The sequence below is a fragment of the Pseudomonas sp. GM21 genome (assembly GCF_000282215.1).
Lineage (GTDB): Bacteria > Pseudomonadota > Gammaproteobacteria > Pseudomonadales > Pseudomonadaceae > Aquipseudomonas.
Genome location: NZ_AKJS01000187.1, coordinates 1 through 57,671, shown reverse-complemented (window position 1 = coordinate 57,671; position 57,671 = coordinate 1). Strand labels below are relative to the sequence as shown.

The window sequence follows — 57,671 nt, the reverse complement described above, 5'->3', positions numbered from 1 at the left end:
GCCAGACCGAGCAGCGGAAACAGCACAAAGGTCAGACTGAACACCAGCACATGCAGCCGCCAATGCCCGGCACCGGCGATGATCGACTCGCGAGACAGCTTGGCGCCATGCAGAAAAAACAGCAGGGCGATGGCGATGTTGGTCAGCCACCCGAAGCCCACCGCGACCTGACCGCTGACGGGCAACACACTGGCGAGCAGTACGACGCCGATCAGGGTCAGGGTGAAGTTGTCGGGTAAGAATCGAGGGCGCGTCATCAGGGTCATCCGGGTTTGCCAGGAACGTGAGCACGACTCTAGCCCGTCCGCTGATTACCGACTAACGCTAGTAAGCCAGCTGATGTCGCCTAAAGGACAGGATGAACAGCGTTCTTGACGTTTCATGCCGTCAGGTGGGAAAACATCGGCTGCCCGGATGCAAGCGTCGGGGAATTCATCAAGGAAGGCTCATGAAAACCCTATTGTGTTTACTGATCGCTACCGGCGTCGGCGCCGCGCTGCAATACGCCGGCATCCCCCATGGCCTGTTGCTGGGTTCGATATTCGCGAGCGCACTGATCGCCAGCAACCTGCGCTTCTCCCCTACCCTGCGTTTCGGCCTCGGCTATGTGCAAATCGTCCTGGGGATCGCGACCGGCCTGATGTTTACGGCGTGGGACAGCCACACGGTCGCGGCCATCTTGCCCAGCCTGGGTGTCATGCTGGTGTGCTTGATGGTGCAAAGCGCGGTGGCCGGTTTGGCGCTGCTTAAAATCACCGGATGGAACCGCAAGGATACCCTGCTGGCCGTCTACCCCGGCGCACTCGCGGCGGTATTCGACTTGCTCGAATCCGAACGCGCATCCGGCAAAGTGATCGTCGTGCATCTGGTGCGACTGATCTCCATCACCCTCCTCGTGAGTTTTTTAATTCCCGGGCAGACCACCGTGGCGATTGTCCAGAGCAGCCCGTTGAGCATCAGCCTGGCGTTGACCCTGTTATCGCTGATCGCCTTAAGCCTGTTGCTGGGTCGTTTGCTGCTGAACGTCGGCGTCCCGGCGCCGTTCATGCTGACCGCTATCGTGCTCACAGGCGTCTACGTCAAGACCGGCTATTTGCAGGGCTTTCACATGCCGTCATGGAGTGTCGACTCCGCGGCCGTCCTGCTTGGTGTGCTGATCGGGTCGAAATTCAAGGACATCAGTGTCGCTGAACTCGCTCGCCATGGACGAACCGCGTTGATGTCCGTTGGCCTGATGTTGCTGATCGCCGCAGCGTTTGCCTGCGTGGCCGGGCGGGTTTGGGGCAGCGATCCCTGGTCGTTATGGCTGGCCTACATGCCGGGCGCAATCGAGACCATCTCCATGGTCGCCTTCAGTGGCGGGCTGAACGTGGTGTTCATCCTGACTCATCATCTGGTGCGCATGGTGGTGCTGCACTTTGCGCCGGCACTGCTGGTTCAGGCGCGGCGGTGGCGAGAAGAGGTTTGATCAGCACTCTGCTGGCGTAAGGATCAAACGGGAGAGATCGTGGCCAGGACGCCAATCAAAATGGTCAGCACCAGAAATCCACCCAGGAAAATTGCCATCTTGCCCATCGGGGCCTCCTACATTTGAGCTCACTGTTTGCGGTCATTGTGAGCCTGCAACTGAGTGCATAACAGAGGCAGATAGCGCGGGAAAATACGGATCAGATGCTTGAAACGAAAAAGCCCCGCCCCACTGAAGTGGGACGGGGCTTTCTACTGCACTGATCGTTGTTTACAGATCAGTGATTTCCTTGTGGCGTGGCACCAGCAGCTTCATCACGCTCCAGGCCACCAGATAGGCGACCGAACAGATAGCGAACATGATCATGTAGCCGGTGTGAATATCGTTGATCGATTTGTAGTAGTCGAACACATAACCACCAACCTTGGTCATCACCACACCGCCCAAGCCGCCGGCCATGCCGCCAATACCAACCACCGAAGCGATGGTTTTTTGCGGGAACATGTCGGACACCGTCGTGAAGATGTTGCACGACCACGCCTGGTGCGCCGATGCGCCAACGCCAATCAGCAACACAGGGACCCAAAAGCTGATGTAGCCAAATGGCTGCGCCAGCAATACCACCAACGGGAACAGCGCGATCACCAGCATGGCTTTCATGCGGCCGTCATACGGCTTGTCGCCGCGCTTCATGAAGTAGCTCGGGAACCAGCCGCCACCGATACTGCCGATCATCGTCAAGCTGTACAACACGGCCAGCGGTGCCACGATGGCCGCGCCCTTCATGCCGTATTGCGCCGACAGGTAGGTTGGGAGCCAGAACAGGAAGAACCACCACACGCCATCGGTCATGAACTTGCCGAAAGCAAACGCCCAGGTCTGGCGATAGGTCAGCAACTTGAACCACGAGACTTTTTTGGCAGCGACACCCGACACTTCCGGGATGGCTACTTGCGCAGGTTCATCGCTACGGATGTACGCCAGTTCTTCCGCCGACAGGCGCTTTTGCTGATCCGGCTTCTGGTAGAGCGCAATCCAGACGGCGACCCAGACGAAGCCCAGCATACCGATCACGATAAAGGCCGCTTCCCAGCCCCAGAGAGCCGCAATCAGCGGTACGCAGATCGGTGCCAGGACTGCGCCCACGTTGGCACCGGAGTTGAAGATACCGGTGGCGAAGGAACGCTCTTTCTTCGGGAAGTACTCTGCGGTGGCTTTGATCGCGATCGGGAAGTTACCCGCTTCACCAATCGCCAGCACCGCGCGAGACAGCATGAAACCGGCAATCGAGACCGGAATGACGGCAAGGCCGAGCGCACTGCTCAGGGCGCCAATACCCTCACCCATCGGCACGGCAAAGGCGTGCATGACCGCACCGGTGGACCAGATGCCAATCGCCCAGATATAGGCTTTTTTGGTGCCAATCTTGTCGACGAAGCGACCGGCGAACAGCATGGAAATCGCATATACAAACTGGAAAACCGAGGCGATGTTGGCGTAGTCGGTGTTACTCCAGCCAAACTGCGTCGACAGTTGCGGTGCCAACAGACTCAGTACCTGGCGGTCCAGATAGTTGACGGTTGTGGCAAAAAACAGCAGCGCACAAATCGTCCAGCGGTATTTGCCGACCGTTTGGCCGACGCGTTGCGCATTCGCATTGATGGGCTCGTTCAGATTCATGGCATCACTTTATTATTGGATTGTGGTGATGATCTCTCGGTTTCAAGCGAGATCAGTTGTGTCGTAGAGCATCGCCAAAACGCGAAGAGTCCGCGCCAAGGCTGGTCAGAATCAGCCGGGTCTTGCGATCAACTTATGCTGTACCCCGCCGCCAGTTGCATTACGCGCAGTGCAATTGCTGGTGGCTGGAGCCGGGTGTGTAGCGAGTACTAGCAGGGGTTTGGCGGGACGGTCGCCTGCGACGGAACTGACTGTGCGGGCGCGCAAGCAGACAAGATCAGGCCAGAGGAAGCGACGCTGAGGGGGATGAGTACGCAAGTTGATTTCATGTTGGGGCCGACACTCTTTTTATTTTTTGGCATGACAGCCGACGTATCGTCTGTCGTCGTACAACTGTGCCTTTTATATCTAGTTACATGTCGGGCTGTCAATATCGAAAATAGCCGTTGGTCTTGATGAAGCCCCCTTGTGAAAATTACGATTTCTTACAGAACTCGGTAGCTTCAGGGGCTTCAACGATCCGAATTGACGCGCGTTGACGATGGGAGGTGGGGTCTTGGAGCCTTCAGCTGTGTTGTACGACGACAAATGTTTACAGATCACAAGCAGAACTTCCCTCCCCCTAAACAGGTTGTTCCCCACCCACTCAGGCAAAAAGCCACCTATTTCGAGGAATATCCCCCACCACTCAGTTGTTTCATTTGAGAAACACTCCCAATTAACCTCCTAATAAATCTGGACTTTTACCTCCTTTTTGCCGTTGGCCCGACTTTTGCCACAACCCTCGCAACGCAGTAACTGTCGTTTCCGGTGGGGACGGCGGGTTTCGCCATTTGGCATGTTGCGAGGGGAAGACCATGAAAAACGCGGCATCGGCATTCAGTTCGCTCAACTTCCTGAGGAAATGGGGCGTAGCCGCTGTCATTTTTTTCAGCTTGGCCAAGGTCGGCGCAGCACCGCTCGATGATGTCGGCCCGCCGCCGCCCACCGACCCTTCCGCCTTCTACAATCCGCCGGCCGATCCCAAAGCTGCGCTGGACGCCCTGGAAGCATTGCCAGAAGCCAACCAGGGATCGTTTGCCCTGCCCAATGGCGTGTTCGGCGACCGTGTCACGCCGCGTGCAGACAATGTGCTGCCGCCGAATGTGCAGACCTCGTTCAACTTCCCTACCAACGGTAAACCCAGCCCCTTGTTCGGGGCGCTACCGTTCACCCAGCAATTGCTGCTGTTCGAGGAATTCGGCACGGAGAAACTCGACCCGACGATCCCGGCGCCACCCCTGACCTTCCCTGTCCCCACCGTCGGCCCGGCGCCTGCGCAGGACCCGAACAGCGTCGCTCGCAGCGCCCCCGCGGGTGCCGCGCTGGATGCGTTCATGCGCCAGCCTGGCCTGTTCCCGTTCCCGTCGCAGTTCTCCAACGTACTGGACCGCAATCCGTGGAAGGCGCAGATCGAAACCTTCCTCAATCGCCATCCAGTGGGTTCGCCGGCCGAAGGACGGCCACCGGGAAAAGGCTGGTCGCATCAGCGCTGGAACGAGTTCTACCCCCAAGTCGCCTACAAAACCGTGCAAGTGGGCGCTCGGGTCAACACCGGCATGCGCGACCGCCGGCAATTGCACAACTATGCCGTCGGTGAATTCGGGCCGGGCGGGCTCTACTATCAGACCTCGGACATCCCGACCACGACGGGCACCACCAAAGGCATCGATACGCGCTTCCACCCCAATTTTCCGCTGCAAAATCACAATGCCTTGTGGACTTTCGACGGCACCTTTCCGGCAAAACTGCTGATGGTGCGCTACGGCCAACCGGTGCTGATGCGTCACTACAATGCCTTGCCGATCGACCCGGCGGCCAATATGGGCTTCGGTCTGCACACCATCAGCACCCACGAGCACAACGGTCACTCCCCGGCCGAAAGCGATGGCTACACCAATGCGTTTTTCTTTCCGGGGCAGTACTACGACTATCGCTGGCCGCTGCAACTGGCCGGTTACGACACCATCAACACCAAAGCTGAAGATCCGCGTGCAGCGTTCCCCTGCGCCCCGGGCGAAACGCTGTACGTCAACGACACCAGTCCCGGCCTCAAAACCTGCGACAACGGCACCATCAAGATCCGGGGCGACTGGCGCGAAACCATGAGTACGCACTGGTTCCACGACCACATGCTCGATTTCACCGCGCAAAACGTCTACAAGGGCAACGCGGTGATGATGAACTACTACAGCGCCCTGGATCGCGGCAACGAAGCGCTGGAAGACGGGGTCAACCTGCGCCTGCCCAGCGGTTCGGCGTTGCCTTGGGGCAACCGTGACTACGACGTCAACCTGGTGATCGCGGACAAGGCCTGGGACGCCAACGGTCAGCTGTGGTTCAACCCGTTCAACACTGACGGCTTTCTCGGCGACCAGATCCTGGTGAACTGGCAGTACGAGCCGCGCCTGAAAGTGCGCGCACGCAGTTATCGCTTCCGCATTCTCAACGGTTCGGTGTCGCGTTACTTCAAGATTGCCGTGGTGCGTGAAATCGTCGGTAACGGCGGCGAATTCCAGGGGCCTAAAGGCTCTGGTGTGTCCTATGCCCGCGTGCCATTTCACATGATCGGCAACGACGGCAACATCATGGAACATGCCGTGCCCTTCGACGGCAGCATGGACCTGGACGGAGACGGCGATAAACAGAGGCACAACGCGATCCTGCCGACCCAGGCGATCGCCGAGCGTTACGACATCATCATCAACTTCGCGAAAAACGGGATCAAGCCCGGCGACAAGCTGTATTTCGTCAACCTGATGGAGCACCAGACCGGCAAGGGCCCGGAGAAGGAGGAAGTGAGCCTGGCCGAGGTGCTGTCCGAGGAGTACAAGGCCGAAATCAAGCAAACCAGTGATGGTCCGAAATGGGACAAGGGCGACCCGGTGGTGGGCAAGTTCCTGCAACTGGTGGTGCAACCTTACACCGGCCAGGACGTGAGCTTGAACCCGGCTGACTATGAACCCGCCAAACCGGGCAAAGCGGCCGGCAAGAAAATGATCCCCCTGACCATCGACCGAGACAGCGTCACCGATCAGGCCAAACTCAAGTTGGCGCGGCATCGAGAGTTCATTTTCGGTCGCTCCGACGGCACCGACGAAGCCCCCTGGACGGTCAAGACCGACGGCGGTTTCGGCTATGCCATGGACCCTCGTCGGATCAGCGCTGCTCCGCAATTGGCCAACGGCCCGACGGACGCCGGCTTCTCCGGCGACGGCACCCTCGAAGTGTGGAAAATCAAGAACGGCGGAAACGGCTGGAGCCATCCAGTGCACGTGCATTTCGAAGAAGGCATCATCCTCAGCCGCGACGGTAAAGCACCGCCCGAATGGGAAAAATGGGCGCGCAAGGACGTCTATCGCATCGGCCAGGAGATTGACAGTTCGGTAGATGTGGACATGGCGATCCACTTCCGTGAGTTCGCCGGCACGTTCGTCGAGCATTGCCACAACACCCAGCACGAGGACAACTCGATGCTATTGCGTTGGGATATCGAACATCCCGGCCAGTTTCAGTTGATGCCAACGCCCCTGCCGGGCTGGGACGGTGTCACCTACGTGGCCTCTGCCGCCCTGCCGACCTTCCGCACCGGTGGCGATGACGAAAATCACGAAGGCGATAACCAAAAACCGGTGGCTAATCCCGACAGCGCTACTAGCAACAACGGACAACCGGTGACCATCAACGTGCTGGCCAACGACACCGACCCCGACGGAAATCTGCCGCTCAAAGTGGTGGACCTGAACCAGCCGGATTCGGGTAAAGGCATGGTCAGCACCGATGGTGTGCGGGTGATCTACACACCTCCGGCCACCATCCCCGAGCCGTTCACCGCGACCTTCACCTATAACGCCAGCGACGCCAAGGATGCGGTGTCGAACCCGGCGACGGTGTCCGTGGCGGTATCCGCCCCGGCGGTCAACGAAGACCTGGTGGTCACCAGCGCGGTAGTCACCGCCCGCAGCAACAGCCGCTACACCTGGGACCTGAGCGGTACCACCTCACGAGGCACAGGCAACACCATCACGGCGACCGCCTCGACCACCGCAGGCCCGCTGAACCTTGGCACGGCCAGCCTGGTCCCGATCGGTACCGGTGCCCGCTGGCGGATATCGGTCACGACCACCGGCAGTGGCCCGTCACCCAACCCGACCATCACCATCAAGTCGGCGTTCGGCAAGACGGTGACGGTGCCGATTGTCTCTCACTGAGTCTTCAACAGAACGTCAGCGGGAGAGCGCCTCATCAGACTTTGAGGTGCTCTCCCGCTGATCCTCCAATCAGATCAAACAGGGTCGGGAATCGATTGCACTGCGCTGCGCAATGGAAAGGTCGCTCCGGCGGGCGCCAGGGCAAAACGCGAGACCGGACGGCTCAGACCATAATGCTCGCGCAGCGTACTGCCCGCATATTCATGGCGGAACAGCCCACGCTTGCGCAGGATCGGCAGCACTTCATCGAGGAACACGTCAAAGCCCTCGGGGAACGCTGGCGGCATCACATTGAAACCATCGGCGGCGCCACTGCGGAACCACTGCTCAATCAGGTCGGCAATCTGCACCGGCGTACCGACCGGCACCCAATGCCCGCGAGCACCGGCCAGACGATTGATCAGCTGGCGCAGCGTCGGTTTCTCGCGGTCGACGATGTCGATGATCAGTTTGAAGCGACTGGACTGGCTCTCGCTGCTGTCGAAATTGACCAGGTGGCGCGGGAACGGCGCATCCAGATCGTGACCGGACAGGTCGACCCCCAACATGCGGCGCAATTGGCCGAGTGAAACATGCGGCAGCACCAGATCGTTGAGCTCGTCGAATTTGCGCTGGGCTTCAGCTTCGGTGCTGCCAATGTACGGGCTGATGCCCGGGAGAATTTTCAGCTGGCCAGGATCGCGCCCCACCGCTTTCGCCCGGGCACGGATATCGTTGGCGAATTCGGTTGCGCTGTGCAGGGTCTGGTGCGCGGTGAAAATCGCTTCGGCATGTCGGGAGGCGAAATCACGGCCATCCTCTGAAGACCCGGCCTGCACCTGCACCGGTCGCCCCTGGGGGGAGCGCGGCGAGTTGAAGGGGCCTTTGACTTTGTAGTAAGTGCCCACATGGTTGATCGAATGCACCTTGTCATTGTCGGCAAACACCCCGGACGTCTTGTCCAGCACCAGCGCATCGTCCTCCCAGCTGTCCCACAGGTCACCGACCACCTGCACGAATTCTTCGGCCTGGGCATAGCGGTCATGAGCCGAAGGATGTTGGTCCAGGCCAAAATTGGCGGCGGCTGCCGCCATGGACGTGGTGACGATGTTCCAACCGGCGCGGCCCTTGCTGAGGTGATCCAGCGCACTGAACGAGCGGGCCAGGTTGTAAGGCTCGCTGTAGGTCGTGCTGGCCGTGGCGATCAAACCAATGCGTTGGGTCACCGCGGCAATGGCCGCCAGCCAGGTGATGGGTTCGAAACGAATGCGCAGGCCTTCACGCCCGCTTTCGGCCAGCGACGGCGAATCAGCGAAGAAAATCGCATCCAGCTTCTCCCGTTCAGCGCGTAGCGCCAGTTGCTGGTAATAGCCAATATCCATGGACGCTTGCGGCACCGACTGCGGGTGACGCCAGGCGGCTTCGTGATGACCGTTTGGGTAGATGAAAAGGTTGAGGCTGAGTTGGCGTTCGGACATTTCCCGTTCCTTGAAAAAAGCAGGCGTAAAAAATCGGAGCTTGTGCGCGGCGTGGAGGCTCAGTGCAGCTCGGCGAAATCGCTCAGCACATCGTCGCGCAGGGCGATGAAGCGGCTGTCACTGCGGTTGCGCGGGCGCGGCAGATCGATGTCGAGAATGCGCCGGATGCGCCCTGGGTTGGGCTGCATTACCACCACGCGATCGCCCAGGAATACCGCCTCATCCACATCGTGGGTGACCAGGATCATGGTGATTTTTTCCTTGGCCCAAATGTTTTGCAGCTCGCCCTGCAGGCGCGCACGGGTCAAGGCATCGAGCGCACCCAGCGGTTCATCCAGCAAGAGCACGCTCGGTCGATTGACCAGGCCGCGGGCTATCGCTACGCGCTGCGCCATGCCGCCGGAAATCTGATGCGGGTAGGCATCGATAAAGTCTTGCAGGCCGACCAGTTCAATGTGCTCGCGCACGGTCTCGCGTTTCTGCGCAGCGCTCAGGCGGGAATTCTTGAGCCCGACCGCGACGTTCTGCTCGACGTTGAGCCAAGGGAACAACCGGTGATCCTGAAACACGATGCCGCGTTCCAGGCCAGTGCCTTCGATGGGTTTGCCATCCAGCAGGATGCGCCCGTCGTACTCTTCGTCCAGGCCAAGAATCAGTCGCAGCAGCGTGGATTTGCCGCAGCCGCTGGCGCCGACGATGCTGATGAACTCGCCAGGCGCAATGTCGAGCTGGATGTTGTCGAGTACTTGCAACTGCGTCGAGCTACCCGGTCGGGAAGCGAAACGCTTGCTGATGTTTTCCAGGGTCAGGCTGTTGTTGAGCATGTTGCGATCCTTTTGAAAGTGCCAATCAACGAGGTGCGATGCCATACAGGCGCTGCATCCGCCGCTCAAGTGTCCGGGCCACTGCGCTGAGGCCCCAGCCAACCAGGCCGATAATCACCATTCCAAACAACACCAGGTCCATCATGAAATGCTCGCTGCCATCAATCAGCGTGTTGCCGATCCCCTCCCCCGATACCAACAGGTATTCAGCGCCGATGGTCGCCAGCCAGGAGTAGACCAGCGCCAGGTAAAGCCCGGTAAAAATCGACGGCAAGGCGGCGGGCAACATTACCCCGATGATGGTTTGCCAACGGGTGAAGCCGTACACCCGGGCCACTTCCAACAGGTTGGGCGGGACATTGCGCAAACCGTCACAGGTGTTGACCACCACCGGCACCAGTGCTGCCAGTGACAGGAACACCACCTTGGCCACATCGCCCAGGCCGAACCACACCGAGATCAACGGGATCCAGGCGAACAGGGATATTTGCTTGAAGGTGTTGAAACTCGGACCCACTAAACGTTCGAAATGCCGCGACAGGCCCAACAGGCAACCCAGCACCAGGCCCAGTGTGGTCCCGATAAAAAAGCCACTGAGGTTGCGCGCGAGGCTGGCAGAAATGGCCCGCCAGAATTTGCCGGAGGTGATTTGATCCCAGGCCGTTGCCGCCACTTTTTCTGGCGAAACGAACAACCCCGATTGACTCCAGCCCTGGTTCGAAGCCACCCACCACACGGCAATGACGACAATGGGCAAGACCCAACCGCGATATCGATGGCTACCGCTACGTGCTGATAAGACCGCGCTCATGACAGCTGCCCCCCGACAGTTGGACGACCACGATTGAGGCGTTTCTCCGCGTAATCAAAACCGCGGTCAATCAACAAACCGAGCGCACCCACCACGACAACAGCCGCCATCACCAGGTCCAGTTGAAACAGCTGACGCCCATAGACGATCAGGTAGCCCAACCCTTCACTCGATGCCACCAACTCGACCACGACCAGCGATAACCAGGCTTTGGTGAAGCCCAGGCGTAAACCGGTAAACAGCGTCGGGATAGCCGCAGGCAAAACAATGGAGGTGACGCTTTGCCGAGGACTGAAACCGTAGGCCCGGCCGACTTCCAACAACCCTTTGGGTGCCTGGCGGAAAGCCTGCAAAGTACATAGCGTGATCGGCACCAGGGCCGCCTTGGCAATCAGCACATACTTGAGCGTCTCGCCGATGCCGAACAGCAACAGGGCAAAGGGCAACCAGCCCAGTACCGGTATTTGCACCAGTGCATTGAAGGTGGGTAAGAGATAATCCTCGACAGTCCTGGACAGTCCCATCGCCAGTCCCAGTGCCACGCCGGTGAAGGCGCCCAATGTAAATCCGACGACCACCCGCTGCAGGCTCGCAGACGTGTTCAGCCACAGATCACCGCTGGTGACCAGGTCCGACAACGTCTGGTAAACGTACACTGGCGGGGGAAGCACCTGCTCGGAAAGCCAGCCCCGCTCCACCCCCAAGTACCATAAGCCAAGCAAAACCAGCGGCAACAGCCAGGGCAAGGCCTTGTCCACCAGACTGACGGACCAGGCTGACTGACGCGGCACTTCAATCTTGCGTACTGGCCGGGCCGGTGACGGTGGCAAACGTTTGACGTTATCGCCAGGAAATCCCGGCGCTGCGTACGGTTCCAGTTTGACGGTCTGTGCCCTGGCCATTGGTCTAGCTCCCTTGCTTGCTGGTCGCGGCCGCTACTGCATTACCCGCCGGCTGTTTGCCATCCGGACCGTAGGGCGTCCAGTAGTTCTCAAGGCCTTTGGTTTTGAGGGATTTTTGCAAATAGCGGGTCTCGAACCAGCCATCGATACTGACGGGGCGACGGATGAGCTTTTCTTCCTTGGCTTGATCCGCCACGGCCTTATAGCGGCCAAGCAGGAAGTCGTCGACCAGCGGCGAGGCTCTATCCCTGATTTTGACCCCGGTAAAGTCGGCGCGTAGAGATTCTGCCGGCTCATTACTCTTGGCCCATTCCGTGAAAACCGCGTCACGATTACTGTCCTCCGACGTCCATTTCGCCGCATCCACTAGCGTGTCGACGACTTTTTGCACGTTGTCCGGATGTTCTTTTTCATAGGCACCCCGTACAACCAGTGCCGTCTGCCGGGTGTAGCGCACATCCTGAGTGGGGTTGTCGTAAACGATGTCGATCAGGCCTTTATCGCGCAGCTTGAACAACTCGCGACCGCCAAATGCGGCATCTACTCCATTGGAAACCAAGGCAGCCTGGGTGCTGCCGGTATCGAGGTTGATGACCTTGATATCGCGGTCGGTAAGACCATGCTCGGCCAACAGATTGATCGTCACCAGATGGCCGTTGGTACCACGAAAGATCGCCACCTTCTTGCCTTTCAGATCCTCGATGCTTTTGATATCTGATCCCTTGGGAACAGCCAGGTAAAGATTGGCACGTACGCCCAGTGCGGCCAGCAGCTTGGTGTCCAGTCCATTGGAGCGCCCGACGACGGCGGGCAGATCGCCCTGGTAGGCAAAGTCGAGTTGCTGGTTAGACAAGGCTTCGTTTACCGCCGGACCAGCCCCCTTGAAAAAGAACCACTGCACTTCGGTCCCGGTGCCAGCAAAAGCCTTTTCCAGCAGTTGCTGATTGCGCACGATGGCCAGGGGCGAGCCGCTGAACGTTACCGGATCACCGCCGCCGGCTGTCGCTACACCAACGCGCAATACATCGGCCTGGGCCAGGGGTATTGCAAAAAGCGCCGCCAGTGCCGCAGCGATGCTGCGTTTGTGAAACAGGGCAATACCTTTGAGTTCCATATACAACCTTCCTTGTGTCCATGAGGCTCGCTTGTCAGGCGGCGAGGTGTTTTTTGTCGGCTTCGGTTTTCGGCGAGCGGGTATCCGGGCTTGGCTTGAGCGCCTGGCTCAAGCGACCATCCACCCCGACCGGCACATCACCGTCAATGGTGGTCCGGCGCACGATGCGCGGAGCATCGCCGTAGTCGTTGACCGCGATGTGCTGCGTGGCGCGGTTATCCCAAATCACCACATCGCCCTCCTCCCAGTGCCAGCGCACGGTGTTGTCGACATGGGTAATACGGTCGTGGAACAGGCGAATCAGTTGTTTCGAATCGTTGTGATTTACTCCCTGTATCTGTTTGACAAAGTGCCCCAACAACAAACTTCTTTCACCCGAATCGGGATGCACCCGCACTAAAGGATGTTCGGTTTCGTAAACTTCAGCAGTGAATTGCTCGCGATAACGTTTGAGGCCCGCCTCACTGGTATTACGCGGCGTCGCATAGTCATATAAGTTGGTGTGCAACGCGCGCAAACTATCAGCCAGTAGTTTCAAGGGTTCCGGCAAGTCGGCGTAGGCCGCTGCAGTATTGGCCCACACCGTATCGCCGCCATAAGGTGGAATAACCACACCGCGCAAGATGGAAATTTTCGGGTAATTGGCAACAAAGGTGACATCGGTGTGCCAGGAATTGGCGCGGGTTTCCTTGGCGTCCAGGTGCAGAATGGCGGCGCTTTGTTCAGCAGAACGTACGGTCGGATGCGGTACCTGATCACCGAAGCGCCGGGAAAAAGCTTCGTGCTCGGCGTCATCCAGATGTTGGTTGCGAAAGAACAGCACTTTATATTTCAGCAATGCGTGGTTAATAAATTCGAAATCTTCAGCACTGATGTGACCACCTAACTTCACACCTTCCAGTTGTGCACCAATTCGACCAGCGACCGGTTTGATTTGAATGGCCATCGAGCTACCCCCTGTCTCACGAGTTGTGTGGAACAGATCATAAAGACATAAAAGCAGCTGTGACTAATCACAAATTATTCTAAAGATATAAGGAGGGACATATAACAAAGCCCATGTAAAACATGGAGAAAAGCTATAAATACAAAGTTATTAGCTCATAACATTTTAATTGGCTAACAAAACGAAAAATCACACTCAGCAACTCACCCGCGCACCAGGTAAGCCCCTAAAGGAACACGATCTCGCAGCTTCTTGCACTTGCCAGGTGCCGGCTGATGCCCCGGCGGGCGATCGGGAAACCAGATGCGGCATTTACCCGGCGGCGGCCAGTGGCCGCGGGGAATTTCAACCTCATCGTTCACGGGCGCCGGCTGTACCGAAGCCACTTGCAACTCCGCTTCGCGGCGCCTTTGCACCTCCTCTTCGAGCCCTTTCTGTACGGCGACCACGTCGTCCCTGGCGTTGGGTGAGGTACCCGAAGCCTTGGCCTGTTGCGCCGCCTGGATCAATTGGAAGTTGCGGTTGCGTAACTCGACGTTGCGACCCACCCGCATGTTCGAGCGCACCGCCAATGTTTCAGCCTGCTGGTACTGCCCCTGCTGAAGACGCAACACGCCGAGGTAATGCAGCGTTGCGGGATTGTTCGGCTGGATATGCAGGGCACGCTCCAGCGTGGCAGCGGCCTGGTCCAACTGCCCGGTTTCATACTGGCGCGAGGCGGTTTCGATCAGCGTGGTTGAGGCGCTGTTACTTTGCGAGGGCGCTCTTCGCTCGGCAGCCACCGAGCCAAGCGACGCGACGGCGCAGAACGCCAGGATGAGACCCGGCAGAAAACTCTTGTTTGGCATCAGGGGCGGACTCGGCGGATCTCGGACGGCACTGTCGTAAAACAGGTACATCGCTGCTCGGCATCTCCAATACAGCGCCGTACTGACCCGGCTAGCGACCTGAAGTTCCCGCGCCACCGGCAGGACCTGCGATACGTCAGGTTCAAATGGGCCTCTTTGCACAATCGCCACTCTGAGCGAATGCCATTGCAATAGCCTACGATCAGCAGGCGGATCATCAATTCAGAATTAATCAACGGACGCCCAACCGGGCTACAAAAATCGTTTCCAAACGATGATCAAGGACTCAATCGATGGTAAAAAATGCGCAAGCCGACTCAAAAAACGAGACTTTGATCGCGCAGGAGACTGAGGCTATGGTTGAGCCAGCCCCTGCTTCCGATGAGGTTCGTAATGGCATCTGGCGCACACGGATCGGCGTCCGGGCGCGCAAGCTGAGTCTCTCGACCCAGTTTGTCATTTTCGCAGCGGTGATCCTGGGGCTGACCATGTTCTCCGTCGGCAAACTGGTGAGCCAACGAATAGAAAGAGCCGCGGTACATAGCGCGGCAGAAGCAGCCGCGCAGTACATGGATACGTTTCTGGAGCCGTATGTGCAGGAGATGAGCCGGGACAACGACCTCTCGGCTGCAAGCATCCAGTCCCTGGACCACCTCGCGCAAAGTCGTGCGCTCCAACAGCACATTGTCTCGATCAAGATCTGGCGAGCGGATGGCACGGTGGTCTACAGCACGAATAAATCCATCACCCACCACAAATTCCCAACGGAACACGTCTCTGAGGCACTCAAGGGCAAAGTGGTCACCGACCTCGAAGAACTGAGGCAGGATGAGAACGAGTTCGAGCGTAGTCTCAACCAGCCGCTCTATGAGATCTACGCGCCCCTGCGGGATTCAAACTCCGGGAAGATCATCGCGGTGGGCGAATTCTATGAAAAAGCCGATAGCCTCAAGCGCGAGATCAATCGTGTCCGAGAGCAGGTATGGGGGGTTGTTGGCGCCGCGACGCTGGCAATGCTGACGCTGCTTTTTTTCATCGTGCGACGCGGAGACAAGATTATCCAGCGCCAGCAAGTGGCACTGCACTTACGGCTGCAGGAGCAAACCCGTTTGCACATCAGCAATGCCGAACTCCAGCGCAAGATGGCGACGGCGACCCAGGAGTTTTCCCAGGTCAACGAACTCACCTTGCGGCGCATTGGTGCGGACCTGCACGATGGGCCGGCGCAGTTATTGACCTTGATTCTGATCCGGCTCGACGACCTCGTCGAAAACTGCCCGGCGGTCGATCAGGAGTCGCTGGAAACCATACGTGGCGCCGCCACCGACGCATTGCGTGAGGTACGCGAATTATCACGAGGCCTGGCACTTCCGGAAATCAACAACTTGAGCCTGGTGGAAGAGTTGCAGCTGGTGGCGCAACGGCACGAGCAACGCACTGGCACCAAGGTCACATTAATCCTGGGGCAGCTACCCAAGACCGCGCCGCTGCCGCTCAAACTCTGTTTGTACCGTTTTGTGCAGGAAGCCCTCAACAACGCTTACCGTCATGCCAACGGCGAGGGTCAGGTCATCCAGGCGAAGTGCGTGGGTAAAGTATTGAATATCAGCGTCAGGGACAGTGGTCCAGGCATGGCGGCAGATGCCATGCTGCTCGAGACATCCGGCAGAACCCGATTGGGGCTCGCCGGTATGCGTTATCGCGTTGAATCTCTGGGCGGGTTGTTCAGCATCGACTCCTGCGCTTCGGGTACGTCGGTCAATGCCCAGCTCAAACTCTAGTCAGGATCCACCCTGGGCATCCGTTGGTGTTTTCCCGGCGCCGATGTGAAGCCGCCCGAGCGCTTCGCTCTCCCTGTAGTGCCGGAGGGCCGTGACCGCTTCTACACGATTCCGGGCGTTCAGTTTCTGCATCACACAGCCCATGTGGTGCTTGACGGTTTTTTCACTGATCAACAGCTTTGACGCAACCTCCCTGTTGGTCAGCCCCAATGAAACCTCACGAATGACCTCCTCCTCCCGAGGGGTCAGATCAAACTTTTGATTTTCCGCTTCGTGTTTCTTGATGTTACTCAGCAGTTTGTTGGCAAAGTCGGGGGTGATATACGACTCACCCTTGGCCACCGACCTGATCGCCTGGACCAGTTCCGGTCCGCTGACACCTTTCAACACATACCCGCGCGCGCCGGCCTCCAATGCCATAAAAGCGTCATTTTCGGATTCTGAAACCGTCAGCATCAGCACCTTCACATCCGACAACTCAGTGGAAATGAACCGCACCGCGGCGAAAACATCGCCCGGCATATTGACGTCCATCAACATCACGTCCGGACGCACCCTCTGGGCAATATCCATGGCTTCGTCCGCATTGGCGCCCTGCTCCACGACCTGAAGATCCGCCCGTTTTTTCAACGTATTGGCAACGCCCTCACGCAACATTGGATGGTCGTCGGCAATGCCGATGCGAATGAATGGACTCATGACGCGCTCCCGAAATGATTAGCACTCGTACAATCATTGATTAATAGCAGGGAACCCGGGATCACGTCGATCACCCATCGTGTGTTTCAGGCTCCAGGCGTTCGAAAATGAGACTTAAGTCGAATACATTCGATCGTCAACAAGCATTCCTCATGACGAAACGCTAAACATTTATCCCCAACCCATTGTTTTAAAAGGCCGCTAAACAAGGTCGAAAAAAACCGCCCCATAACACCCGGATACATCTTACATCCGACCCACAATGGGTCTGTCATCAATAGCCAAGCGACTGTCGTCAAATGAAAAGCGCCCCCTGGTCGGGGGCTTTTTAATGGGGCCATAAAAAAGCATCTGGCGATTGAGCCAGTCGGGACGCCCACAAGGCGAACGCGACTGCTCCGCCTGCGTCTCGAACTGCCTGGTACGCCAGGCTGGAGAATAACAATATGAAGTTCGTGAAAGGTTTTTTGGCTACTCCACTCCTCATGGCCCTGGCCATCGATGCACAGGCCTATGTATCGAGTCAGGAAGCTGCGCAACTGGGCACCAGCCTGACGCTGGTAGGCGCTGAAAAGGCCGGTAATGCCGATGGCTCCATTCCGCCTTATAGCGGTGGCCTGACCACCGCCCCGGCCGGTTTCAAGATCGGTGACAGCATGCGCCCGGATCCCCATGCGCACGAAAAACCACTGCTGGCGATCACTGGCAAAAACGTTGACCAGTACAAAGGCATGCTGACGGCCACCACTGTCGAGCTGGCCCGCCGCTACCCCGACTATCGCATCGACGTGTATCCGACCCATCGCACCGCATCGCTGCCGCAGGCGGTACTGGACAATAGTCGCAAGAACGCCACTGCCGCCACGTCCCTCAACGGCGGGATAGCTTTCGACAATGTATTGCCCGGCGTGCCGTTCCCGATCCCGAAATCGGGTGCAGAGGCGATGTGGAATTTCCTGCTGCGCTACCAGGGCGTGAACATCCGTTCCAAGTACGACTCCTGGAGCGTCGACTCGGCGGGTGTGGCGAGCCTGGCGGTGACCGGCGAGGCATTCGTCTCCTTTCCGATTTACGAGAACCTGTCGAAACCCATCAGCAACTCCGACCTCTACTACCAGTTGAAACTGTCCTATACGGGACCGGCGAGGCGAGCCGGCGAGTCGATCATGCTCAAGAACGCCACCAATCCGCTGCAGCGTCCTGGCCGTGCCTGGCAGTACATGCCGGCCCAGCGCCGGGTCAAACAGATTTCGATCCTGGCCTACGACACACCGAACCCCGGCACCGCCCGCGCACTCGAACTGTACGACTGGACGCTGGTGGGCAAGCAAGAAATGATCGTGCCCTATAACACCTACAAACTGACCTATGCCCGAGAGGCCAAGTCGCTGACCACCCCCAACTTCATTGCCCCGGACTTCGTACGCTGGGAAAAACACCGGGTCTTTGTCGTCGAGGGCAACCTCAAGCCCGGTGCCAACCACATCTACAAGAAACGCCGCTTTTACCTGGATGAAGACACCTGGGCCGCTCTGGCCTCCGATCAGTACGACATGAGTGGCGAACTGTACCGGGGCTCCTTCGCGTTCCTCAGCCAGAGCTATGACCAACAGGTCCCGGACGCCACCCCATTCATGACGTACGACCTGTCGCGCCGCACCTACAACATCAATGGCGTGGTAGGCCCTCATGGCGGTATTCGCTACACCGAAGCGCTGTCGACGGCGCAGTGGGTGCCAGAGTCCATGGCGGGTGCCGGTGTTCGCTAGACCTGAGGTGATACCGAACGGACACTGAAATGCAAAAAGCCCCGCCTCCTGCAAAAGGGACGGGGCTTTTTATTGCACACTGCCTTGAAACAACGCCTTCGCCTGCCTTTGTGGATCGCCCCTATTGTTAGGAGCCCACGTCTTGTGGCAGATCCAGTTCAAGTCGCCACACAAGCGGCCTGCCATCCACACTGGACTCGGTCTGCACCTTGCCTTGCAGCGCTAGCACCAGGCGCTGGATGCTGGCATGCGCCAACAGGGCTGATGGGGCATCCTCGCCCGGTTCATGCCAAGGCGACAACTCAAGACTCAGGCGTAGAAACCCACGAGGCAGGATGCGCGTCGTCAGAATCAAGGAAATTCCGGGTGGCGGTGTTCCCTGCAACAGGTAGGCAAACAGGCTTTCCAGCAACTGACGGTAATGTCGGACATCGATCCAGGCGCTTTTCAACGCGCGCAGGCCCGGCCCCAGATTCAACTGACAGCCCTTTGATTCGAGCTGCTGGCGTATTGGCCCAAGCAGTTCTTCCGTCAGCGCTCCCAGATTGTGAGCCTCGTGTAGCGTCTCCTGATCGTGCGCATCCAGCGTTATCCAGTCGTCGAGCCTGGCCAGGGACTGGCGCATGCTGTCGACGTGCCGGGTCAGCTTGTCCAACATGCGTTCAGGGTGGTCGAGGTCTGGCAACAGCACTGCCTTGAGGCTTTTGTGCATCGCCTCTATTTTCATCTGCAACTCCTGGCTGACCGCGGCCAGCATGGAGCTTTTCAGGTGACTTTCGTACCGCGCCTCGGCACCTTCGTGACGCAATGTGGTGAGCAGCCTGTCACGCTCCGTAAGGTCGCGCATGCCACCGAACATGGCTACAAGCTCACCGGCCTCGTTACGGAATGGCGTACACCAGACATACATAACGTTCGATACCCCGTCATTCTCGAAAACGGCTTCGGCCATGAACGACTCCTGGCGAATGACCGCTTCGCGCAAGCGCATTTCTGAGTCCTGGCGCATTTGCGCCGGCAACCATTTTGCCTGCGCAAGCGTAGTGCCTCGAATGTTCTCGAAGCTTTCACCTGTGTAGGCCAGGTAACGGCGATTACACATCAGCAGCCGTCCTTCCAGATCGCGCACGAACATTGGGTAGGGCGCCGAATCGAGCAACGCACGCAACAAGTCATACTCACGCAGCAGTTGCGGATCGAGTGAGGAGTCCTGCCCCTCGCCGGGTTCTTCACCCGCGACCAGGCCAAACGTGCGGGCCACTTCCAGCAACTGGAAATCACTGCTGACCTTGAGTTTCTGATGCAGGCGCGCTTTGTAGGTACTCACCGTTTTGTAGCTGAGGCTCAATTGCTCGGCGATGTCCTTGTTGTTGAGCCCTTGGCTGAGCATCTGCAAAACCGTGAGTTCGCGTCCAGACAGTTGCTCCAGTTCACTCTCACCCTCATCGCGCAGGCTGTGGGTGTCCTGACGGGTGACTTCACGCGGAAAATAACGGCGCCCATGGCTGAGCGCCAGAAGCGCACTTTCCAGTTCTGTCACGGCGTCGGTTTTGCTGACATAGGCGTCCGCCCCCGCTTGTAGCGAACGTGTGGCGTAGAGACTGGCCTCCTGGACGCTATAGACCAGCAACTTGATGCCTTCGTGGCTCGCGCGTAGCCGGCGCAGCAGATCCAGACCGCCCAATCGCGGGACCAACAACTCGATGATCACCATATCCGGGTGCAACTGGCGGCATTGCATCAGCGCATCCTGGCCATTGTCGACTTCGGCCAGCACGGTATGGCCTGCACGTTCAAGCAACGCACGCAGACCATTGCGAACGATGGGCAGATGGTCCACGAGCAGCACAGTGCCCATGCGTTTCTCCCTATAAGGCGGTTCCTGCGCCCAAGCATAGACCAGGGCAACAATAGAGAGTCACTCCTACAACCACGTTGAAACGGCTCCGACATCCCCGGCCAACCCCGACGAGCAGACTGCTGGCATCTACTTTCCAGCGCCCGCGAGGCTGCCATGAACACTTACAACGATAAATCATCCACCCACCCTGCCTTTCAACGTACCCGACTGGGGCGTGCCATCAGCCTGCTGTTGGCCGGTGTATTCGCTTTCTGCGTGACAGAAGCCGAAGCCGAGGAGAATGGTGTTGAGCTTTCTGCCGACGGCTTTGCCCCACCCTCTTCAGCCGCTGCCATCGCTGCCCCTTCGTACCTTTTGATCGCCATGCGCGCCAGTGATCAGGCCCCGCTGGTTTTCACCAGACAGTTGCTGGGCGCACCCGCCCCGCTGGTGATTACCAGCGCCAATGGTATTGGCATTGCCAACGCTGGCGCCCATGACGACGCCACGGTCAACCTGAGTGCAACCCGTACCATCGGGGTGTTGGCGCAAGCGGCGAGCAGCGTCGGTTTCGAGCGCGGCACCGTCAACAACACGGCACTCACCGCCGTCAATGCCCATGAACAAACAGCCCTGCTGGCACGGGACGGCGGCCAGTTGAGCGGCACCGGGGTGTCCGTCAATCTGGTTCCGAAGGCTGCAAATGGGGCCATCGTCACCGCGAACAACATGACAGGGGTCAGTGCGCAAGCGGGTGGTCAAGTATCGCTGCGCGACAGCGCCATCACCCTCGGTGGTGGCGTCAACGGCCTGAACAACCAAGGGCTGGTGGCCGTGGGCGCGGGCAGCCGCATCGACTTCCTCGGTGGATCGGTCAGCACCCAATCCAAGGGCTCGATCGCGGCGCTCGCCCAGGACGGCGGCAAAATCACGCTCGGCCAGGGCAGCACCCTCACGACCAGTGGTGCCAACAGCCCAACCACCGGCAGCCATGGCCTGAAGGCCGACGGCGCGGATAGCCAGATTAGCGCCAGCCAAATCAGCGTCACCACCAAGGGTACCCAGGCCAACGCCGCCCGTGCCGAGAACGGTGCGCGAATTGACCTCGACGCAGCCACTCTCGATACCGGCAGCGCAGTGTATGGCCATGGCCTGCTGGCGACGGGTAGCAACAGTCAGATCTCCCTCAACAACGGTTCCGTTACGACCGCCGGTAAAGGCGCGGTCGGTGCCTGGGCGCGAGACGGCGCCAGTATCCAGCTGGGTCAAGGTACGCAAATCAGCACCAGTGGCGCCTCCATCAGTAATGCTTCGGCACCGCTGGATGAGAAAACCCTGAGCATCAGCCACGGGTTGTTGGCCAGCGGCAATGGTAGCCGGATCGATGCGGCCGACGTTACCGTACGCAGCAGTGCCGTCTCTGCCAGCGGTGCCCGCGCCGAAGCGGGTGCGATCATCCAGCTTGAGCGCAGCGAGCTCACCAGTACCGGTGCCGCGACCAGCACCTCCAGCACCGCTGTGCTCCACGCCGTGGGTGGTTCCAGCATCCTGGCCGATGCCGTCCACGCCAGCGCAATCGGCAACTACATCGGCGGTATCCGCGCCGATGGCAGTGGCAGCAAGGTCACGTTGAACCAAGGCAGCGTGACGCTCAAAGGCGCTGGTAGCGTCGCAGATTTCACCTCGGCTGCCCGCGCCATGAATGGCGGTGCCGTGAGCATCGAAGGCAGCGCGTTGTCGAGCCAGGGGACCTTCAGTCACGGCGTCAGCGTCGAAGGCGACGGTTCCCGGGGCACCATTGCCGGTAGCACCATCGACGTTGGGGGTTCCCGCGCCCATGGCGTTTATGTCAACGGTGGTGCCAGCGCCGAAGTGAGCAGCAGCGACATCCGACTCGATCCTGCAGCCAGTGCAGTCGGCCCCTGGGGTCTCGGTGCACTGGTTGAAGGCCAAGGCTCGCGTCTGCGCCTGAACGAAAGCGAAGTGCGTACCTCACAAAAAACCAGCTATGGCGTACGTGCCCTCGCCGGTGCCGAGCTGGAGCTCAACAACGGTCTGATCGACACACAAGGCAATTACTCGGCCGGGCTCAGTGCCGGCAGTGCAACGGTGATCGCCCGCAACCTGAGCGTCCGTACCTCGGGTGATGACAATGCCATCGGTGTCGTGGCGGATACCGGTTCGACCATTACCTTGTACGGTGGATCGGTGACCACCAGTGGCAACGGTTCGCCGGTGCAATCAAACCTGACCTTCCCCCATGCCCTGGCCTCGCGTAACCAAGGTGCCCAACTCAACGCCTATGGCACCAGCGTGCAGACCCTCGGCAGCCAAGCCTATGGCGCTGCAGTGGATGATGGCGGCAGCATGCTGCTGGAGGGGCTGACGGTGAAAACCGCGGGACAATACTCCACGGGCCTGTACGCCGGCATCGGTACACTCAAACCTGGCCAGGTGAGTCTGACCGCCCGTAACCTGAGTGTCGAAACCCTGGGTCAACAGGCCGCCGGCGCACTGGTCAGCCGTCAGTACCAAACCCCTACCGCCACCCTCGACTTGATCGACTCCACACTCACCACCCGAGGCCAGTTGTCCCATGGCCTGCAAGCCGAATCCGGGGCACAGCTTAGCGCCAGCAACAGTGCCGTCAGCACCCACGGCGACAGCGCTCTCGGCGTCCTGGCCAACAACCAGGCCAGCGTGCAACTCGACCAGGTCGGGGTTAACACCCACGGTGACCTGGCCCATGCTCTGGTGGCCAAAAACGGCGGCGTGCTGGACGTCACCCACAACACCATCAATGCCGATGGCGGCCAGGCTGCGGCGCTGTACAGCCAAGGCACCGACGCCCTCAAAGGTCAGGCGAACGTGGACAACAGCGTGCTGCACAACCGGGAGGGCGCAACCGTTGCCGTCGCCGGCGTGGCCGATATCAAGCTGAGCGACAGTATCGTGGGTGGCAGCGGTCGGTGGTTGAATGTCGACCGCGCACTGGCCAGCGATGGCAGCCAGGTGCCTGACATGGGCACAGGCCTGTGGCAAGGCGTCGGCCGCTCGCTGGCCAGCGCCGGCAACGCCAATATCGATGTGGCTGGCTCGGTACTCAACGGCTCGGCCCGTACTGCTGGCGATAGCCACTCCACCGTCAATTTGCGCGATACCAGCCTGTGGAACCTGACGGGAGAATCGAATCTCGGCACCCTGCGCAATGAATCCAGCCTGATCGACTTCAGCGCGCCGCTGGGCGGGCAATTCAAGAACCTGACGGTCAACGACTATCATGGCGCCAACGGCACCTTTGCGCTGAACACCTACCTTTACACCGATGGCTCACCCTCCGACAAACTGGTAGTGGACGGCGGCAAGGCCGACGGCAACAGCAATTTGCTGATCAAGAATGCGGGGGGCCCCGGGGCCGTGACCCAAGGTAATGGCATCCTGGTGGTCGATGCAGTCAACGGTGCGACCACCACGCCCGATGCGTTCCGCCTGCTCAGCAGGGTCAAGGCCGGCCCTTACGAGTACAGCCTGCACCGTGCCAGCCAGGATGGCAGCAACGCCCAAGCCTGGTACTTGCGTTCGACCCGGGACGCCGAGCCTGTTGAACCGGTAGTGCCGGTTGAGCCGGTTGAGCCGGTAGTTCCTGTAGTGCCGGTTAATCCTGTTGAACCGGTAGTGCCGGTAGTGCCGGTTGAACCGGTGGTGCCGGCTGGCCCGCAGGTTCCAGTAACCCCGATTACTCCGTCCAATTCGTTGGTGCCAGTGGTGCAACCGCAGCAACCGCTCGCACCAGTGCGCCCGCAAGTGCCCAACTACCGCGCGGAAACTTCGCTGTACCGCGCGCTGCCTGCGATGCTCCTGCATTACAGCCATGCCATCGTCGATACCCTGCATGAACGCGTCGGTGAAGAACGTCGGATGACCACCGATCCGCTGCCCGCCGAAGAAGTCGACAGCTACGGCCCAAGCCTGGGCTGGGGCCGGTTGATTCACCGCCAGGGCAATGACGAACTGGGCGACAACGTCCGCTCCGACTACCGGATTCAGGCTTTCCAGGTCGGTGCCGATCTGTACCGTAACGAAGACATTGATGGCAGCACTGACCAGGCTGGCCTGTCGCTGAACATCGGCCGCATCGCCGGCAGCATTGAGCACAGCGATGGCGCCAACTCGGGTGACGACCTGCTGCACGCCTATGGTGTCGGTGGCTATTGGACGCACTTCGGCCCTGAAGGCTGGTACCTGGACGGCGTGCTTCAGTTCAATCGCTTCGACATCAAGGCAACCCCCAACGACATGGACGCACTCAAGACCCGCGCCCACGGGGTCACCGCCTCCCTGGAAGGTGGCTACCCGTTCCATGCCGAAAATGACAAGAACCTGCACGTCGAGCCACAGGCCCAGGTGATCGTCAGCAAAGTCCGGATCGATGACAGCCATGACGACTTCGCCCAGGTGCGCTTCGAGGATATGGACTCCCTGACCGGCCGCCTTGGTGTGCGCATCGACAAGGACTGGTTCCGCGAGGACGATAAAGGCAAGGTACATCGCACCAACGGATGGATTCGCCCGAGCGTCTGGCACGAGTTCAAAGGCAGCACCAAGACCGAATTCTCTTCCGCCGACGGCTATGTTCCCTTTGGCACCGACATGAGCGGCACATGGGGCGAACTTAATCTGGGCGTCGACTATCAGGTTGATGAACGTACCACCGTCACGGGTTCGCTTGGCTATCAGAAAGCCTTTGGCGAAGACAGCCGAAGCTATGAAGGCATACTCGGGATCAAGGTGAAGTTCTGAGCAAAAACGCCCGGTTCAATCGTAATGCTGTTCACTTAAGCCAACGCGAACCTTGTAGCAGCTGGCGAAGCCTGCGTCCGGCTGCGTAGCAGTCGTGAAATCAAACGATGCGGTGTTTCAGCAAATCAGCGCGTTGAGGATTTACGACTGCTACGCAGCCGGACGCAGGCTTCGCCAGCTGCTACAAAGTTGTGTCGTTCCTTAAATGAACAGCATTACGATTGAACCGGGCGTTTTCTATCCAACAGAAAACCGGGCGACATAAAGTCCTGGAAAGAACAAGACACGTTGGACCAATTCTGGCCCGAAAGCCCCCTCCACCATCAACCCCGCCCAATCACTGGCGCATGCTCGGCCATCAATTCCATTACCCAGTCGATAAAGACCCGCACCTTGGCGCTGACATGGCGATTCGGCGGGAATGCCAGATACATCGGCATCGGCACCATGTGCCAGTCCTCGAACAGCGGCAGCAGCTCGCCGCTGACCAGGTGCGGTTTGGCCATGTACTGCGGTAGCCAGAGTATGCCTAGTCCCGCCAGACCTGCGGCGAGGTACGCATTGCCGTCGTCGACCGTCAGCTGTGGGCGGCCCTGGGCCTCGATGCGTTCCTCGCCCCGCTGCATCGCGTAGGGCAAGGTTTTGCCAGTACGAAACCAGAGAAAGCCGACGGTACTGTGCCTGCCCTCCTCCAGCTCACGGGGCTGCGCCGGCGTACCGAAGCGCTGCAGGTAGCCCGGCGCCGCATAGATGCCGAGTTTCAGATCGCCCACATGCCTTGCCACCAGGGACTGATCGGTGATCTCGCCGCCACGCACCACGCAGTCGACGTTTTCGCCAATGATGTCGACGATGCGATCGCTCACGCCCATGGTCAGCTGGATTTCCGGGTAGCGTGCAAAGAACCCCGGCAAGGCGGGTATCAGCAGCATTCGCGCCAGCGGGCTGGGCACATCCACCCGCAGTCGTCCACGCGGTGTCATCGACGCGCTGGACAGGCTGGTCTCAGCGTCGTCCATATCGGCCAGCAGCCGGATGACGCGCTCGTAGTAGGCCGCGCCATCGGCGGTGACATTGACCTTGCGTGTGGTGCGGTTGAGCAAACGCACGCGCAACCTCGCTTCCAGTTGCTGGACGAGTTGCGTCACGCTGGTCTTGCTCATGTGCAAGGTGGCTGCCGCCTTGGTGAAACTGCCGGTTTCCACCACTCGGGCAAAGGCCTGCATCGCATCGAAACGGTCCATTTCACGCCTCACTCGGGTCTGGATAGTTTGGATTCTACAAACAGTCATGACCAGAGTTGCCTGTTTATCCAAGTCGGCCGTCTTTCTACAGTGGCTTTACCGTAAACAGCGGGCCGCGATGGCCCCGAAGGAAGTAGGCAATGACCAGCAAACGTGATGTCGTTTTCCCGCCTGACCGCCATGCACTGTACGAGCTGCACCGCTACTCGCCGGCGATTCGCTCCAACGGGTTTCTGTTCGTATCCGGTCAGGTCGGCAGCCGCAAGGATGGATCGGCCGAGCCGGACCTCGCGGCACAGGTTCGCCTGGCCTTCGCCAACCTCAACGCGATCCTCGCCGAGGCCGGCAGTAGTTTCGAAGATGTGGTCGACACGACCATCTTCATGGTCGACCCCGAGTCGACATTCGAAACCATCTGGGAAGTCGCGGCCGAGTACTGGGGCGAAGCGCCCTACCCGACGGCGACTGCTATCGGCGTGACCTGGCTGGCCGGCTTCGACTTCGAGATCAAGGTGATCGCCAAACTACCGCAATAGACCGGCTCAGCCCCTCCTCCATTCATTTCCATTTCATCCCTGTGTATCAGTGGGTCGAAGAATGTTCTGGAAGGAATACGAGGGGGGCAACATGCCAATAGAGCCCCCCCGCCACTACACATAACCCTCAACGTAACCTTTAAATGGCAGAATCTCCTTCACTTGATCGTTTCGGAGACCACCATGCTTCGCGTATTTGAACAAAGACTCGACCCCTTCCCGCCCGACGAGGTGCCACCGCCACCCGAAGGCCTGGCTCGGTTCCTTTGGGCATGCACACGGGGCGCCCGCGGCTATATTCTTGCGTTTGCGCTGCTCAGTGCCGCAGTGTCGATCTACGAAGCCTGGCTGTTTTCTTTCCTCGGTCAGGTCGTGGATCTGCTCTCGACCTGGCAGGCCGGTGGTGATGCGGCTGCGCAGGAAAGTCGCGTGTTGTGGGGCATGGGCATCGTTATGGTTGCCAGCATCGGGCTGGTGGCGTTGCGAACCATGGTGCAGCACCAGATATTGGCGATCAATCTGCCATTGCGGCTGCGCTGGGACTTCCACCGCCTGATGCTCCGGCAAAGCCTTTCGTTCTTTTCCGATGAGTTCTCCGGCCGGGTCACCACGAAGGTGATGCAGACTGCGCTGGCCGTGCGCGACGTGCTGTTCACCCTTATCGAGATCGCACCTGGAATCGGGGTGTATTTCATTGCAATCATCGCACTGGCCGGCGGCTTCGCACTGAAACTGATGCTGCCCTTCGTTGCCTGGATCGTGTTGTTCGGGCTGGCCATGCTGTACTTCGTCCCTCGTCTGGGGAAAGTCGGGCAGGAACAGGCCCATGCGCGTTCCTCGATGACCGGACGTATCTCAGACGCCTACACCAATATCACGACAGTGAAACTGTTCTCCCATTCCAATCGTGAAGCGCACTTCGCGCGCGCGGCCATGGAGGATTTCAAGCACACCGGCTTTCGCCAGATGCGCCTGGTCAGCCAATTCGAGATCGTCAACCAGGCGTTAGTGGTGGCGTTGATCATGGCTGCGGGGGGTTATGCGCTTTGGCTGTGGCACCAGGGCGAAGTCGGCGCAGGTGCCGTGGCGGCGATTACCGCCATGGCGTTGCGTATCAACGGCATGTCGCACTGGATCATGTGGCAAATGACTTCGCTGTTCGAGGGCATCGGCACCCTGCAGGATGGCATGGCAACCCTTACCCGCGGCCCAAAGGTGCAGGATGCGCCGGACGCGGGCGTCCTGGTGACCTCCGGCGGGGCGGTCACCTTCGACAACGTGAGCTTCAACTACAACGGCGAACGCCAGGTACTCGATGGCCTGAGCCTGAACATTCATCCGGGCGAAAAAATCGGCCTGGTGGGCCGCTCCGGCGCCGGCAAGTCCACGCTCATCAACTTGCTGCTGCGCTTCTATGACGTCGACAGCGGGCAGATTCGTATTGACGGGCAAGACATTGCGCACGTGACGCAAGACAGCCTGCGCAGCGCCATTGGCATGGTCACCCAAGACACGTCCCTGCTGCACCGTTCCATTCGCGACAACATCGCCTACGGCCGACCCGATGCAAGCGACGCACAAATCCGCAGTGCCGCGGCCAATGCCCAGGCCGATGAGTTCATCAGCCAACTGAGCGACCGGCAAGGGCACACCGGCTACGACACCTTGGTGGGCGAGCGCGGCATCAAACTTTCGGGCGGCCAGCGCCAGCGCGTCGCGATTGCCCGAGTGATGCTCAAGAACGCCCCGATCCTGCTACTTGACGAGGCTACCAGCGCGCTGGATTCGGAAGTCGAAGTGGCCATTCAGGAAAGCCTCGATGAAATGATGGAGGGAAAAACCGTCATCGCCATCGCCCATCGGCTGTCCACGATTGCGGCGATGGATCGACTGATTGTCATAGACGATGGACGCATCATCGAACAAGGCACCCACACCGAATTGCTCGCCAGGAACGGCATCTATGCGCGGCTGTGGCACCATCAGAGTGGCGGGTTCCTGGGTGAGGATCAGTCGGTAACCGAGGCTATGGACCAGGTATGAGCGTGAACGGCCCGGCAGCTTCCCTTTAAAAACCACGGCCCACAAAAAAGCCCACTGACCGTCACCGGTTCAGTGGGCTTTTGATCAGCTCTCTGGTTACAGAGCCATATCAGTCGCAGCATTAGCCTTTGGCGCTTTCCCGGCATCAGCCGGAGCTGCAGCCGGAGCGACCACTTGCCCAATCGCTGGCGGCGGAGTCAGTTCCAGCACCTTGGCGGTGTAGGCCCACTCTTCGGCCACTTTTTCAGGGCTGACATTGAGCTGAGTGCCATAGCTCGGCACGATCTGGTGCAGTTTTTCCTGCCAGGCAGGCGTTGCAACCTTGTCTTTGAACACTTTCTGCAGCACGGTCAGCATGATCGGTGCAGCGGTCGATGCGCCCGGAGAAGCACCCAGCAGGCCAGCAATGGTGCCGTCTTGCGAAGCAACAATCTCGGTACCCAGCTTCAGCACGCCACCGGCGGCTTCATCGCGCTTGATGATCTGCACGCGCTGGCCGGCTTGCCATAGGCGCCAGTCTTCGGCTTTGGCGTTCGGGAAGTATTCTTTCAGGGCGTCCATGCGGTCTTCGTCAGACAGCATCAGCTGGCCGGCAAGGTACTCGACCAACGGGTATTCCTTGATGCCGACCTTGGTCATTGGCCACACGTTGTGCGTGGTAGTGGTGGTCAGCAGATCCAGGTACGAGCCTTCTTTGAGGAACTTGGTGCTGAAGGTCGCGAATGGGCCAAACAGGATGACGCGCTTGCCGTCCAGAACACGGGTGTCCAGGTGCGGAACCGACATCGGCGGTGCGCCGACGGAAGCTTTGCCGTAGGCCTTGGCCAGGTGTTGTTCGGCGATGGTCGGGTTTTCGGTCACGAGGAACGAGCCGCCTACCGGGAAGCCTGCGTATTCCCGGGCTTCAGGAATGCCGGACTTTTGCAGCAGGTGCAGGGCACCGCCGCCCGCGCCGATGAATACGAACTTGGCGTCGGTTTCGGCTTTGCTGCCGTCTTTCAGGTTTTTGTAGCTGACGCGCCAGGTGCCGTCTTCGTTCTTGGTGATGTCCTGCACTTCGCTGGACAGCTTCAAGTCGAACTTGGGCGTGGTTTGCAGGTGCGCCACGAACTGGCGGGTGATCTCGCCGAAGTTAACGTCGGTGCCGATCGGCGACCAGGTGGCCGCGACTTTCTGGTTCGGGTCGCGCCCTTCCATCATCAGCGGAACCCACTTCTTGATCACCTCCGGGTCTTCGGAGTACTGCATGCCGGCGAACAGCGGGCTCGCTTGCAGGGCATCGTAACGCTTCTTCAGGAACTTGATGTTGTCATCGCCCCACACAAAGCTCATGTGCGGTGTGGAGTTGATGAACGAACGCGGGTTCTTCAGCACGCCTTGCTGAACTTGCCAGGCCCAGAACTGACGGGAGATCTGGAACGCTTCGTTGATTTCAACGGCTTTGGGGATCTGAACGTTGCCCTTGTCGTCTTCCGGGGTGTAGTTCAATTCGGCCAGGGCGGAGTGACCGGTACCAGCATTGTTCCAGCCGTTGGAGCTTTCCTGAGCGACGCCGTCGAGGCGTTCGATCATTTCCATCGACGTACCAGGTTCCAGCTCATTGAGCCACACACCCAGGGTTGCGCTCATGATGCCGCCGCCAATCAGCAGCACATCGACTTTCTTTGCCTCATCCGCCTGTACAGACGTGATCCCCATCGACAAAGCCAGCCCCAGCAGGGCCGTATTCATTTTTTTAAACATCTGTAGCACCTATGATAAAACGCCATCCGCCCTTCCATCTTCACGAAAAACCCCTTGCTCACGGCATTCAGGCAGGATGTCGTGAAGGTTCGTACATGATGATTGGAGGGTGGGCACACAAGGCCGACTGACTGCATCGACCTCAGTTATATGTCCCTGCTGAACTGACTTTTTATCATTATTGGCTTCAGTTGCTTGAGCGACATTGATCCTGTCGGCACGTCTCCAAGACGGGCCAACTGAACAGGTCAAACCAAGTTGGCGCGCAGAATATCACGGCTCGGCGACCGCGCGCTCCCGAAAGGACCTATCAGTCTAGTCTAGACGAGGCTCGTTCGCCGCGTTCTGGCCCAAACGATTCAGCACAAACACCTTGGCGGTGCGGGTCATCTGGTCCAGATGCCGGTCGCGCTGCTTCTCGGCATCGATCATTGCGCGCTTGCCGTGTTTTTGCAGCAAGTAGTGATGGATCTGCCGAACTTCCAGCGAACTGTAGATCGAGGCCACATCCAGCAGCCCCATCAAACCTTCACTGCTGTAGTCGCGGGTGTTCATCAGCACTTGCGTGCCGCGTACGCCCAACACCTGAAAGCCCATCGATTCGAACCACGGCACTTTGGCGACGGCGCAGGTCAATTCGGCGTGCGGGTAGCGATGGGTCATTTCTTGCAGCATGGCCCGCGCGACACCTTGACGACGATGGCTGGCATCGACCGCCATGTAGGCCACGCCGCACGCCTGGGGATCGTCTTTCATCGGCAGGTACAGCAGGAAACCGATGACCTTCGCCGAATCGTCTTCGTCGGTCGCGACGATCAACTCGACCGTAATCCCCTTCTCCCCGTTGAGCGCGTCCAAGTACAGGTGCACCTCGAAACCGACCGTGTATTGGTACACGTTGTACAGCGGATTGCTCGGCGCGATGCCGACCATGCTGATGTCGGTCAGGTTATCGACCACCAGTTGCAGGATCTGGCTGTTGATGTGCTCCGGGCACTGGGTTGTGAAGTGGGTGAGTTGGGGCATTGAATGTCTGACTCCGGGATAAGGCTTACTGGGCATCGGCCGGGGTATTGTCACAGATTGATCGCCACGCTGCTGCCAGCGGCTACAGAGGTTGACCCGAATCGCTAGCTCCTTTCCCCGACAATGAGGAATTTCCCCCGGTTTTACGCACTTTCCCCCAATCCTGGGATAACCCATTTGTCTTACAAAGGACCTTGTTTTACTAAGACTTTCGTCTGACGTTTCTCATGGCTCAGCTTTTGCTTCGGCCCAAAGGGCGAGTGCCATCACCGTGGCATGCCCTAACGAGAACAATCATGAAGAGCTCAGTCCCTGCGAACAAGTCATTCGGCTATTCCATGGCGCAGGGCATTACTTCGGTGGTGATGATCACGTTCAGCGTGACCACCCTGAACGCTGCCCCCATCGATGATGTCGGACAACCACCACCCACCGACCCCTCAGCATTCATCAACCAGCCGGCTGATCCAGCCGCTGCGCTGGAAGCACTGAAGAGCATGCCAACGACGAACCAGGGTTCATATGCCCTGCCCAACGGCGTGTATGGCAACAAGGACACGACTCGCATCGATAACGTGTTGCCACCCGCGGCGCAAACGACGTTCAACTTCCCCACGAACGGCAAACCCAGCCCCCTGTTTGGCGCGCTACCGTTCACCCAGCAACTGCTGCTGTTCGAAGAATTCGGCACGGAAAAACTCGACCCGACCCTGCCGCAACCGCCGCTGTCGTTCCCCGTACCGCTGGCCGGCCCGGCGCCTGCGCAAGATCCGAACAGCATCGCTCGCAGCGGCCCGTCGGCCGCGGCACTGGAAGCCTTCATGCGCCAGCCGGGGCTATACCCGTTTCCGTCGCAGTTTTCCAACGTGCTCGACCGCAATCCGTGGAAGGCGCAGATCGAAGCCTTCCTCAATCGCCAACCGGTCGGCTCGCCGGCTGAAGGACGGCCACCAGGAAAGGGTTGGTCGCATCAACGCTGGAACGAGTTCTACCCGCAGGTCGCCTTCAAAACCGTGCAAGCGGGCGCCAAACTCAACGGCGGCATGCGCGACCGCCGGCAATTGCACAACTACGCCGTCGGTGAGTTCGGGCCGGGCGGGCTCTACAACCAGACCTCGGAAACTCCGATCGCGATAGGCACGACCAAAGGCATCGATACCCGTTTTCACCCCAAGATGCCGATTCAGAACCACAAGGCACTCTGGACCTTCGACGGTACCTTTCCGCCAAAACTGCTGATGGTGCGGTATGGCCAACCGGTGCTGATGCGTCACTACAACGCCCTGCCGATCGATCCGTCGGCCAATTTCGGTTTCGGCCTGCATACCCTCAGCACCCACGAACACAACGGGCACTCTCCAGCTGAAAGCGACGGGTACTCCAATGCGTTTTTCTTTCCGGGGCAGTATTACGACTATCGCTGGCCGATACAGCTGGCCGGTTACGACAGCATCAACACCACGGCGCAGGATCCACGCGCGGCTTTCCCCTGTGCACCCGGTGAAACGCTGTACGTCAACGACACCAGTCCCGGGCTGAAAACCTGCGACAACGGCACCATCAAAATCCGTGGCGACTGGCGCGAAACCATGAGTACGCACTGGTTCCACGACCACATGCTCGATTTCACCGCGCAAAACGTCTACAAGGGCAACGCGGTGATGATGAATTACTACAGCGCTTTGGATCGCGGTAACGAGGCCGTCCAGGACGGCGTCAACCTGCGCCTGCCCAGCGGTTCGGCGCTGCCGTGGGGCAACCGTGACTACGATGTGAACCTGATGATCGCCGACAAGGCCTGGGACGCCAACGGCCAGTTGTGGTTCAACCCGTTCAACACTGACGGCTTTCTCGGCGATCAGATCCTGGTCAACTGGCAGTACCAACCGGTGCTGAAAGTGCGGGCGCGCAGCTATCGGTTCCGCATCCTCAATGGTTCGGTATCACGCTACTTCAGACTGGCAATGGTACGGCAGATCAACGGCAGCGGCGGCGAGTTTCCAGGCCCGGTGGGTTCCGGGATTTCCTACAACCGCGTGCCGTTCCACCTGATCGCCAACGACGGCAACATCATGGCGCACACCCTGCCCTTCGACGGCAGCATGGACCTCGATGGCGACGGTGATTTTCAGGACCACAACGCCATTCTGCCGGTCCAAGGCATCGCCGAACGCTACGACATCATTGTCAACTTTGCGAAATACGGCATCAGCGCCGGCGACAAGATTTTCCTCGTCAACCTGATGGACCACCAGACCGGTAAAGGCCCGGAAAAAATAGAACTGTCGCTGGCCGACGTGCTGGCCGAAAAATACAAAGCGGTGCTCAAGGTCACCAGTAATGGCCTGAAGTGGGACAACGGCGATCCGGCGGTGGGCAGGTTTATGCAATTTCTGGTGCAGCCTTACGCCGGTCAGGACGTGAGCATGGACCCGGTCGCCTATGAGCCTGCCAAACCCGGCAAGCCCGCCGGCAAGATCATGATCCCGTTGACCATCGACCGCGATAACCCCAATGACCAGGCCAAACTTGCCACAGCACGGCATCGCGAGTTTATTTTCGGACGTTCCGACGGCACCGACGAAGCCCCCTGGACCGTCAAGACCGATGGCGGTTTCGGCTACTCCATGGACCCACGCCGGTTAGATGCCGCGCCGCAATTGGCCACCGGTCCGACGGACGCCGGCTTCTCTGGCGACGGCACCCTCGAAGTGTGGAAAATCGTGAATGGCGGCAACGGCTGGACCCACCCGGTGCATGTGCATTTCGAGGAAGGCGTAGTTCTCAAGCGCGACGGCAAGGCACCGCCGGATTGGGAAAAATGGGCGCGCAAGGACGTCTATCGCATTGGCGAAGGGATCGACAGTTCAGAGAACGTTGAAGTGGCGGTGCGCTTCCGCGAGTTCGCGGGCACTTACATGGAGCACTGCCACAACACCCAGCATGAAGACAACTCGATGCTGTTGCGCTGGGATGTCGAGAATCCCGGCCAGTTCCAGCTGATGCCAACGCCCCTGCCCGGCTGGGACGGAGTCACTTACGTCGCCTCCGTGGCGCTGCCTACCTTCCGCACCGGCGATAAACGTGACAACAACGAAGGAGACAACCAAAAACCGGTGGCCAACCCTGACAGCGCTACCAGCAGTAGCAGCCAGCCGCTGACCATCAACGTGCTGGCCAACGACACCGACCCGGACGGCAATCTGCCGCTCAAGGTGGTGGAACTGAACCAGCCGGATTCGGGTAAAGGCTCGGTCAGCACCGACGGTTTGCGGGTGGTCTACACCCCACCGGCGATCGTCCCCGAGGCGTTCACCGCGACCTTCACCTATCGGGCCAGTGATGCCAAGGATGCGAAGTCTGACCCTGCAACGGTGTCCGTGTCGGTCACGGCTGCAGCAGCCACCGAGACGCTGGCAGTCACCAACGCGTTCGTCACCGTTCGTACCGACAATCGCTACACCTGGGATATTTCCGGGACCACCTCGCGTTTTGCTGGAAATAGCATAACGGTGACCGTGACCTCTACAGCCGGGACGCTTAATCTGGGCAAGGCTACGCTCACGCAGGTCGGCACGGGTGCGAAGTGGCGAGTGCTGGTGGCGACCTCCGGTGCCGGACCGGCGCCAAACCCTACCATCACTGTCAAGTCTGCGCTTGGCAAGACGATAACGGCGCCGATCAGCGTGCGTTAAAGCGGCAACTACAGCCCCCCTGTGGCGAGAGAGCTTGCTCCCTCGCCACAGGACAGCCGTTACACCGGTGGCTCGATCGTATCCAGCATCCGGTTCGCCGTGATCTCCGCCACCATGATGCTGTTTGAAATACCCAGCAGGGCGTAGCGCGATTCACCCTCCAGATGATCCACCAACTGATGGACCATCACATCGACCGGGGCCAGCGTCTCGACCAGAAAAACCGCCAGGGTTTCGGCAGTGGCCGCAGGGTCCACGGAAAACAGAGTGCTGCGCGTTCGCGCGGTGGCTTTGATGTCGGCATTCGACGGGAAGTGGAAGTTGAGGGCCCGCTCGGCGGCCTCGTTGAGTTTTTTTGAATCGGGTTCGTACGGGGACACTGGATCGGCGTCTGGTGGATTAGGTGTGACCTTGAACATGGTGAAACTCCTAGAGAGATGGAGCTGCCACCATTCGCTGCGAAACGAAAATAAGGTGGCCCCGCCCTTACTCTGAAACAGCCACCTGGTTTCGCCCGCGCGCCTTGGCCCGATAAAGCGCCTTGTCCGCATTGTTCATCAAACTTTGCAGATCATTGTCGTGGAACTCCATGGAGGCGACACCGAGACTGGCCGATATGCGGTGGACAGGGCTGGACATCAAACCACCGATAGCCTGGATCAGTTGCTCGGCCAAATTAACGGCAACCTCTATGGAGGTGTCTGGCAGCAGGATGGCGAACTCTTCGCCACCCAACCGGCCGAATACATCTGTTTCGCGAAAACAGCCACTGATGACGACACCCATTTGACGCAATACCTGGTCGCCGACCTGATGGCCGTAGGTGTCATTGATGTGCTTGAAATGATCCATATCCAGCATCACCACGCACAGTGGCAACCGCTTGTATTGGCAGTCATTGAACAGTTGCTGCGCGCGCTCGAAAAAAGCCCGGCGGTTTTTCAATCCAGTGAGTTCATCGGTTTGTGCGGCGTGCGTGGAAATGCGGTGCGCATGCTCCATTTCACGAGTCAGACGAAAAGCCGTTTCCAGGGCTTCGGACAGTTTGCGAGTCGCGCTGACGGCCAACGAGGCAAACACCAGGACGGCCAGCGCCATACCCAATTGCAGGGCCGTCGGCTGAAACAACAGCCACAGCGTACACGGCAACAACACCAGGCCAATCGACGCTAACGTCATGTACCGATAGGACGAGTAACATGACACCGCGCTGACGGACATGCCGACGGCGAAGAGCAGGACCAGCGCCTGGGCCAGCAGGTCGTTTGCCGGCATGATCGCCAAAGCGCCTGCGCCCCAGATGCCGGCAGACAAGATCAGTGTCACCCAGTACGTCTGCTCCCAGCGTTCAGGTGTGCGCTCACTTTCCGGGCAGCGGAAATAGGCAATAAACATCAGGACGCGCAGCAACGACGAGGCGGTCAGCAGGCCAATCCAGCCGAACATGAGGCGGTGATCTATACGCTCCCAGCACAGACCACACAGCATGATCGCGGCAAAGTAACTGCCGAACACCGCAGAAACGGATTGGTGGAATAGCTGGCGCAAGCGGTCACCCCGCACTTGCGCGGTAATGAACGCCTCCTGATCGTGCCGAAATCCTGGGCGACCCATTTGATCCTCCTGATCATGATGCTGTGCCAAAAAACGATTGTGACACCCAGCCACCCGGGTGAACAAACGGATTACTGCTGCGGCGCAACCATCTTGAACCGGATATTGATGTCATCGGAAACGACGGCATCCGCATATTCACCGTCGCCGACTTTGAAATCGCTTCGCTTGAGCGTTAACTGGCCATCGAAGATCCCGACGGCTTTCTCCGCTTTGAGGTGGACCGGCACCGCTACTTCGCGGGTGACGCCTCTGAGTGTCAGCTTGCCGACAATCGTGTACTTGTCGTCACCGAGGGCTTTCACGTCGGTCGATTCAAAGGTCGCCACGGGATAAGCCGCCGAATCGAACCACGCCGGCTTTTGCAATTCAGCGTTGGCGTCACTGCTGCCGGCATTAATGCTGTCGAGCTGGATGGTGAGCGACGCATGGGCCGCTGCGGGGTTCGTCGTATCGAAATCAAGCGAGGCCTCGAACTTTTCAAACGTGCCATACACCCGCGAGCTGAACTGGTTGTACGTGAATGAGATCTTGCTCGCGGCTTGATTGACTTGCGTGTATTGAACCGCTTGGGCACAGGGCAAAAAGCCGAAGGTGAACAAAGCTGCCAGTACCGCGAGCCGCGGGAATCGAACAGTCATGGGATTCTCCGGTCAAGGCGTCCGGTCATGAGCCGATACGCCTGCACACGCAGGTCAGCGATAGGAGGACTAAAGCAAAGAACCAACGTTTCTTCCACCTGCTGCGCGGACTTCCGACCATCTGTCGGCCAACCCGGCCCAGCGCCCTGTCCTGCCACCTGCGCGGGTCTTTAATTACCGTTGCACTTGCCGCTTTCGGGAGAATGGACATGAAGATCGTCGTCATCGGAGGTACCGGGCTAATCGGCAGTAAAGTCTGCAAAAACCTGCAGGATCTAGGCCATGAAGCCTTCGCGGCGTCACCGAGTACCGGCGTGAATGTCATCAGCGGCGAAGGGCTGACGGAGGCGTTAAAGGGCGCCGACGTGGTGGTCGACGTGGCGAACTCGCCCTCTTTCGAGGACCACGCGGCGTTGCATTTTTTTGAAACCGCCGGGCACAACCTGTTCGCGGCGGAGAAGCTCGACGGCGTCAAACACCATGTGGCCCTGTCAGTTGTCGGCACCGAACGAATGCTCGACAGCGGTTATTTCCGGGCAAAAATGGCACAGGAAACGCTGATCAAAAAATCGGGCATTCCCTACACCATTGTGCGGGCGACGCAGTTCTTTGAGTTTATCCATGCCATTGCTCACTCCGGGCGTGAGGAAGGTGACACCATTCACCTGACGTCCGCCGCGTTGCAACCGGTGGCCTCGGCCGATGTCGCGGCGGCGCTGACCGCTATCGCGCTGAAGGCGCCTGCCAATCAGACCGTTGAAGTGGCTGGCCCTGATAACCGCCCTCTCGTTGAGTTCGCCAGCGATTACCTGAAACACACCAAGGACCCGCGCCAACCCATTGCGGACGACACGGTTCCTTACTTTGGTGCGCCGATCAATGATCAGTCACTGACACCGGGCGCCAACCCCATCGTCGGCGCGACCCGGTTTCAGGAATGGCTCAAAACTCACTAGGCGACTGCAAAAAAACGACCTCCTTTGATACAGGCATTAGTTGCCTGCACAAAGGAGGTCGCTTCTGTCAGGCTCTGAACTGGCCTGTAAGGTTTACTTGCTTAACTAACTTAACAAGCGCCCGCGAAAGTCTGCGGAGATGCAACGGCGTAGTTCGGTTGTTTCGCCCGTTGAGTCAATGCAAGCATCGTCAGGAACCCCAGTGCAATCAGCACCGGATAGGCCATCAACAGTTCAGTCAGGGAATACTTCCAGGCCAGCGGTCGCCCGATGCCCAACATGGCCGCATACATCCAGGACACTGCCGACAGCGAGCCGCAGAACAGCGCCAGCATCCGGGCGCTGAACTCGAGATTGAGCAATGAACCTGCCTTTTGCAGAGCGGGCAAAACCAGGCGATGCAACACGACACCGTTATAAGTCAGCAACGCAACAATAATGACTTTGGCTTGAAGTTTTGGATTCATGAAGTAGTTCATGCCTTTTTCCAGGTAATCTATACCGATGATCGCGGTACCGGTTACCCACAAGCCTATCAACGCAACAACCACAGACTTCTGAAGACTTTCCATGTGAGCATTATCATGCTCGGTTAATGTTTTTCGCTTAAACAAATCTCTGACCATCGCAATATCACTGGTCAACACCAAACCAATGGCGACACAACAGGCAACCAAATGGACATAAACAACGCCCATTCGTAAAAACTCGATGAATTCTTTATTTTCAATAAGGCTCATAATTGTATTTATCGCCACGGTACGTTCTCCACCTTTATTCGACAGTACTGATCGATGCTCTACAGGTTATGTACTTATTCCAAAACACCTGTTCGATCTACTGATTCAAGATAAGCCAAATCATAGACCTGGCACGGCTAAGTTCATTGACTCGCAAGGCGAACCAACAATCTGCTTAAGTGTTTCTCCCGGGATACAGTAAAAAAAATCCCCATAGCATTCGATGCACATGAGGTTCACTTTTCCACTTCTTTACTGCGGCTTTTACTACGGCTAAGGGGGGCAGGTCATGAATGACCGCTGATGAATGAGAGCCCTAGAATACTCGAATGTTCATTTTCCGAGCACACTACCGACAAACGGTAGTTAGAATTTGTGACTTATCGCGCCAACACTAAGTCATCAACTTCCCTGATAAGCCCATGAGCACTGGCCTGCTGAATTTACATCGACTTCATCATAAATTTATTGGATCCACTAGTTGCCGACGCTACCAAAGGGTGTGTAATAGCGAGCGGCTCGCATTCTGGACACAACACCTAAAACAGTCATACTTTTTACATTGGCAACTCTCAGGGTGGATCGGCGCAGTCTTCTTTCGCCCAGGCCCGATGCAACAGCCTGATGACTTGCGCATCCGAGGTCTGGGAAAAATCCATGTACCAATGCCCGATCGACATCAACCACTCAGGCATGATCGGGCAGATCAATTCATCCACTTCACTGCGCAACGCCTCGACTGTTTCGGGTGGTCCTACCGGCACCGCGACTACGATGCGAGACGGCGCATGCGCCCGCGCCGCACGTATAGCTGCCATCATCGAGGCGCCTGTCGCCAGGCCATCGTCGATCAGAATCACCACTTGATCCTTGAGTTGCACCGGCGCGCGCGCTCCCCGGTAAACCTGCTCGCGCCGCAACAGCTCGCGCGTCTCCCGCGCAACCACCGCATCAAACGCGGCGGGATCAATCGGATGTGCCCGCAGTGCTTGTTCATTGAGAATCTGCACGCCGCCGCTGGCTATCGCGCCCATGGCGAACTCCTCATGCGATGGCACTCCGAGCTTGCGCACCAGCAACAGGTCGAGGCGAATGTCCAGCGCCGTGGCCACTTCATAGGCCACCGGCACGCCGCCACGGGGCAAGGCGAGAACGATCACTTCCGGGCGATGAGCGTACGCGAGCAACGGCGCCACCAGACGCCGACCGGCCGCTGTCCGGTCCTGCAAAACGATGTTCGAGGGGGGACTCATTTGAAAACCTCCTCAGGCAATTACGCCCGTCGGTTTCATCACGCAGTCCCGAAGAATTGTCGGCCTGACCGTGGCCGACATCAAGCGGCGCCGCTACACCAATCGCTGGATTTTCTGATGCCGCCAAACGAAGCGGTAATACGCCGTCTGCAACGCCAACATCCCCAGGTACGCCACCGGAAACGCCATCCACACGCCCTGCAAACCAAAATGCCCGTCCAGCACATACGCCACCGGCAACTGCACCAGCACCACGCAAAAAATCGACACCGCCATCGGCACCAACACCGTGCCACTGGCGCGCATGATGCCACCGACAATCGCCTGGAAGCCAAACACCAACAGACTCCAGAGCATGATGTGCAACAAGTGTTCGGCCATTGCTCGCGTGGCGTCATCGGTCAGGAACAGCCCCAGCAACCAATGCGACAACAGGTAACCGAGCAGCACCAACCCGCCGGTCAGGCACACGTTGATCAGCAGCCCCGTGCGCAAAATCGGCCCCATGCGCTCGATGTGCCCTGCCCCAATCGCCTGGGCCCCGAGAATCGACGCCGTGATCGCAATCGACAACGCCGGAAACTGCACGTAATTGACGATTTGCGTCACCGCCCCGTACGCCGCCGTCGCTTGCGAGCCGTGCTGATTCACCAGCGCCAGAATCACCAGTTCCGACACCGACAACACCACCATCTGCAACCCGGTCGGCAAGCCGATGCGCAACACCTTGCCGAGAATTACCCGATCCAGCTTCATCGCCGCAAACATCTCCCGGTCTGGCGCCAACGGATGCCCCTTGCGAATCAGCCGCCATGCCAGCCACCCCATCGCCGACAAATTACCCGCCAACCCCGCGTACGCCGCACTCTGAATGCCCATTATCGGCAAGCCGAGCCAGCCACGAATCAACGCTGGCGTCAGCGCCAACCCGATACACGTCGACACCACCAACGCAATCAGCGGTGACAGCGTATCGCTCACCCCGCGCAGCAATTGTGTGAACAGCACATAGACCAGCAGCGACGGCATGATCCACATCATCACGTGGGCGTAGGACACCGCGTCGTCCAGCACATCGGCCGGCGTGCCCAAACCCTGCAAGGCTGGCCTGGCGAACACACTGCCCAGCACCGCGGCGGACAACCCTATCATTGCGCCCAACAGCAAGGTGGTCGCGGCGATGGCCTTGACCAGATGAGGCTCACGCGCGCCCCAAGCCTGACCGATCAACACACTGGCACCCGCGCCGAGGCCGATGACCAAGGCGATAAAGAAGAAGACGATGGGGAACATGCCTGACACGGCCGCCAGGGCCTGGGTGCCGAGCATCTGGCCGATGTAGATGCTGTTGACGGTGCCTGACATGGATTGGAGGAAATTCGACAGGACCATCGGGGCGAGGAACAGGAGGTAGGTTTTCCAGAGAGGGCTGGATTGTGCGGGGGTTTGCATGGAGGGGCCGTCTCGGATGGGGGCGCGGTTTGGGGATTCTACGCCAGGGCAGCGTTATCAGACCGCTCTTGTTCAGAGGATTTGGAGAACATGGAACGTCATGTCTGCTAACAGTTATTCACTCAGCGCGTGACGGGGCAATGCCATTGAAATCAACGCTGCAAGCAGCACGAATGCACTCGATATCCATAGGCACGCGCCCAGCCCGGACACCTGGTAAACCCAGCCGGACAGCACCGTGCCTATCAACCGCCCCAAGGCGTTCGACATGTAATAAAACCCCACATCCAGCGAAACGCCGTCTTCCTTGGCGTAGGACACGATCAGGTAGCTGTGCAACGACGAATTCACTGCGAACAGCACGCCAAAAACCATCAGCCCACCCAACAGCACTACCTGTTGCGACAGCCCGGTGTTCAACCCGAGCGCGATGGCTGCCGGCAGCCCCGCCAATGCAAGTGCCCATAAAAACGCCGCACGACCATCCGGTACGTGCCCTCGCTTCTTTCCGGTGATGTTGGGCGCGAGGGATTGCACGATGCCGTAGCCAATCACCCAGGCGGCCAGGAAGCCGCCAACCTGCCAGAAGTCCCAGCCGAAGACGCTGCTCAGGTACACCGGCAAGGCCACCACAAACCAGACATCACGGGCACCGAACAGGAACATGCGCGCTGCCGAGAGGATATTGATCGCCCGGCTTTTGGACAGGATGTCGCGAAATTTTGGCTTGGCTTTGGCCTTGCCCAAGTCCTTCTTCAACAGGATCAAGCTGCTGATCCATATCAGCGCCAGTACACCCGCCATGGCCAGCACGGCGCCTTTGAAGCCGATCAAGGCCAGCAAGGCTCCGCCCAGAAAGAAGCCGACACCCTTGAGTGCGTTCTTCGAGCCGGTGAGGATCGCCACCCACGTGTAGAGCTTGCCCTGCTGCCCATCCGGAACCAGCAGCTTGATCGAGCTTTTGGCGCTCATCTTGTTCAGGTCTTTGGCAATTCCCGAGAGTGCCTGCGCGCCCATCACCCATGGGATGGTCAGCCAGGCGACAGGAACCGTCAGCATCAACAGCGCCGCGACCTGGAGGCCCAGCCCGATGTTCATGGTCCGGTTCAGTCCCAGCCGGGCACCGAGGTAGCCTCCCACCAGGTTGGTGATCACGCCAAAGAGTTCGTAGAACAGAAACAACGCCGCGATTTGAAGCGGGCTGTAGCCCAACGCGTGAAAGTGCAGCACCACCAACATGCGCAAGGCGCCGTCGGTGAGGGTGAAGGCCCAGTAATTGCCCGTGACTAGCAAGTACTGCCGCACTTGCGGCGCGAGGGCTGACAACGCTTTCATGACCGCTCCTTAAACCGCCCCACCGACCATTCTGGCCAGTTCGACGGTGCGGTTGGCATAGCCCCATTCGTTGTCGTACCAGGCATAGAGTTTGACCTGGGTACCGTTGATCACCATGGTCGACAGCGCATCAATGATTGATGAGCGCGGATCGGTACGGTAGTCGATGGACACCAATGGACGCTCTTCAAAACCGAGAATGTCTTTGAGTCCATTCTCGGAAGCGTCCTTGAGGAACTGATTGACCTCTTCGGCAGTGGTGGCCCGTTCGACTTCAAAGACACAGTCAGTCAGCGAAGCATTGGCCAGCGGTACACGCACGGCATGACCATTGAGGCGTCCGCGCAGTTCCGGGAAGATTTCAGCGATGGCCGTCGCCGAGCCGGTACTGGTTGGAATCAGGCTCATACCCGAAGCACGCGCACGGCGCAGATCCTTGTGCGGCTGATCGAGGATGCTTTGGGTGTTGGTCAAGTCGTGGATGGTGGTAATCGAACCGTGGCGAATGCCCAGCTTTTCGTGGATCACTTTCACCACTGGCGCCAGGCAATTGGTGGTACACGAAGCGGCGGTGACGATGCGATGTTGCGCCGCGTTGAACAGCTGATGATTGACGCCCATGACGATGTTCAACGCGCCCTCTTCCTTCACGGGAGCGCTGACCACTACGCGCTTCACCCCTTGGTCGAGGTAAGCCTGAAGCACGGCGACGGTTTTCATCTTGCCGCTGGCTTCAATCACCAGATCACAGCCCGACCAATCGGTATCGGCAATCGCCCTGTTGGCCGTTACCTTGATGCGTTTGCCGTCGATGACGATGTTGTCGCCTTCGCAATCGGCCTGGTCATTCCAACGGCCATGCACCGAGTCGAAGTTCAGCAGGTGCGCATGAGTCGCCGCGTCACCTGCCGGATCGTTGATCTGCACGAACTCAAACTCCGGCCAGCGCCAGGCTGCTCGCAAAGCGAGGCGACCGATTCGGCCAAAACCATTGATGCCAACTTTGATCGTCATGTTGTTGTGCTCTGTATCTGCTGTCAGTGGGAGTTCGACCGGGTGTCCTCAGATGGAGCGCTGATTGACACGTTTCATGAGTTCTTCTGCCGACTCTTTGCGCTCGGAATAACGATCAACCAGATAGTCCTGACGGTCACGAAGCAGCAGCGTGAATTTCACCAACTCCTCCATCACATCAACGACACGGTCGTAGAAGGGAGAAGGTTTCATCCGGCCGTTATCGTCGAATTCCATATAGGCCTTCGGCACAGAGGACTGGTTGGGGATGGTGAACATACGCATCCAACGTCCCAGCACCCGCAGCTGATTAACCACGTTGAACGACTGCGAGCCACCGCACACCTGCATGACGGCGAGGGTTTTGCCCTGGGTCGGGCGTACGGCGCCCATGGCCAGTGGCACCCAATCGATCTGCGCTTTGAACACTGCGCTCATATTTCCGTGACGCTCTGGAGAGCACCAGACCTGGCCCTCTGACCACAACACCAAGTCGCGCAGCTTTTTCACACGTGGGTGATCATCTGGTGCGTCATCTGGAAGCGGCAAGCCGGATGGATTGAATATCCGCGTCTCGGCGCCGAAGTGCTCCAGCAATCGAGCGGCTTCCTCTACCAGCAGACGACTGAAAGACCGCTCACGAGTCGATCCGTACAACAGCAAAATGCGTGGCTTGTGGGTGGAGGTCTTTTCGATACCGAGTTTGTCTGCAGACGGGAGGTCAATCAGACCGGCATCGAGTTGGGGCATATGGTCATCAAACATAGTCATTGTCCTGCGCAATGGCGCTCTTGGGTTCATCGAGCGATCTCGTAGTCGAAGGCGCTATCAGGCGATCTTGCTTTCACAGCAGGCCCGTGCCCGTTGAGGACGGTCACCCATTCCATCAAGGCGTTTGGTGTCAGGGCTTAACCAATGCGCGTTGCGTTCAAGCACGGTGGTCAGCACTTGATGGACCCAATCAGGGAGAGTTGGGTGCATTCGGTAATAAACCCATTGGCCTTGCCGACGGTCAGACAGCAAACCGCAACTGCGCAACTGCGCGAGGTGTCTGGAGACTTTTGGCTGACTCTCATTCAACGCGCAGGTCAGCTCGCAAACACACAGCTCTCCTTCACGGGTGATGAGCAGCATTGTGCGCACCCGAGTGTCGTCAGCCAGGCATTTGAAAACAGTGGTGGGTGTCAGAGGGTCAGTCATTTCGTTTCTCAGTGTTTGTATCTGACTGATCGAAACGCTCTCCTGCGCAAGGACACGGGCTTTGCTGGTCAGAGTGAAGTCACAGCCCATATACGGGAAAACGAATATATGGCTTTCCGCATATAAGGTAAATAGCCGACTCCAGATTAATCCATCGAGGCCACCAAAAACTTGAAAAGCCACAGCACTCCCATCCCGACCGCCAGCGTCAGGACAGTATTTCGAGTCTGCCAGGCGACCCACGCAGCAATAATGGCAGCGGGTATCTGAGGGTTATTCAACACGAATTCACTCTGCCCATTGGGGTACACCACGGCAGGTAGTACAAGGGCTGCCAGCACACTCGCCGGAACATAAAGCAAGGCTCGACTCAGCAGCGCCGGAATTCGCAATCGACCATAGAGTTCGATAAAGGAAAGTCGCATGGCGAACGTTCCCACACCGACCGCCAGGAACAGCCCCCACAAAGCCAAATCACTCATTGCGGCTCCCTCTCGACGTCATGGGGCTGCGCCTCGCGCAATGGGCTTTTGCGAAAACGCTCGATCAGTAGAGCCGCCATGACACCGCCGATGGAAGCGGTTACCAGCCCAAGGTTATAGGGCATATCGACCGCGAACACGGCAAGCAGCCCGCCGACCGAGGCGGCGCCCAGACTCGCCGCGCTACGTATGCCAGGAACCAGAAGCGCCAGGAAAGAAAGCGGTATGGCAAAGCTTAAGGACCAGGTATCGGGGATGCTTGCGCCCAGGTAAACGCCCGCCAATACCGACAGTTGCCATGTCAGCCACATGGCAATAGCGGTGCCAGCATAGTAGTGGTGTGCGAACTGCCCCAGCTCCCCAGAGGAAAGCTTGAGACTGGACAGTGCGTAGGACTGGTCAGAAAGCATGTAGGACAGCGGCCATGTCCAGCGCCGGGGTAAATGATGCAGATGGGGGGCCAGTGACGCGCTGTACATGATGAAGCGCAAGTTGATGACCAGGGCCGTGACCACAATCGCCAACGGCACAACGCCCGTATGGAGCAGTTGCAGTGCGACCATTTGCGCGGATCCTGAATAGAACAGCAGCGTCATGCCCATGGTGGTGCCAGGTGACAGGCCCAAATTGATTGCCATGACCCCCGTCAGCAAGCCGAATGGAACGACACCGGGACTCAATGGAAGGAGCGCCCGGACGCCTTGCATAAACGCTTCCCTTCCTGTTCGGTAAGGCATTTCTACTCCTCTTTTTTTTGTGTGCTCGCCGGCCGCTCTGATTCCGGGCCGCCGAGGCGTTGCGCCTGCCGCAATGCGGCCTGAGCGGAATTTTATATTCAACAATACCAAACCTTAGAGAATATTTAACGTCCACTCTCTAGAAGCAGTAATTATGCCCATCGGACCAATCAGTTCAGCCTACATCCCTCAAGCGAGCGTAATGCCCAAAGAATCCAACACCGCACCTACCAAACCTGATCCCAAAGCGATGTCGCACGGTTCACATATACTCATCGCCACTACCTTTCAAAAAATCAGCCAGGCCACTTCAGCACTGGACAAACTCGCCGTAAAAATCCAGGACTCCAAAGTCACACTCGAAACACTGAGAAAATCTACTTACGAAAGCGTCGACGGTCGTTCTAACACAGAAAGAGGACCGTTAAGAAAAGACGCAACCAAAGAGGACAACCAAAAATATAATCATCTATTAAAAGAGTTTGGCGTACTGGAAGCCAGCATCAAGCAACGCACAGACCAAAACAGTTACCTTAATATGGACCTACTCCTGCAATCGCTCAAGGCCCAGCCTCTCCACGACGACTTCAACAGTCTCATGGGCCCACAAGTTCCAGCTTATATTTATAAAGGCAATGCTTTAATCCCACCCCAACAAATCGCCGAGGCCTTTGAATGCATCACCCACTCTACATCAGCGATTGATGAACTCGCAGCGAAACTCACGGAGTTTGAGATCGATCTCAGGGATTTGAGATTAACGACATACGAAAACATTGACCTGCACACAAACCTGACAAAAGCACCATTAACACAGGAAGAAATGAAAAAAGCCCAAAAAAACTACATCGACAAACTGTATGAGTTCAATGCGCTGAGAACCAACACTCAAGAGCTGTCAGAGGGGAATCCTTACTTCAATATGGATTCTATTCTGCACATTCACGAGAGCTCGCCCATCTATGGTGATCTTGATGCCCTCAATAGTGGGCAATCAATACCTAACCTAAAATATAGCGACAGGGCCGGCTCAATGGACATTGATTTTTCAAAATTGGACTAGTCAGGAATGTAAGTGCAACACTCTATTAGCCTCGGCTTGAGACAGGCTAATTGGCGCCTCCTTTTCAAACCAGCAACTCGGTGATCCACCGGGCCTGCCGGGCGATGTCCTGCACCTTTTCCTCGGGCACGGCCTGCCGCGCCCGGGCGAAGTGACTCAGGGTCTTGTGCTTCTCGCGCAATATGCGCTGCCACTTGATCAGGAACGCGGGGCTGCGGGCCTGCATCTGCAGCGGGCCGAAATACAGTTCCTCGTCGGTGTACATTACCGGCCCGTCGCGCTCGGCGACGATGATTTCGTAGTCGAAACGGTTTTCCCGCAGCAATTCCTCGCAGAGGATGCGGTAGCCATTGTCCATTAGCCATTGGCGCAGCGGCTGCTCGCCTCCGTTGGGCTGCAGGATCAGACGCTCCTGGCCACTCAGGTGCGCCTTGCCGTTGTCGAGAATGTCGCGAATCGTCTCGCCGCCCATGCCACAGATGCTAATCGCGGTGATCCCGTCTCCCGGCTCGATCGCCGCCAGGCCATTGGCCAGGCGCACGGTGATCTGCTGGTCGAAGTCGTTCTCGCGCACGGTGCGCTCGGCCGAGCGAAACGGCGTCAATGCTACCTCGCCGGCCACCGCCGCTTCGATGACACCCCGGCGCATCAACGCTACCGGCAGGTAGCCGTGATCCGAACCGATATCGGCCAGGCGCGCACCTGCCGGCACATGGGCTGCCACGCGCTCCAGGCGCATGGACAATGTCTGTTCGTTCAACTGCTATTCCTTTTCACCACAAACGCCCGGCACCTTAGCCAGATCGGGAGGCGATTCTGCCGGGCAACGCCGTGCAATTCAAATCCCTGCGACCACGGCCATTAACTGCGCTCCAGCCAGGCACTGGCGATTTCTTCACGCGTGGCGAACCAGACCCCACCGTAACGCATCAAGTCGACAAGGCAACCCGTCCTATCCCGGCAAACTCAACTTCCACTTGCACCCCGGCCGGCGCCCAGTAGATACCGGTCCAGCTACCACAAGCCACCAGGTCACCGGCTCGCAAGGGGCTGCCCAGTGCTGCAGCGTGACGCGCCAGCCACGGCAGCGAACTCAGCGGCTCACCGAATGGATGGCTGCCAACGCCGACGAACTCAGGCTCCCCGGCCACCCGCAACGCCACCTGTTGTCTTGACCAATCCGGCATTTCCCCCAGCTTTTGCGGTGCACCGAGAACCAGCGCGCGGTTGAGTTGCTGGTCGGCCAGCCGAAGCAGTGGCGCGGCCTGATCGCCCTGCAGCCAGCGCGTGCCACACAGTTCGATGCCCGGCATCCACACATCAACCGCCGCACAGGCCATGGCCAGATCAGTGTGCTGGTCGAGGTCGCGCGACAGGCGCACGATCAATTCTCCCTCGATCCCGAAACCGAAGGCATCGCCCGGCGGAACCTGCCAACCCGACGGGTATACCGCCATTGCCGGTACCGCGGCGGCGCTGATCAGCCCTCCCGGAGCGCCACCCAGTTTCCAGGCCGCTGGCGGCCCGGAGGCGAACCAGCCGAGGGCATCCGCTACCTGGTGCTGCACGGCATAGGCTTCGGCTTCGCTAGCCAGTTCCAGGATTGGCAACGGTTGTTGGCGCCCCTCGCGCCAACCACGAATCAGGCTGGCGGCCACCTGTGCGACAGCACTCACAATGGCAACTCAGTCTTGCGTCGGCGCAGTTGCGCGGGCGCCGGGCGCTCGCACGGCAGAAACCGGCCGCGACCCGCCTCACCGCGCGGCTCGCCGTCCCAGACCACCTCACCGCGAGACAGGGTCATGGCCGGCCAGGCGCTCAGCGTCATGCCGGCGTAAGGGGTGTAATCGACGTTGTGGTGCAGCATTTCGTTGCACAGCTGCACCGACTCACCTTCGTTCCAGATCACCAGGTCGGCATCAGCACCAATAGCGATGCTGCCCTTGCGCGGATACAGCCCATACATCTTGGCGGCATTAGTGGAAGTCAGCGCAACAAAGCTTTGCGGGGTGAGGCGCCCAGTGCGCACGCCTTCGGACCAGAGCAGTGCCATGCGGGTTTCGACACCGGGAATGCCATTGGCGATCTGGTCGAACGACACCTCTTCACCGTGGGCTTTCTTGCCATTCGGGCCATCGAAGCGAAAGGGTGCGTGGTCTGACGAGAAAATCTCGAACGAGCCGTTCTCCAGCCCATCCCAAATCACCTGCTGGTTTGCGGCATCTCGCGGCGGCGGGCTGCAGATGCACTTGGCACCTTCGAAGCTGTCGTCACACCCCAGCGAGTCGGCGGTCAGGAACAGGTACTGCGGACAGGTTTCGGCGTACACCTTCAACCCCTGGCTCTGGGCCCAGCGAATCTGCTCCACGGCCTCGCGACCCGACACGTGCACGATCAGGATCGGCACGTCCACCAGCTCGGCAAGGGCGATGGCACGATGGGTCGCTTCGCGCTCCACCAGCATCGGCCGCGACGCGGCGTGGTAGCGCGGCGCAGTCAGCCCGGCTGCCAGTAGTCGCTCGGTAAGCCAGGCGATGCAATCGCTGTTCTCGGCGTGGAGCATCACCATGGCGCCCTCACGGCGCGCGACCGACAACGTCTCGAGAATCTCCCGGTCGCCCAGCTTCAGCGCATCGTAGGTCATGTAGATCTTGAACGATGTATAGCCTTCAGCAATCAAGGCCGGCAGTTCTTCACGCAGCACCTGCGGGGTGGGGTCGGTGACGATCAGGTGGAAGGCATAATCGATCACCGGTTTGTTACCCGCCCGACGATGGTAGTCATCGACGGCAGAGCGCAGGCTTTCGCCCTTCTGCTGGCAGGCGAACGGGATGACGGTGGTGGTGCCGCCGCAGGCCGCCGAGACCGTGCCGCTGAAAAAGTCATCGGCCATCACCGAGCCGTCGCCAGTCGGCTGGTCGAGGTGCACGTGGCTGTCGATGCCACCGGGGGTGACATGCCGGCCTGCCGCGTCGATTTCCTGGTGACCTTGCGGCAGGTCCAGGCCAAGGGAGACGATGCGCCCATCACGAATACCGATATCGCTGGTGAACGTGTCCGCGGCGGTTACCACGCGGGCGTTGCGAATGACCGTATCAAAAGGTTGCATATCAGGCCTCTTCCAGAAGTAACCGGCACCAGCCGGTCAGGCGGGCTGGCTGTTCCCCGTGAACTTTTTCATCACAGTGGGGAATAGCGCATCATTTTTTTGATCCGGTGTGGTTGCCACGCAATCAAGCTCGTTCAAGCCAGGCACGGGCGATTTCTTCACGCGTGGCAAACCAGACCCCACCGTGTTGCCTGGCATATTCGATGAATTGCTTGATCGCCCTCACCCGCCCGGGACGGCCCACCATGCGTGGGTGCAACCCGATCGACATCATGCGGGGGCCTTCAGCGGACTCCTCATAAAGGACCTCGAAGCTTTCTTTCATGTACTCGAAAAAGTCCGATGCCTGGGACAGACCCGGCGAGTTCCAGTAGCGAAAATCGTTCACGTCGGCGGTATAAGGCACCACAAGGTGACGCTGCCCCTCGACCTCGACAAAGTAGGGAACATCGTCGTTGTAGGCATCGGAATCGTAGAGAAAGCCGCCCTCTTCCACGACCAGCCGACGTGTGTTGACGCTGGCACCATACCGGCAATACCAGCCAACAGGACGCTTGCCACAGGTGCGCTCGAATGACTCGATCGCCAGGCGCATGTGTTCACGCTCCTGCTCTTCGGTCAGGCGAAAGACTTCCTCCCAGCGATATCCGTGGCTGCAAATTTCATGACCACCGGCTACCGCCGCATGGGCGACATCGGGGTTCTGCTCAAACGCAACTGCGCAGGCATGAAACGTCGCGCGAACCGATTGTTGGTCGAGGATATCCAGAATTCGCCAGATCCCGACGCGGGAACCGTACTCATACATCGACTCCATCGCCAGATTGCGGGTGCCGTCGGGTATTGAATAGCTGCCCCATTCGGTCATCGATTCCTGGTCCGGATCGCCCATGGCCAGCGAGCGCTCGGAACCTTCTTCGTAGTTAATGACGAGGCTGATGGCCAGACGCGCACCATTGGGCCAAGTGCCTTGAGGGCGTTTTTTACCGTAACCGATCAAATCGCGGGCAGGTGAAACCATCGGGATGTACTCCTGAAATTCTGGCTATTGGATCAAGGGTAAAAACTGGGGTTTAACAGTCGATATCGTTCAACCGGTCATGACTCAGGGAACCCCACTCGCGAAAGGCCAGCCCCATGGCCAGGGTTTGGGCAATGCAGAACGAAGCCGTGAGAGAACGAAAGCCCAGTAACTCGGCGTCGTTGACCTCAATGACCGTATCGGCCATCTGCCCGATAGGGCTGAGAACGCTGTCAGTGATCGCAACCAGCGTCACACCCGCTTCCCTCGCCTGACGACAGGCCTCAACGGTGTCACGGGCGTACGGCGGAAAGCTGACGGCGATCAACAGATCATCATCGGCAATCGCACTGACCTGTTCGGGCAACGTGCCGCCCGCGCCACTGATGTGCACGGTGCGCTGACCAACGCGGCTCAACGCATAACTGAGGTACGCAGCCACCGGAAACGCGCGGCGCATGCCGATGACGAAGGTGGTGCGAGCGGCTTGCAAGTGGGCGATAGCGGCTTCGATATTGGCCTGTTCGCCGCCCTCCGCCAGGTGCTCCAGAGAAACGATATTGGCCTGGCTGAATTCCCGCAGAATCCCGCCGACATCACTTGGATCTTCCAGCAAGGTTTCACCGCCGTAGTGGCGGATTCGCTCGCTATAGTGGGTGTCGGCAGCCTGTTGCAGCGGTGCGCGGAACAACCGCTGCAAATCCTTGAAACCTGAAAAGCCAAGGGCCTGTGCCAGCCGAATATAAGCCGAAGGTGCGATGTTTGAACGCTTACCCAGTTCGGCCACCGTGCTGAGTGCGACCTCATGCGGGTTGTCGATCAGGAATCGTGCCGCATCGCGCAGGCGACCTGTCAGTTGTTCGTGCTGGGCGGCGATATTGTCACGCAGCTCTGCAAGGGTTTCAGGTAAGGCCATAGGGAAGGCTCGTAAAAATTAAAAGTGTGTGCGTCGATCAACGTAACGCCGTGATGGCTTGATCCAGCGCAGTGATGAGCCGGTCGACTTCTTCCAGCGTGTTGTAATGCGCCAACGACACCCGCACTACCCCGCCAAACCGGTCCAGCCCAAGGGCTTCGATCAGTCGCCGCGCATAGAAATCACCAAAACGGATACCGATCCGGTGCTCATCGACCCTGCGCACTACCGCTTCGGACTGAACGCCCTCGACCACGAAACTGATCGTAGGCACCCGATGGCGTGTATGGGACTTGCCGATGATTCGCACACCCTCGCGCTGACGTAAAAACGCCAGCAAACGCTCGGCGAGCAGATCTTCCTGCACTTCGAAGGCATCGAAAGCCGCCTGCATGCGTTTACGCTCGCTGCCTTCGGCGCCAATCCGGGTGCTGATGTCGAGCAGGTAATCGCAAATGCCGATGCAGCCGAAGGACAACTCATAGTTGACGTTACCGGGCTGCAATTTGTAAGGCACAACGTCCTGGCCGATAAAGAAATGGTTGAGGCTCGGCAACTCCAGCAACAGATACCGACGTCCCCACAGCACAGCGAAGTGCGGACCGAAGGTTTTGTAGAAGCTGTAGACGTAGAAATCGGCGCCGCTGGCCTGCACATCCACCAGACGGTGTGGCGCATAAGCGACGGCGTCCACGCACAGCTTGGCGCCTGCCGCATGGACACGCCGCGCAACCTCGGCCACTGGATTGACCGAACCGAGAATATTCGAGGTGTGGGTCATGGCCACATAACGGGTGTTGTGATTGAGCAGGACCTGCAGGTCATCCAGTTCAAGCTCGCAACTATCAGGGTTGACCTCCCACACACGCAGGGTCGCACCACGGCTTTCGCAAAGCCTGACCCATGGGCCGATGTTCGCTTCGTGATCGCAATTGGTGACGATGATCTCATCGCCCGCAACGATTGACGGAGCGATGGCACGACACAGAATTTGCAGCAAGTGGGTGGTAGAGCCGCCCATGATCACTTCTTCGGGATGCTCGGCGTTGATCAATTGCATCACCGCGTGACGCGCTTGCATCACGCGCTCACCGGCGTCGACAGAAGCCTGGTAGGAAGCGCCCAGTTGCACGCTGCTGTTGAGCAGGTAATCGCTGACCCGCTCGGCCACGGTGCTCAGCACCATTGAGCCACCGGCGTTATCCATGTACGCATAACCGCCGGCGAGACCTGGAAATTGCTTGCGAACGTAATCAATATCGAGAGGATTCACTCTACTTTTCTCCAGTCTGAATCAATGATGCAAGATGGCCTGCAGGAACGCTTGTGTGCGGGGTTCCTGCGGTGCGGTAAAAAACGGTTCCGGGGTGTTCTGCTCAACAATGCGTCCGCTTTCCATGAAGATCACCCGGTCGGCGACCCGACGGGCAAAACCCATTTCGTGAGTGACCACGACCATCGTGACGCCGGAACGAGCGAGGTTTTGCATGACGTCGAGGACCTCGCCCACCATTTCCGGGTCCAGTGCCGAAGTCGGTTCGTCGAAAAGAATCGCGCGGGGCTCCATGGCCATGGTGCGGGCAATGGCAACACGTTGCTGTTGGCCGCCGGACAATTGGCTGGGGTATTTGTGCGCATGATCGCCCATGCCGACCTTCACCAGGAGTTCCTTGGCTCTGGCATGGGCATCACGCCGACTCAGACCGCGCACACGGATCGGCGCCAGCGATACATTGTCGAGCACAGTGAGGTGCGGATAGAGATTGAAGCTCTGAAACACCATGCCCACTTCACTGCGGATGGCGGCCAGTCGCGGACCGCTTTCAACCCGCTCACCCGCCACGCGGATATGCCCTTGCTGGTAGTTCTCAAGCAGATTGATGCAGCGGATCAAGGTCGATTTTCCCGAGCCGGACGGGCCAAGAATGACCACCACTTCGCCTTCTTCAACCTGCAGGTTGATATCGCTCAACGCCTTGAAGTTGCCGTAGTACTTGTCGAGTTTTTCAATGTCGATCAACGTGCTCATGCGGTTTTTCCTCCAGAGGCGTTGCGACGTTCAACCCAGCTGACCATTTGTACCAAGGGCAACAGCAGCAACAGGTACAGCAACGCGGCCCCTACCAGCGGCGTCGGATTGGCCGCCAGTGCCTGCGCCTGGGTGGCCTGCTTCAGCAAGTCGGGCATCGCTACCACTGAGGCGAGCGCCGTATCTTTCATGACATTGATGCAATTGCTGGTCATGGGCGGCATGACGATGCGGATGGCCTGCGGCAAAATGACGTCGCGCATGGTGTTGAAAAAACTCATGCCCTGAGAGGCCGATGCTTCGAACTGCCCCCGGGGAATGGCTTCGATGCCCGAACGAAAAATCTCCGCGCTGTAGGCGCATGAGACCAGCGAGAGTGCGCTGGCGGCGGCCGCAAAAGATGACAGCCGAATGCCGACAAAAGGCAGCGCGTAATAGATCAGCACCAGCAAAACCAGCAGCGGAATGGAGCGCATGATATCGATGTAGATACGCGCAAGTGCTCGAACCGGTGCGTAGGAGTACAACCGCAGCAATGCCAGCAAAAGGCCGCCCACCAGGCCCAGGGCAATACTCACCGCCCCCAGCAAAATGGTCACGCCCAGACCGCGCATCATCAGCGGAAGCGACTCGACGAGCACGTTCCAGTTAAAGAAAGTCTGTAAAAGATCCATGGGTTACCTCGGTCAATACAAGTGGCGAACTGGTGTCGCCACTTTCACGCATTATCGGCAAGGCTTACTTGAGGACAGCGGTCACCTGCAGGGTGCTCGAATCTTTATTGGCTTCGGTACCGAACCACTGTTTGTGGATTTTTCCGAGCGTGCCGTCTTCTTTCATCTTGCTGATGATGTTGTTGACCTGATCGCTCATGTCCCAGCCTTTAGCGTGCATCAGCGAATAGCGTTCGCCGGTGGGAATTCGCGCAACGATGGAATACTGCGGCTTGTCCTTGATGTAATAGAGCACCGCCGGAATGTCGCTGAGGTAGCCATCGATTCGCCCCGAGCCCAGATCGAGCATGGCCGGAGAAAGCCCTTCGTAACGCGAAACATCGGCGAACTTGTACTCGTCTTTGTGTTGGCCTATCCACATATCACCGGTCGAGCCGGTGTCGACGCCCACAACCTTGCCGTTCATATCGGCCAGGCTCTTGACCTTGGACGTGGTCAGTGCGGTGAGGGACTGGTCGCTGTCGAAGTATGGCTGCGCAAAGGCTACCGACTCGAGACGTTTCGGGGTGATGGTGATGGATGAAATAGCGATGTCGACACGTTTGGATTGCACGGCACTGAACAGGCCGTTGAATGGAATGTTGACGAACTCGACGCTTTTTCCGGCGCGTTTGGCTACCTCTTTTACAACATCGACTTCGAAGCCGACGAACTCACCTTTGGAATCCTGAAACTCCCAAGGCACGTTGCCGACGTTAGCACCCACGGTCCAGTCAGCGGCCCAGGCCGGCAGAGAAACTGCGGCCGTCATGAACAATCCCAACATCAATTTCGCTTTCATGTTTGCTCCCGATGTTTATTTTTTAGGTGCTAACAGCTGATTTCGTAAAACGCAGGATCGAGACTAGACCAGTGAAGTATTTAATTCAATACCGCTGATCTGTGAATTTTTTACTCCGGATCCGAACTCAGTTTAACCAGCGAGGCTTTGGCTTTAACAACTGATATATCCAAAGAGTATAATTAGATAATTATTTATTCCTTTTGTTGTTTGTCCGATGCGTGCATTTTTGCCGCCTGCAAACGCGCGCACGGGTTCTACAACAACAAGGAAGCGACACCATGACCATCAAAGCGATCAACGTCCTTAACCCGTCAAAGGGTGTCATCAAGGAAAGTCCGGGGAGCAGAGTGCGGGAGTGTCGCTACGCTTGTAAAAATTACAAGCAGGTGGAGACACGCAATGCACAACAATAAGTACCAAGGCTTCACGGTTTCGCGTTACACCTTGCTGGCTTCGGCCATCCTGGCGGCTTCCATACCGACCGCCCAAGCGGTTGAACTGGATACGGGCAACCCGGACTGGACCGCTCGTATCGATAACACCATCAAGTACAACTACGGTGTGCGCACCGAAAGTGCTGACAAGCGCATGTTGGGAACGCCAAACAACAACGATGGCGATTACAACTTCCGCAAGTCCGGCACCAACATCACCAACCGTGTCGACCTGCTGACCGAAATGGACGTGGTCTACAAAAACGCCATGGGCTTTCGCGTCAGTGCCGCCAGCTGGTACGACAAGGCGTATGCCAACACCGGCTCCAACTCCAACCCGTTCGTGAACGGCAATGACTCACGCTCCGGCCTGGTCGCCAACGATCCACGTCTGGCCGGCGTCACCAACGACAACGTCGGTTTTGGCAGCCCGCACCTGAGCAACTACGCTCAGCGTTATTACAGCGGTCCGTCTGGCGAAATTCTCGATGCGTTCGTGTTCTACAGCACCGAAGTGGGCGAGGAATCTCTGTTCAGCGCCAAGGCCGGTCAGCACAACGTGTTCTGGGGCGAGACCATTCTCAACCCGGTGCACTCGATCAGCTACGGCCAGTCCGGCCTCGACCTGGCCAAACTGGCTGCATCGCCGGGCACGGAAGCCAAGGAGCTGTTCGTTCCGCG

At 58.6% G+C, this 57,671-nt stretch carries 46 protein-coding genes and 1 pseudogene (1 of these 47 running past the window's edge); 11 read left to right on the top strand and 36 right to left on the bottom strand.

Annotation, left to right across the window (positions count from 1 at the left end; all coding sequences use genetic code 11):
• Positions 1–257, bottom strand: partial view of a bile acid:sodium symporter family protein gene (locus PMI22_RS02860; RefSeq protein ID WP_007948849.1) — the 5' portion only. Its footprint begins 742 nt before the window's first position; only the first 257 of its 999 coding nucleotides appear in the window; the start codon lies at positions 255–257; its stop codon lies off the left edge, out of view.
• 191 nt (positions 258–448) lie between these two features.
• Between PMI22_RS02860 and PMI22_RS02865 the strand changes: the two genes are divergently transcribed.
• Positions 449–1,468, top strand: coding sequence for an AbrB family transcriptional regulator (locus tag PMI22_RS02865; RefSeq protein WP_007948848.1), 1,020 nt, complete (start codon positions 449–451; stop codon positions 1,466–1,468).
• Between the two features lie 270 nt (positions 1,469–1,738).
• Here PMI22_RS02865 and PMI22_RS02870 read toward each other — a convergent pair whose 3' ends face one another.
• Positions 1,739–3,148: an MFS transporter gene (locus PMI22_RS02870; protein WP_007948847.1), complete on the bottom strand. Its 1,410-nt coding sequence runs from the start codon at positions 3,146–3,148 to the stop codon at positions 1,739–1,741.
• 857 nt (positions 3,149–4,005) lie between these two features.
• Between PMI22_RS02870 and PMI22_RS02875 the strand changes: the two genes are divergently transcribed.
• A complete protein-coding gene (locus tag PMI22_RS02875; RefSeq protein WP_007948846.1) occupies positions 4,006–7,398 on the top strand; it encodes an Ig-like domain-containing protein in 3,393 nt (1,130 codons plus the stop codon).
• A 74-nt stretch (positions 7,399–7,472) separates the two neighbouring features.
• Here the strand turns inward: PMI22_RS02875 and PMI22_RS02880 are convergent, their stop codons facing one another.
• From PMI22_RS02880 to PMI22_RS30975, 8 genes and pseudogenes are all read right to left on the bottom strand, one after another.
• Positions 7,473–8,855, bottom strand: coding sequence for an LLM class flavin-dependent oxidoreductase (locus tag PMI22_RS02880; RefSeq protein ID WP_007948845.1), 1,383 nt, complete (start codon positions 8,853–8,855; stop codon positions 7,473–7,475).
• 59 nt (positions 8,856–8,914) lie between these two features.
• Complete coding sequence (locus tag PMI22_RS02885) at positions 8,915–9,679, bottom strand: ABC transporter ATP-binding protein (RefSeq protein WP_007948844.1); 765 nt, start codon at positions 9,677–9,679, stop codon at positions 8,915–8,917.
• A 25-nt stretch (positions 9,680–9,704) separates the two neighbouring features.
• Positions 9,705–10,490, bottom strand: a complete 786-nt coding sequence (locus tag PMI22_RS02890; protein WP_007948843.1) for an ABC transporter permease — start codon at positions 10,488–10,490, stop codon at positions 9,705–9,707.
• A complete protein-coding gene (locus tag PMI22_RS02895; RefSeq protein ID WP_007948842.1) occupies positions 10,487–11,392 on the bottom strand; it encodes an ABC transporter permease in 906 nt (301 codons plus the stop codon). The genes PMI22_RS02890 and PMI22_RS02895 overlap by 4 nt, the downstream gene beginning before the upstream one ends.
• Positions 11,393–11,396: 4 nt before the next feature.
• Entirely contained in the window at positions 11,397–12,506 is a 1,110-nt protein-coding gene (locus PMI22_RS02900; protein ID WP_007948840.1) for an ABC transporter substrate-binding protein, read from the bottom strand.
• A gap of 34 nt (positions 12,507–12,540) precedes the next feature.
• Complete coding sequence (locus tag PMI22_RS02905) at positions 12,541–13,452, bottom strand: TauD/TfdA dioxygenase family protein (protein ID WP_007948839.1); 912 nt, start codon at positions 13,450–13,452, stop codon at positions 12,541–12,543.
• Between the two features lie 203 nt (positions 13,453–13,655).
• Positions 13,656–14,300 carry a tetratricopeptide repeat protein gene (locus PMI22_RS02910; RefSeq protein WP_033049742.1) on the bottom strand — a complete coding sequence of 215 codons (645 nt, stop codon included), beginning with the start codon at positions 14,298–14,300 and terminating at the stop codon, positions 13,656–13,658.
• A gap of 116 nt (positions 14,301–14,416) precedes the next feature.
• Positions 14,417–14,563 (bottom strand): annotated as a pseudogene (locus tag PMI22_RS30975) (transposase); the annotation flags it as partial.
• Between the two features lie 30 nt (positions 14,564–14,593).
• On the opposite strand from PMI22_RS30975, the gene PMI22_RS02915 reads away from it, so the two are divergent.
• Positions 14,594–16,081, top strand: coding sequence for a sensor histidine kinase (locus tag PMI22_RS02915; protein WP_007948837.1), 1,488 nt, complete (start codon positions 14,594–14,596; stop codon positions 16,079–16,081).
• Here PMI22_RS02915 and PMI22_RS02920 read toward each other — a convergent pair whose 3' ends face one another.
• Positions 16,082–16,780: a response regulator gene (locus PMI22_RS02920; RefSeq protein WP_007948836.1), complete on the bottom strand. Its 699-nt coding sequence runs from the start codon at positions 16,778–16,780 to the stop codon at positions 16,082–16,084.
• 446 nt (positions 16,781–17,226) lie between these two features.
• Between PMI22_RS02920 and PMI22_RS02925 the strand changes: the two genes are divergently transcribed.
• Positions 17,227–18,549, top strand: coding sequence for a DUF1329 domain-containing protein (locus PMI22_RS02925; protein ID WP_007948835.1), 1,323 nt, complete (start codon positions 17,227–17,229; stop codon positions 18,547–18,549).
• Between the two features lie 127 nt (positions 18,550–18,676).
• Here PMI22_RS02925 and PMI22_RS02930 read toward each other — a convergent pair whose 3' ends face one another.
• Positions 18,677–20,407, bottom strand: a complete 1,731-nt coding sequence (locus PMI22_RS02930) for a response regulator (protein WP_007948834.1) — start codon at positions 20,405–20,407, stop codon at positions 18,677–18,679.
• Between the two features lie 156 nt (positions 20,408–20,563).
• On the opposite strand from PMI22_RS02930, the gene PMI22_RS02935 reads away from it, so the two are divergent.
• Positions 20,564–25,189, top strand: coding sequence for an autotransporter outer membrane beta-barrel domain-containing protein (locus PMI22_RS02935; RefSeq protein WP_007948832.1), 4,626 nt, complete (start codon positions 20,564–20,566; stop codon positions 25,187–25,189).
• 323 nt (positions 25,190–25,512) lie between these two features.
• Here the strand turns inward: PMI22_RS02935 and PMI22_RS02940 are convergent, their stop codons facing one another.
• The gene (locus PMI22_RS02940) at positions 25,513–26,433 is read right to left on the bottom strand and encodes a LysR family transcriptional regulator (RefSeq protein ID WP_007948831.1); all 921 of its coding nucleotides are present in this window, start codon (positions 26,431–26,433) and stop codon (positions 25,513–25,515) included.
• Positions 26,434–26,573: 140 nt separating this feature from the next.
• Here PMI22_RS02940 and PMI22_RS02945 point away from each other — a divergent pair, with 140 nt between their 5' ends.
• Both PMI22_RS02945 and PMI22_RS02950 read left to right on the top strand, forming a co-directional pair.
• The gene (locus PMI22_RS02945; RefSeq protein ID WP_007948830.1) at positions 26,574–26,969 is read left to right on the top strand and encodes a RidA family protein; all 396 of its coding nucleotides are present in this window, start codon (positions 26,574–26,576) and stop codon (positions 26,967–26,969) included.
• A gap of 183 nt (positions 26,970–27,152) precedes the next feature.
• The gene (locus tag PMI22_RS02950) at positions 27,153–29,012 is read left to right on the top strand and encodes an ABC transporter ATP-binding protein (RefSeq protein ID WP_007948829.1); all 1,860 of its coding nucleotides are present in this window, start codon (positions 27,153–27,155) and stop codon (positions 29,010–29,012) included.
• A 96-nt stretch (positions 29,013–29,108) separates the two neighbouring features.
• Here the strand turns inward: PMI22_RS02950 and mqo are convergent, their stop codons facing one another.
• Both mqo and PMI22_RS02960 read right to left on the bottom strand, forming a co-directional pair.
• Entirely contained in the window at positions 29,109–30,755 is a 1,647-nt protein-coding gene (gene mqo, locus PMI22_RS02955; RefSeq protein ID WP_007948828.1) for a malate dehydrogenase (quinone), read from the bottom strand.
• A 315-nt stretch (positions 30,756–31,070) separates the two neighbouring features.
• Entirely contained in the window at positions 31,071–31,781 is a 711-nt protein-coding gene (locus PMI22_RS02960; protein ID WP_007948827.1) for a GNAT family N-acetyltransferase, read from the bottom strand.
• Between the two features lie 296 nt (positions 31,782–32,077).
• Here PMI22_RS02960 and PMI22_RS02965 point away from each other — a divergent pair, with 296 nt between their 5' ends.
• Positions 32,078–35,476, top strand: coding sequence for an Ig-like domain-containing protein (locus PMI22_RS02965; RefSeq protein WP_007948824.1), 3,399 nt, complete (start codon positions 32,078–32,080; stop codon positions 35,474–35,476).
• A gap of 59 nt (positions 35,477–35,535) precedes the next feature.
• On the opposite strand, the gene PMI22_RS02970 is transcribed toward PMI22_RS02965, so the two are convergent.
• The 3 genes from PMI22_RS02970 to PMI22_RS02980 form a co-directional block, all read right to left on the bottom strand.
• The gene (locus PMI22_RS02970; protein WP_007948823.1) at positions 35,536–35,895 is read right to left on the bottom strand and encodes a DUF6124 family protein; all 360 of its coding nucleotides are present in this window, start codon (positions 35,893–35,895) and stop codon (positions 35,536–35,538) included.
• Between the two features lie 67 nt (positions 35,896–35,962).
• Positions 35,963–37,090: a GGDEF domain-containing protein gene (locus PMI22_RS02975; protein ID WP_007948822.1), complete on the bottom strand. Its 1,128-nt coding sequence runs from the start codon at positions 37,088–37,090 to the stop codon at positions 35,963–35,965.
• A 71-nt stretch (positions 37,091–37,161) separates the two neighbouring features.
• Positions 37,162–37,731 carry a YceI family protein gene (locus PMI22_RS02980; RefSeq protein WP_007948821.1) on the bottom strand — a complete coding sequence of 190 codons (570 nt, stop codon included), beginning with the start codon at positions 37,729–37,731 and terminating at the stop codon, positions 37,162–37,164.
• A 209-nt stretch (positions 37,732–37,940) separates the two neighbouring features.
• On the opposite strand from PMI22_RS02980, the gene PMI22_RS02985 reads away from it, so the two are divergent.
• Positions 37,941–38,687 (top strand): SDR family oxidoreductase, encoded by a 747-nt coding sequence (locus PMI22_RS02985; protein ID WP_007948820.1) that lies wholly within the window; start codon positions 37,941–37,943, stop codon positions 38,685–38,687.
• A gap of 110 nt (positions 38,688–38,797) precedes the next feature.
• Here PMI22_RS02985 and PMI22_RS02990 read toward each other — a convergent pair whose 3' ends face one another.
• The 9 genes from PMI22_RS02990 to PMI22_RS03025 all read right to left on the bottom strand — a co-directional run bounded on the left by PMI22_RS02990 (position 38,798) and on the right by PMI22_RS03025 (position 46,900).
• Positions 38,798–39,445 (bottom strand): hypothetical protein, encoded by a 648-nt coding sequence (locus tag PMI22_RS02990; RefSeq protein ID WP_007948819.1) that lies wholly within the window; start codon positions 39,443–39,445, stop codon positions 38,798–38,800.
• A gap of 554 nt (positions 39,446–39,999) precedes the next feature.
• Positions 40,000–40,680 (bottom strand): phosphoribosyltransferase, encoded by a 681-nt coding sequence (locus PMI22_RS02995; RefSeq protein WP_007948818.1) that lies wholly within the window; start codon positions 40,678–40,680, stop codon positions 40,000–40,002.
• A 93-nt stretch (positions 40,681–40,773) separates the two neighbouring features.
• Positions 40,774–42,132, bottom strand: coding sequence for an MATE family efflux transporter (locus PMI22_RS03000; RefSeq protein WP_007948815.1), 1,359 nt, complete (start codon positions 42,130–42,132; stop codon positions 40,774–40,776).
• A 114-nt stretch (positions 42,133–42,246) separates the two neighbouring features.
• Positions 42,247–43,467 carry an organoarsenical effux MFS transporter ArsJ gene (gene arsJ / locus PMI22_RS03005; RefSeq protein WP_007948813.1) on the bottom strand — a complete coding sequence of 407 codons (1,221 nt, stop codon included), beginning with the start codon at positions 43,465–43,467 and terminating at the stop codon, positions 42,247–42,249.
• Positions 43,468–43,476: 9 nt separating this feature from the next.
• Positions 43,477–44,481, bottom strand: a complete 1,005-nt coding sequence (locus tag PMI22_RS03010) for an ArsJ-associated glyceraldehyde-3-phosphate dehydrogenase (protein WP_007948811.1) — start codon at positions 44,479–44,481, stop codon at positions 43,477–43,479.
• Positions 44,482–44,529: 48 nt separating this feature from the next.
• Complete coding sequence (gene arsH / locus PMI22_RS03015) at positions 44,530–45,246, bottom strand: arsenical resistance protein ArsH (protein WP_007948810.1); 717 nt, start codon at positions 45,244–45,246, stop codon at positions 44,530–44,532.
• Positions 45,247–45,309: 63 nt separating this feature from the next.
• A complete protein-coding gene (locus tag PMI22_RS30970) occupies positions 45,310–45,681 on the bottom strand; it encodes a metalloregulator ArsR/SmtB family transcription factor (protein WP_081502840.1) in 372 nt (123 codons plus the stop codon).
• A 146-nt stretch (positions 45,682–45,827) separates the two neighbouring features.
• A complete protein-coding gene (locus PMI22_RS03020; protein ID WP_007948808.1) occupies positions 45,828–46,163 on the bottom strand; it encodes an AzlD domain-containing protein in 336 nt (111 codons plus the stop codon).
• Positions 46,160–46,900, bottom strand: a complete 741-nt coding sequence (locus tag PMI22_RS03025; RefSeq protein ID WP_007948807.1) for an AzlC family ABC transporter permease — start codon at positions 46,898–46,900, stop codon at positions 46,160–46,162. The genes PMI22_RS03020 and PMI22_RS03025 overlap by 4 nt, the downstream gene beginning before the upstream one ends.
• 202 nt (positions 46,901–47,102) lie before the next feature.
• Between PMI22_RS03025 and PMI22_RS03030 the strand changes: the two genes are divergently transcribed.
• Positions 47,103–47,963, top strand: coding sequence for a hypothetical protein (locus PMI22_RS03030; RefSeq protein WP_157214464.1), 861 nt, complete (start codon positions 47,103–47,105; stop codon positions 47,961–47,963).
• Positions 47,964–48,027: 64 nt separating this feature from the next.
• Here PMI22_RS03030 and PMI22_RS03035 read toward each other — a convergent pair whose 3' ends face one another.
• From PMI22_RS03035 to PMI22_RS03075, 9 genes are all read right to left on the bottom strand, one after another.
• Positions 48,028–48,723 (bottom strand): tRNA (adenine(22)-N(1))-methyltransferase, encoded by a 696-nt coding sequence (locus PMI22_RS03035; RefSeq protein ID WP_007948805.1) that lies wholly within the window; start codon positions 48,721–48,723, stop codon positions 48,028–48,030.
• 169 nt (positions 48,724–48,892) lie between these two features.
• The gene (locus PMI22_RS03040; protein ID WP_007948804.1) at positions 48,893–49,639 is read right to left on the bottom strand and encodes a fumarylacetoacetate hydrolase family protein; all 747 of its coding nucleotides are present in this window, start codon (positions 49,637–49,639) and stop codon (positions 48,893–48,895) included.
• Positions 49,636–51,072, bottom strand: coding sequence for a dihydropyrimidinase (hydA, locus tag PMI22_RS03045; RefSeq protein ID WP_007948802.1), 1,437 nt, complete (start codon positions 51,070–51,072; stop codon positions 49,636–49,638). Before hydA ends, PMI22_RS03040 begins: the two co-directional genes overlap by 4 nt.
• Before the next feature lie 124 nt (positions 51,073–51,196).
• Positions 51,197–52,093, bottom strand: a complete 897-nt coding sequence (locus PMI22_RS03050) for an allantoinase PuuE (RefSeq protein WP_007948801.1) — start codon at positions 52,091–52,093, stop codon at positions 51,197–51,199.
• Positions 52,094–52,145: 52 nt separating this feature from the next.
• Complete coding sequence (locus PMI22_RS03055; RefSeq protein ID WP_007948800.1) at positions 52,146–53,009, bottom strand: MurR/RpiR family transcriptional regulator; 864 nt, start codon at positions 53,007–53,009, stop codon at positions 52,146–52,148.
• A gap of 37 nt (positions 53,010–53,046) precedes the next feature.
• Positions 53,047–54,282 carry a cysteine desulfurase-like protein gene (locus tag PMI22_RS03060; RefSeq protein ID WP_007948799.1) on the bottom strand — a complete coding sequence of 412 codons (1,236 nt, stop codon included), beginning with the start codon at positions 54,280–54,282 and terminating at the stop codon, positions 53,047–53,049.
• A gap of 21 nt (positions 54,283–54,303) precedes the next feature.
• Entirely contained in the window at positions 54,304–55,038 is a 735-nt protein-coding gene (locus PMI22_RS03065; RefSeq protein WP_007948798.1) for an amino acid ABC transporter ATP-binding protein, read from the bottom strand.
• Entirely contained in the window at positions 55,035–55,712 is a 678-nt protein-coding gene (locus tag PMI22_RS03070; RefSeq protein WP_007948797.1) for an amino acid ABC transporter permease, read from the bottom strand. Before PMI22_RS03070 ends, PMI22_RS03065 begins: the two co-directional genes overlap by 4 nt.
• Before the next feature lie 64 nt (positions 55,713–55,776).
• A complete protein-coding gene (locus PMI22_RS03075) occupies positions 55,777–56,553 on the bottom strand; it encodes a transporter substrate-binding domain-containing protein (protein ID WP_007948796.1) in 777 nt (258 codons plus the stop codon).
• 402 nt (positions 56,554–56,955) lie between these two features.
• On the opposite strand from PMI22_RS03075, the gene PMI22_RS03080 reads away from it, so the two are divergent.
• A partial coding sequence (locus PMI22_RS03080; protein WP_007948794.1) for a DUF1302 domain-containing protein occupies positions 56,956–57,671 on the top strand: 716 nt, incomplete at its 3' end.

Excerpts from the sequence above, each read along its gene's own strand:
- PMI22_RS02910 (WP_033049742.1), bottom strand. The coding sequence starts at position 14,300 with ATGCCAAACAAGAGTTTTCTGCCGGGTCTCATCCTGGCGTTCTGCGCC.
- PMI22_RS02960 (WP_007948827.1), bottom strand. The coding sequence starts at position 31,781 with ATGCCCCAACTCACCCACTTCACAACCCAGTGCCCGGAGCACATCAAC.
- PMI22_RS03070 (WP_007948797.1), bottom strand. The coding sequence starts at position 55,712 with ATGGATCTTTTACAGACTTTCTTTAACTGGAACGTGCTCGTCGAGTCG.
- PMI22_RS30970 (WP_081502840.1), bottom strand. The coding sequence starts at position 45,681 with ATGACTGACCCTCTGACACCCACCACTGTTTTCAAATGCCTGGCTGAC.
- PMI22_RS02900 (WP_007948840.1), bottom strand. The coding sequence starts at position 12,506 with ATGGAACTCAAAGGTATTGCCCTGTTTCACAAACGCAGCATCGCTGCG.
- PMI22_RS03055 (WP_007948800.1), bottom strand. The coding sequence starts at position 53,009 with ATGGCCTTACCTGAAACCCTTGCAGAGCTGCGTGACAATATCGCCGCC.
- PMI22_RS03030 (WP_157214464.1), top strand. The coding sequence starts at position 47,103 with ATGCCCAAAGAATCCAACACCGCACCTACCAAACCTGATCCCAAAGCG.
- PMI22_RS02975 (WP_007948822.1), bottom strand. The coding sequence starts at position 37,090 with ATGGGTCGCCCAGGATTTCGGCACGATCAGGAGGCGTTCATTACCGCG.
- PMI22_RS02995 (WP_007948818.1), bottom strand. The coding sequence starts at position 40,680 with ATGAGTCCCCCCTCGAACATCGTTTTGCAGGACCGGACAGCGGCCGGT.
- PMI22_RS02915 (WP_007948837.1), top strand. The coding sequence starts at position 14,594 with ATGGTAAAAAATGCGCAAGCCGACTCAAAAAACGAGACTTTGATCGCG.
- PMI22_RS03000 (WP_007948815.1), bottom strand. The coding sequence starts at position 42,132 with ATGCAAACCCCCGCACAATCCAGCCCTCTCTGGAAAACCTACCTCCTG.
- PMI22_RS02980 (WP_007948821.1), bottom strand. The coding sequence starts at position 37,731 with ATGACTGTTCGATTCCCGCGGCTCGCGGTACTGGCAGCTTTGTTCACC.
- PMI22_RS02885 (WP_007948844.1), bottom strand. The coding sequence starts at position 9,679 with ATGCTCAACAACAGCCTGACCCTGGAAAACATCAGCAAGCGTTTCGCT.
- PMI22_RS02985 (WP_007948820.1), top strand. The coding sequence starts at position 37,941 with ATGAAGATCGTCGTCATCGGAGGTACCGGGCTAATCGGCAGTAAAGTC.
- arsH (WP_007948810.1), bottom strand. The coding sequence starts at position 45,246 with ATGTTTGATGACCATATGCCCCAACTCGATGCCGGTCTGATTGACCTC.
- PMI22_RS03010 (WP_007948811.1), bottom strand. The coding sequence starts at position 44,481 with ATGACGATCAAAGTTGGCATCAATGGTTTTGGCCGAATCGGTCGCCTC.
- hydA (WP_007948802.1), bottom strand. The coding sequence starts at position 51,072 with ATGCAACCTTTTGATACGGTCATTCGCAACGCCCGCGTGGTAACCGCC.
- mqo (WP_007948828.1), bottom strand. The coding sequence starts at position 30,755 with ATGTTTAAAAAAATGAATACGGCCCTGCTGGGGCTGGCTTTGTCGATG.
- PMI22_RS02935 (WP_007948832.1), top strand. The coding sequence starts at position 20,564 with ATGAACACTTACAACGATAAATCATCCACCCACCCTGCCTTTCAACGT.
- PMI22_RS02950 (WP_007948829.1), top strand. The coding sequence starts at position 27,153 with ATGCTTCGCGTATTTGAACAAAGACTCGACCCCTTCCCGCCCGACGAG.
- PMI22_RS03075 (WP_007948796.1), bottom strand. The coding sequence starts at position 56,553 with ATGAAAGCGAAATTGATGTTGGGATTGTTCATGACGGCCGCAGTTTCT.
- PMI22_RS02970 (WP_007948823.1), bottom strand. The coding sequence starts at position 35,895 with ATGTTCAAGGTCACACCTAATCCACCAGACGCCGATCCAGTGTCCCCG.
- PMI22_RS02940 (WP_007948831.1), bottom strand. The coding sequence starts at position 26,433 with ATGGACCGTTTCGATGCGATGCAGGCCTTTGCCCGAGTGGTGGAAACC.
- arsJ (WP_007948813.1), bottom strand. The coding sequence starts at position 43,467 with ATGAAAGCGTTGTCAGCCCTCGCGCCGCAAGTGCGGCAGTACTTGCTA.
- PMI22_RS02895 (WP_007948842.1), bottom strand. The coding sequence starts at position 11,392 with ATGGCCAGGGCACAGACCGTCAAACTGGAACCGTACGCAGCGCCGGGA.
- PMI22_RS02965 (WP_007948824.1), top strand. The coding sequence starts at position 32,078 with ATGAAGAGCTCAGTCCCTGCGAACAAGTCATTCGGCTATTCCATGGCG.
- PMI22_RS02920 (WP_007948836.1), bottom strand. The coding sequence starts at position 16,780 with ATGAGTCCATTCATTCGCATCGGCATTGCCGACGACCATCCAATGTTG.
- PMI22_RS02945 (WP_007948830.1), top strand. The coding sequence starts at position 26,574 with ATGACCAGCAAACGTGATGTCGTTTTCCCGCCTGACCGCCATGCACTG.
- PMI22_RS03020 (WP_007948808.1), bottom strand. The coding sequence starts at position 46,163 with ATGAGTGATTTGGCTTTGTGGGGGCTGTTCCTGGCGGTCGGTGTGGGA.
- PMI22_RS02905 (WP_007948839.1), bottom strand. The coding sequence starts at position 13,452 with ATGGCCATTCAAATCAAACCGGTCGCTGGTCGAATTGGTGCACAACTG.
- PMI22_RS02865 (WP_007948848.1), top strand. The coding sequence starts at position 449 with ATGAAAACCCTATTGTGTTTACTGATCGCTACCGGCGTCGGCGCCGCG.
- PMI22_RS02875 (WP_007948846.1), top strand. The coding sequence starts at position 4,006 with ATGAAAAACGCGGCATCGGCATTCAGTTCGCTCAACTTCCTGAGGAAA.
- PMI22_RS02880 (WP_007948845.1), bottom strand. The coding sequence starts at position 8,855 with ATGTCCGAACGCCAACTCAGCCTCAACCTTTTCATCTACCCAAACGGT.
- PMI22_RS02930 (WP_007948834.1), bottom strand. The coding sequence starts at position 20,407 with ATGGGCACTGTGCTGCTCGTGGACCATCTGCCCATCGTTCGCAATGGT.
- PMI22_RS03025 (WP_007948807.1), bottom strand. The coding sequence starts at position 46,900 with ATGCCTTACCGAACAGGAAGGGAAGCGTTTATGCAAGGCGTCCGGGCG.
- PMI22_RS03065 (WP_007948798.1), bottom strand. The coding sequence starts at position 55,038 with ATGAGCACGTTGATCGACATTGAAAAACTCGACAAGTACTACGGCAAC.
- PMI22_RS02890 (WP_007948843.1), bottom strand. The coding sequence starts at position 10,490 with ATGAGCGCGGTCTTATCAGCACGTAGCGGTAGCCATCGATATCGCGGT.
- PMI22_RS02870 (WP_007948847.1), bottom strand. The coding sequence starts at position 3,148 with ATGAATCTGAACGAGCCCATCAATGCGAATGCGCAACGCGTCGGCCAA.
- PMI22_RS02925 (WP_007948835.1), top strand. The coding sequence starts at position 17,227 with ATGAAGTTCGTGAAAGGTTTTTTGGCTACTCCACTCCTCATGGCCCTG.
- PMI22_RS03050 (WP_007948801.1), bottom strand. The coding sequence starts at position 52,093 with ATGGTTTCACCTGCCCGCGATTTGATCGGTTACGGTAAAAAACGCCCT.